Here is a 57,671-nt window from a genome sequence, read left to right on the forward strand (position 1 = left end):
ATTATGAACTTACTCGCGTTCGCGGCACGAGCTGAATGATTATCGCGGCCATTAACTGCATAATGATTTTCACGGCAATCTGACCGGCGATCGCGTATCCGACCAAATTCCAAGGCAAGAAACCGGCTCCTAGCGGAGACAAGCCGATGATGACGAAGACGACGCTATCTACGACGCCGCCAACGATTCCGCTGTATAACACTCTTAGGGACATCGGAAGCTTAAGACGCGTATAAATTTCGGTATCCGTCGTCTCCGAGAACAAGAACGTAAGCGCGGATGCGCCGACAATCCATAACGTATCGCCGAGGTAATAGGAGGTAGCTACGGATAATATCATAGCTGCGGCAATGATGCCGTAAGTGTATTTGCGGCCAATTGCATTCTGAACGAGATCTCGGAAAATAAAAGTAGCTCCGATCAGAAAGGATCCTGCCGGAATAATCAAATAACCGAGCTGAATCGGCGCCAGTGAAGCCGTTACGACGTTCGCGGAAGTAATGGCCAACAAATAAAGCACGATCGTCAGCATTTTCATCCCCATATGTTCCCTCATCGATTGTCCACCTTCTCAGGGTAGAGATCATGGTTCATCAGGCGATGCTCGGCCATTTGCTCGTACTTGGTTCCCGGCTGTCCCCAGTTGCAATAAGGGTCGATCGAAATTCCGCCGCGCGGGGTGAATTTCCCCCAAACTTCGATGTAACGTGGTTCCATCAAGCCAATCAGATCGTTCATGATGATGTTCATGCAATCCTCATGGAAATCCCCGTGGTTGCGGAAGCTGAACAGGTACAGCTTCAGAGACTTGCTTTCCACCATTCTCTGATCCGGAATGTACGAGATGTACAGAGTGGCGAAATCTGGCTGGCCGGTCATCGGACATAGACTGGTAAACTCCGGGCAATTGAACTTGACGAAATAATCCCTGCCCGGATGCTTGTTGTCGAACGCCTCCAACACTTGCGGATCGTACTCGAACACATACCGAGTTCCTTGATTGCCGAGCAGCGTGATATCTTGCATTTCTTCTTTCGTGCGCATGACAAAAATCCCCTTCCTGGATGAGAAGAAAGAGATCGGCGAGACCATTCCCAAAATCACTAAAGAACATGAAAAAAACGGCACCTCACTCACGATCTAGGCTGCAACGGCGGTTGCAGCCCGATCGGTAAGAAACGTGGTCGTTTTCCTTAGTTTTTTATAGAGGGAGTTCGCGAACCTCTCCTGAGATGCCGATCATACGATGGCACTTCAGATTTTCTTCTTTAGTTAGTGCTTCGTTACTATACCACAGAGAACTTCGGCAGCCAATCCCCGTGCGCTTCGATGAGATCGTCACACATGGCGACAATGTCATCCATCGACAGCTCGGCGGCCGTATGCGGATCGAGCATGGCCGCATGATAGATATGTTCTCTCTTGCCCGTAATCGCCGCTTCGATCGTCAGCAATTGCGTATTGATATTGGTCCGGTTCAATGCGGCAAGCTGCGGCGGAAGGTTGCCGATATACGTCGGGTTAACTCCGGAACGGTCAACGAGGCACGGAACTTCTACGCATGCCTCGCGAGGCAGGTTGGCGATTAGTCCGCCCGTGTTCATGACGTTTCCGCCGATCTTGAAAGGAACGTCCGTCTCGATCGCTTCGAAGATGTACGACGCGTATTCATGCGAGCGCACATGCTCCAGATTGGCATCGTTCACGATCTCTTCGCGCATCTTCGCCCAATTGCCGATCTGCTCGATGCAGCGACGCGGATACTCGTCCAGAGGAATATTGAACCGCTCGATAAGCTCAGGGTAATTCCTTTTAATGAAATACGGATGATATTCCGCGTTATGCTCGGAGGACTCCGTGATGTAATAGCCGAATTTCAGCATCATCTCGTACCGAACCATATCGTGATGCTTCTCTTTCTGTTTCTCCGCCGCTCGTTTCTTGATTTCCGGATAGAGATCGACCCCATCCTTAGACACTTCAAGCAGCCACGCCATATGATTGATGCCCGCAATTTTCGCCTGTACACCTTCTGTACTAAGTCCCAGATGCTTGAACATCTCCGGAACGCACGCTTGCACGCTGTGGCATAAGCCTACCGTTTGCACGCCGCCGTATGTATTCATGACATTGGTTAAGACGGCCATCGGGTTTGTGTAGTTCAGGAACAAGGCGTCCGGACATACTTCGCGGATGTCGGCTGCGAAATCGAGCATGACGGGAATCGTACGCAAGTTACGGAAAATGCCCCCAATACCAACGGTATCGGCAATCGTCTGCCTAAGGCCGTATTTCTTCGGCACTTCGAAATCCGTAATCGTACACGGATCATACCCGCCTACTTGAATCGCATTGACTACGTATTTCGACCCGCGAAGAGCTTCCTTGCGATCGGTGAAGGATTGGATTACGCAGGTGCTCCCAGATGTCTTTTTGATGTTATTGAGCATACTCTCCGATTCCTTCAATCGCACGGGATCAATGTCGAACAAAGCGATTTCGAAGCCCTGTAAGGCAGGAGTAAGCATGACGTCTCCAAGCACGTTTTTCGCGAAAACCGTACTTCCTGCGCCAAGAAAAGTAATTTTGGACAAGACTAATACCTCCGAATAGATAAAGTGATTTGCTATTCTCAATGTAAGGCAAACGCACTCGGATGAGTATGGATGGTTCGCGCATCTATATGGACATTTGTCGTTTATTTGTTAGAGTAGTAGAAAAGACGACAGGCAGGTGGCAACGGATGACATCCGAGCATTACTCTTTTACGGTTAGCATGAACCCCTCTCCTACCGCCGAGGAGCTTTCCGTGCTCTTCAGCGGAGAAGCCGCACCTGTCCCGCTTCACAAGATGGGTCCGGCCATTCACGATTACTATCTCATTCATACGGTGCTCTCCGGGTATGGCGACTTCTTGCTCGGAGACCGAAGCTATAGGTGCGGGGTTGGAGATACGTTTATCATCTTTCCAGGCGAAATGTTCACTTACCAGGCGGACGGAGATGAGCCTTGGAGTTATGCATGGGTTGGCTTCGAAGGCCATGGAGCTGCCGCAATCATGAGCGCGATGGGCATCTCGCCCGAGCAGCCTATCGTTCGGGGAAGTCTTAACCCGAATATCAAGAGTCATTATGAGCAGCTTCGCCTATGCTTCGATTCCGTGCCATATCCCGAATTAACTAATCTGGAAGCCGGAGGATGGCTTCGTCTGTTGCTTCAGCGATTCGGGATTGCACTGAAGAAGCTTGATCATAGAGGTTCCGAGCCGGCATCGGCAAGCGACCTGATCGTGAAACAGGCCATCCAGTATCTCAGCCTTCAATTCACCCAGCCTATCTCCATTGGACATTTGGCAGGGATGTTGGGGTACCATCGCACTCACTTCTGCAAGCTGTTCAAACATTCGACCGGTTTGTCACCCATGCAATATTTACTGAACATACGCATGCAACGAGCGGAAATACTGCTCGTCTCTACTCCGATGACGATCGAACAAGTCGCGTCCTCCGTAGGCTTCGGCGATGCTCTCTATTTTTCGAAGAAATTTCGTAAATGGCGGGACCAATCCCCTTCCGAATATCGAAGAGCGCTCCGGAACATTCCGAAGCGCTCTAGCGACCCTTATGAGGTTCATTGATTACGGGTTATAAATTTGATCGAAGATTCCCTTATCGGCGAAATGCTTCTTCTGAGCGGCAGCCCATCCGCCGAAATCGCGGATCGTGACTAGCTCAAGCTTAGGGAATTGCTTCTCGTATTCCTTCAGTACGGCCGGATCGTTCGGGCGGTAGTAGTATTTACCTACGAGTCTCTGCCCTTCTTTGGTATACAAATATCTCAAATATTCGTTCGCCACTTCCGTCGTTCCATTCTTATTCGCATTCTTGGTCACTACCGCTACCGAAGGCTCCGCTAGAATACTTAAAGACGGAGTTATAATCTCGTAGTCATAGCCGAATTCCTTCTGAATCAAGTGCGCTTCGTTCTCCCAAGTGAGCAGTACGTCGCCGATTCCTCGTTGCGCGAACGTAGTCGTCGATCCTCTTGCCCCGGTGTCGAGCACCGGCACGTTCTTGTACAGCTTAGTTACGAAATCCTTAGCCGCGGACTCGCTATTCTTGTTATGCTTCAGCGCATAAGCCCATGCCGCTAAATAAGTCCAACGAGGCGCTCCGCCCGTCTTCGGGTTCGGAGTAATGACCTGTACGCCGGATTTGACTACGTCGTCCCAATCCTTGATGTTCTTCGGATTGCCCTTACGTACGACAAATACGATCGTCGACGTATACGGTGAACTATGATAAGGGAGCTTATCTTCCCAATGTGCATCCAGCAAGCCTTTGCTCTGAATTTCCGTAATGTCCAGTGATAAGGCCAACGTAACGACGTCCGCCTTTAAGCCATCGATAACCGAGCGGGCTTGTTTGCCCGATCCGCCATGCGACTGCTTGATTTCCACCGTTTGGCCGGTTTTTTTCTTCCAGTAGGTAGCGAAAATTTTGTTGAATTCCTCGTATAGTTCCCGTGTGGGGTCATAAGAGACGTTCAGGAGTGTTATCTTTTTCTTCTTCGATGCCGCCTCCGCTTTGCTGTTAATTCCAGGATTAACGGATCCGAGAAGCAAAGCAACCGCCGATAACAAGATAACCGCAATCTTTACCCTCTTGAAGCTCTTCATTAGCCTTTCCTCCAAACCAGTCTATTTAGTAATATTCTCCATCATCATAATACACACTATTCCCAGTTGTAAACTAGTAATTAGTAGGAACGTGGTTCTATTTTACAGGATAAGCTTGACAGCCATCGATTACAATTGTAATCTCTGATTGTAGACTACAAGTGTAATCTTCAACGACGAGTCACCGGTGAACATGGCAACACAATCGTTTGAGGAGGTTTAACAATGCCCGAATCACCTAACATTTCGGACGCGGAATGGGATATCATGCGCATCGTATGGCAAACATCTCCGTTAACGGCAGCCGATATTATCAGCCGGTTAAGCGGAAGCAAAACGTGGAAGCCGAAAACCGTGAAGACGTTAATCGGCAGGCTCGTACAGAAGCAGGCGCTCGGATTCAATAAAGACGGCCGCGAGTATACGTACTTCCCGTTACTTAACGAGAACGAATGCGTCCAAGAGGCCAGCCGTTCGTTTCTCGACCGAATCTACGGAGGCTCGCTTAAGCCGATGATGGTTCATTTTCTGGCCAATGAAAAGTTGTCTTCCGAGGATATTAAGGAGCTGAAGGCGCTGCTCCAGGAAAAGGAGCAATAAGCGATGGAGATGTTGATCCGATTGTTCGAGCGCACGCTGGTCAATTCTCTGGAAGCTTCCGCGATGATCGTAGCTCTCCTACTGCTGGTCAAGATTTTTCGAACAAAATTATCTCCTGCCTGGCAGTACGCCCTATGGATGCTGCTTCTCGCGAAGCTACTGCTCCCCTGGTTGCCGGGTAATCTGGAAAACGAATTGCGCTGGTTTTCCGTTTCCGAAACGCTAGCCACGCCAATCCCTAGCCCCCCTATCGAAGGAACTTGGCAGTACGAGGTATTACCTTCAGCTTCAGAAGGTTTCACAGTGAATGCCGCAGAGCCCCCTACCGTTATCGAATCTTCGGGGTCGGGTCGGCAATTACAGTTCGTCCTTGTCGGATCGCTAGCCATTCTGTGGTTTGTAGGTACTGCAATCGCTTGGCTGGTCTTTGCGAGTGGGCATCTGAGAACGTGCTTAGCTCTTCGCCGAGAAGCCTCAACCGCCGTCCCTCAAGAGCTGGACATGCTGTTCAGCCGACTCGTTCGCGAAATCGGGACTCGCTCTCGCGTTCGGATGAGACTTACAAGCCTCCTATCGACTCCGGCTCTATTCGGAATAATTCATCCGGTCGTGCTCATTCCTCGCAATACAATCGGGCAGCTAAGCACGAACGAGTGGGAGTGTATCCTTCGGCATGAGCTCACCCATCTGAAACGAAGAGATATCCCGGTCAATATGCTTGCGTATTTATTGGCGTCCTTCCATTGGTTCAACCCGGCGGTATGGTACGGGCTACGCAGCATGAGGATCGACCAAGAAAGCGCCTGCGACGCTAGCGTTCTGAGATCCTCGGAGCTCAGGGAATCCTACGCGGCAAGCATTATCAAATTGCTGGAGATCGGCGTTAAGCAAAGGTCCTTCTCGGCCGGCGTCGGATTTTACGGCAACAAAAATCAAATCAAGAGGAGGATTGTCATGATCCGTCATTATCAACCGTCCAAGAAAGGCATATCCTTCATAGGTATAGCGATTCTGCTCGTTGCTGCTCTATTTACGTTGCCTTCCGCATTCGCCTCCGGGAAGAGTAACCCTTCCGAAGCCGCTGAACAACCTGCGACCACTGCCCCATCCGCGGTCGACCAGACAGAAACGAGCTCGGTTAAACTTACGTTCATTGCGCCGACCGCCGGCAAGATGACCTCGCCTTTTGGCTACCGCATTCACCCGGTCACCTCGAAGAAAACCCTGAATGACGGTATCGATATCGCGAACGAAAAAGGAACGGAAGTCTATGCCGCCGCTAACGGAAAAGTCATCAAAGCTGAATATGACAGTAAAAATGGCCTAACGATCATTATCGAGCACAGTAAAGCATGGAGCACGGAATATCGGCACTTGGACAAGCTTTCCGTGGAGGAAGGCGCAACGGTCGCATCCGGCGATCTGATCGGACTGATGGGAAGTACGGGGGAGTCTACCGGATCTCATCTTCATTTCTCCGTCCTTAGCGAAGGAAAGTATATAGATCCGATGACCGTGATCAAAAAATGGAAAGAATGATCTCGCTTGAGCTGAGCTGACGGTTATTTCGACCGTCCGGTGCATGTTCGTCCGCTTAGATGAAGCTATTCATAAAAAATAAGCCTGCTCGGCAGGCTTATTTTTTACTTTGGTGCCACTTCGGGAGATTTAAGCCTGCCCAGCAGGCTTATTTCCTACTTTGGTGCCGCTTCGGGAGATTTAAGCCTGCCCAGCAGGCTTATTTTCTACTTTGGTGCCGTTTTGGGGGATTTAAGCCTGCCTAGCAGGCTTATTTTCTACTTTGGTGCCGCATCGGGAGATTTAAGCCCGCCCAGCAGCCTTATTTTCTACTTTGGTGCCGTTTCGGGAGATTTAAGCCTGCCCAGCAGGCTTATTTCCCGCTTTAGCCAGTCCTGAGCGAATGGGATAGCCTAGCTTTCTCTAGATCGGGTTTACGGCTGCGGCTTGCTTTTTCTCCGTGCTAATCCACACTAGGCCTGCTGCCATGAATACGGCTCCGACAATTTGCCAGACGGTAATGCCTTCGTCGAAGAAAACAAGTCCGGCGACTACCGCGGCTGCCGGTACCACGTAACGGAAGAAGTTTGCGCGTGCCGCACCGATCTTGAACATGCTCGCGTTCCAGACGACGAAAGCAAACACGGTGCAAATAAGCACGTTGTAGACGATCGCCGTGTAATGCCCTGCCGCTAAGCTTCCCCAGTCGACTTTACCCCAGCTTCCGGCCGTGAACGGCAGCATGAACAAGCTTCCGAACAAAATAAACCATGTGCTGACCCTAAGGGAGGAATATCGATTCATCAACGGCATAACCGAGAGATTAAACAACGCTCCGACTACGCTGATTCCGAAAGCGAGCAGGTTGCCTATCATATGATCGGAAGAAAGATTCAAGCCTTCCTCCCCACCGAGAATAATACAGGTTACGCCGACGATCGCCGCCGCTCCCCCGACCCCGAGACGCTTAGTGAACTTCTCCTTTACGAACAACGGCGCGAATAACGCGGCGAATATGGGCCAAGGAGCGACATTTAGCAATGAGGCATTGGCTAGCGTCGTATATTTAATAGAATACATAACCGCGATTTCTAGACCGGTTACCCCGATTAAACCAATTAAAGCTAATTGCAGAATGACTCTCCAAGGTAGTCCGACGTTACCTTCCTTTATTTTCAAGATTAAGAAAAAGAATGGAACCGCAAGGCCGAAACGAAGGAAAGAAAACAAGATCGGATCGAAGGTATCCATAGCAGAACGGGACACTCCGAAATTAGCTCCCCATATGGCTGCTACCACAATTAATCCCAAATAATAAATCCATTTGTTGTCCATATTGCGTTTGCCATGCTCCATTCTGATGACGAAAAATCTAGAGTAAGATTTCTCTTGGTGTCTTTTTACTCGGATTATATCAAAAGGGTCAACGAATTCACACGAAAATCTAAAGAACCCCCAACTAAGGGGGTTCCGATGCACAACCGATTACAAATCAGGACTTGAACATACTCAATCAATCCAGGCTATATTCCGTCAAACCAAGCGGCAGAGGGGCGGGTTTCTCGCATGTGCTCTTCATGACGTAATGCGCGCCTTGTTCGGATGCGTCGTGGAATCCGTGCATCGCTTCGAGCACGTGATACGCCATCTCCCCGTTGGCGCGATACTTGCGCCCCGTTTGGATCGCTCTTGCCATGTCGGCCGCGCCAACGCCGCGCGCGTTCCCGGTTTTCCCATGAGTAAGCGGGATGTCCGACCATTCCTTCGCTCCCGCGCGACTAATGCTAATCGGTCCCCCGAACGTGTTCGGGTCGGGAACGATCAACGTTCCTTCGCTTCCGTACAGTTCGATCCGCGGCAGCTGAGATCCGCCCTTCACGTCGAAGCTAGTCAATATCGTACCGATCGGCCCGGATTCGAAATCGATAATTCCGGCAATATGGGTAGGCGTTTCCACCTTGATTTTCTGACCGTATTTCGGCTGGCTCGTAATCGTCCGCTCGGGATAAGAGACACGAGCAGAACCCGTTACTCGGTTTATTGGACCGAGCAAAGCGATCAGAGCCGTCAAGTAATAAGGACCCATGTCGAACATCGGGCCGCCGCCCTTATGGTAGTAAAACTCCGGAGCCGGATGCCAGCTTTCGTGCCCTCCGCTCATCATGAAAGCCGTCGCCCCGATCGGAGTGCCGATCCAACCGTCCTCCACGAGCTTAATCGACGTTTGAATCCCCCCTCCGAGGAACGTATCCGGCGCGCTTCCGACGAGCAGCCCTTTCCGCTTAGCCAGCTCCAGTACCCGCAAGCCTTCCTCGCGGGTAACGGCAAGAGGCTTCTCCACGTATACGTGTTTCCCGGCCTCGAGCGCCTGCAAACATACCGATGCATGTGCGGATGGAATCGTCAGATTGATGACCATCTGGACTTCGGGATCGGCTAGCAGCTCCTCTACCGAACAGCCGCGAATGCCGTGCTCTTCCGCCTTCGCCTTCGCACGCTCCACATCCAAATCCGCGCAGGCGACCACTTCCATCGAATCGAATTTTTGCCCGTTCTGAAAATAAATCCCGCTAATGTTCCCCGTACCGATAATGCCGACTTTAATTTTATCCATAATGGTCTCTCTTCTCCCGAATTAGAGTTGGTTATCAGCCATGCCCGTGTATGTTTCTCCGTCGAATTCGGAAGGAGCTAATGCCTTGCCCTCCGCGCTCCAATTAAAACCGCGACGCATCAATTCCTTCACGACCGGAATTTCCATAATATTGGCCTGATGGCCGAGCGAATTATAGTACACGCGCCCATGTCCCCAGCGTTTCGTCCAGATGACCGGCATATCGACTGCCTTATTGGACGAGTGAGGCCCGGCCACGATAGGAAAACGAGTCGTCGCCAGCACTTCGTTAGCCGGATCGACGTGCAAGTAATATTGCTCGGTCGACACGATAAAATCATCTATTCCTTCAACGAGCGGACTGGAGCTGCCCTTGATCTCTACCCTGTATTCCGTACCGTCATTGCCGGGGTGCGCGATCCATTGCCCACCGGTCATGAACTGCCAGTCCGTATTGTCGCGGAACGCGTCGCACATGCCGCCGTGACAGCCTGCCAATCCGACCCCGCTCTGCACGGCGGCGGATACGTTATTGACCCAAGCTTGCTCAATGCGCCCCATCGTCCATACGGGTACGATCAGATCGAGCCCCTTCAGCTTTTCGCCGTCCGAGAACGCCTCAAGCGTATCCGACACTTCAACTTCGAAGCCTTCTTCCACAAGCTGGCCGCGAAAAATTTCTGCGACCTCCTTCGGTTGATGGCCATCCCATCCGCCCCATACGATAAGTGCTTTTCTCATTTGCGCCCCCACTCCATTCCGCTCAATTCCCGCTGGATTTTCTTACTTTAAGCTCTGTCTTCAATCTTTCGTTAATGACGGATTCCGTATTTCCCTTATCCGTCAATCTGTCCAACAATCGCTCCGCAGCCAGTCGCCCCATCTCGTAGAAAGGGACTTTCACCGTCGTGAGCGGCGGTTCCGTCAGGCTAGCCGCATCGGAATCGTCATAAGCGACGACCTTAAGCTCCTCCGGCAACCGACAGCCTAACTCCCGCAAACCTTGCATGAGCCCGATAGCCATTCGATCATTGCTTACGAAGATGGCCTCCATTTTGTGAAGGTCGCGGTGTACATCCTTTGCCGCTTGAATGCCGCTCGTGCGACTATAATTTCCTTCGTACATGATCGATTCATCCGGCTGGATTCCCGCTTCTTGCAACGCTCTGCGATAACCGGACATACGGTCCCAGCTATTCGAATATTGCGGAGATCCGTTCAGAAACCCGATTGTGCGCAAGCCTTTGTCGAGCAAATGCTTCACCGCGTCATAACTCCCCTGCTCATGATCCGCGGCGACGATGCTGACGAGCGGATTATCGAACTTCTGATCCATGACGCAGAACGGCAATTCCTCTTCCGCTAACCGGTTAATTCCTTCCAACTCGGCCTCGATCGCGCTTGCCCCGAGAATGATGCATGCGTCAACCCGTTGCGTGCGATACAAAGATACATAGTCATAAGTAGCTGTAGGGTCCCGAAACAGCAACAGCAATCCGTACCCCTTCGAGCGAACGGCTTCCCCGATTCCGCTCAACAATTCTGAAAAATAGTACGTGGAGAACAAGTGGACTTTCGGCACGTACGGAAGCACGACGCCCAAATTACCGCTTCTCCCTCTAGCGAAGCTGGACGCAACGGCATTCAACTCATAGTTAAGCCGCTTGGCCGCTTCCAATACCCGCTCTCGCGTCGATTCCTTCATTGGACCGATGCCGTTGAGGACCCGGGAGACGGTTGCTTCGGATACGCCGGCCAGCTCGGCTACTTCCTTACGGTTCGTCAAATGGTTTGCCATCCTTCACTAACATAATTAATGTACGCGTGTACATTATGTCACGGAGGAAAGGAGCAGTCAAGCACAATTCATACCACAGCAGCTACGCCTCCAGCGGTAAAATCCGTATTGACCCCTATTTCCATAAATGTTACATTTTAATCATACTATTCTCATTTAAATACTATGAATTATAATGGAGGTTACAAGATGACTATTAAACGGCAAATGAAACTATCCGCCTATCTGGTCGGAACGGGGATGCACGTTGCCTCTTGGCGGCTTCCGCAAGCGCAAGCTCATGCGAGCCATGACATCGATTTCTACAAGCAATTAGTTCAAACCGCAGAGCGCGGCAAATTCGATATCGCTTTCCTGGCAGACAGCTTGGCCATTAACGAGCAATCGCATCCGAACATCCTCAACCGCTTCGAGCCGATTACCCTGATCTCGGCATTAGCCGGAGCTTCCTCCAAGATCGGGTTGGTCGCCACCGCTTCGACCTCGTACATCGAACCGTTTAACCTTGCGCGCTTATTCATGTCCGCCGATCATATTAGCAAAGGAAGAGTCGGTTGGAACATCGTCACGACAAGGGACCTATCCGGTAATACCGCCCGTAACTTCAATGCGCAGGAGCATCTCGATCACAGCTTCCGATACGAGCGTGCGGAGGAATTCCTCGATGTCGTTCGGGGGCTATGGGACTCTTGGGAGGACGAAGCGTTCGTTCAGAACAAGCAAAGCGGCGAATTTTTCGATCGTGGCAAACTTCACCGTTTAAACCATCAAGGCAAGTTCTTCTCCGTCGAAGGACCGCTGAATATCGGCCGTTCGCCGCAGGGCCATCCCGTTCTCGTCCAAGCCGGAACTTCGGATTCGGGCCAGAATTTCTCCGCCAAGGTGGGAGAAGTTATTTTTTCGATTAAGTATTCTCTCGAAGATGCGCAGGAATTCTATCGTACTTATAAGAGCAAAGTGGCTTCAGTAGGCCGAAATCCCGACGAAGTATATATTCTGCAAGGAATCTCCCCGATCATCGGACGTACGGATGAGGAAGCGCATGTGAAGCTCAAACAGCTAGAGTCGCTGATTACGGAAGAAACCGGCATTAGCTTCTTGGCCGATTACTTCAAGGGCGTAGATTTCTCCGGCTTCACCTTGGATTCGCGAGCGAAGGAGCTCGGCCTCGACAAGCTGGAGGAAACCAAGTCGGATTACAAAAAACACCAGCCCGTCATCGCCCGGGAAAATCCTAAGCTAAGAGAAGTCTACTCCTTGCTGACAGGCTCCTTCAGCGGCGACCATCTAGTCGGTACGCCCGCCAAAATCGCGGATACGCTGGAACGCTGGTTCACGGAGAGAGCGGCGGACGGATTCATGCTCATGTCTCCGATTTTGCCAGACGGACTTGAGGATTTCGTTAACGAAGTTGTCCCGTTACTTCAGGAGAGAGGGTTGTTCCGCCGCGAATACGAAGGAAATACCTTAAGGGATCATATCGGATTGCCGCTCCCTTCCAATCGATTCACCGTTCAACCGCAACAGATCTAGCGACCGATGCCCTAGAAATACAATAACGGCATAGCGTGCCGCTATACTCCAACATTCCACGAGTTTTCCTCACCTTAACGGCACCCCATGCCGCTATTGAAACCCAATTTGCCCCCCTCCCTTGTAGACCTTGAAGATAGCGGCACGTCGTGCCGCTATCTATCTGCAGGAGAGGCTATATCAAGCAAATAACGGCACACGCTGCCGTTATCGAAGAACACGCCCCCTCCCCACAGGAAAGAAACGGCGAGTCTGACGACTGCCGTTGGGATCGTACAAATTATCGCCGGCGTCATCGCCCTTAACCTCAAGGGCGCTGCGGCGTATTAAGGGTCACACTCGGGGAGCTTGCGATACAGTCGCCGCCTCCTCCACCTCGGAGAACGCTTCGAATAACAATTCGTAAGACCGCAGCCTTTGGGCTGCGTTGCGGATAGTCGAGATAATGATAAATTCCTCTACGCCGTATTTCCGCTGCGCCTCAAGCAACTGGGCGCGAACCTCGGACTTGGAACCATAAATCACATATGCCTGCCGATCCTCGATCGTAAATTCCTCTTCAGCTTGCCTGCCGTATTCCTCGGCATGCTCCACGCTGCCGACCGTGATCGTCCTGCCGCTCTTCAGATGAATCCTCACGATTCGATAATCGTCCGCGATACGCTTCGCCTCTTCGTCTGTATCCGCCACGATGACTGGCACTCCCAATATCGCCTCAGGCCGACTGCCGTCCGCGGACTTGAATAGGCTGCGATACGCTTCGAAAGCTTGAGTCGCCTCCGCATCGTCGTTATTAATGAACTGAGCGAATACGTAGGGCAGCCCTAAGCTCCCCGCGGTCTCGGCGCTAGAACGGCTTGCGCCGAGCAAATAAATATCCGCCGGACGGGTCGGAATCGGGCTTGCCTTTAATCCGGCCAACGCATGGCCCGATCCAACCGGCTCGCGCGTATATCGGATAAGCTCGGCGATTTTCTCCGGCAACGTCGCATTATCGGTCTTACCCGCTTGTAGCGCCTTGATGGAATGAGGCAACCCCCCGGGTGCGCGGCCAATGCCGAGATCAACCCGGGAAGGACTCAGCGAGGCGAGTACGTTGAAATTTTCCGCCACCTTATAAGGACTGTAATGCTGCAGCATCACACCGCCCGAGCCGACCCGAATTCGCTCTGTTTTGGCTAGCAGATGAGAAATCAAAACTTCCGGCGAAGAGCCGGCGACGAGATCCGAATCATGGTGCTCCGACACCCAAAACCGATGATACCCCCATTGCTCCGCCTTTTGCGCCAGCTCGATCGTATGCCGAAAAGCTTCCGTCGGACTCTCGTCCTTGTGGATCAAAGTTTGATCCAGAATACTTAGTCGAATTCCCATGTTCCCGCCCCCACTGTATGGTTAAGCCAATCCGGCAACGTTGCGATAGAAGCCATGATTGGTGAATGCTCGATCTCTTCGATTCCCTTATAGCCCAGCCGGTTGATCAGAACCGAGTCGAGTCCGACCGCCCTGCAACCGACTACATCATCGTAGTAGTTGTCGCCGACATACAGGCACTCCTTCGCCGTAACGCCCGCCATCCGAAAAGCATGCCGGAATATCGCTTCCGAAGGCTTCTCGAAACCGACCTCGGACGAGATGACGACTGTATTCAGCAATTGCGTCAAACCGTAACGGTCGAGCAATTCCCTAGCACTGCCGTCCCAATTGCTGATCAGGCCGAGTCCGAGCCCGTTTCTTTTCAAACGTTCCAGCGTATCGATGACGAACGGATACAGTTCCCATGTGTAGCCCTGGGCCTTCTCCAGTTCCTCTAATCGCACGTATTGCTCATGCAGCTTAAAATCGACTTTTAACTCGTAGTTCAGCATACCTAAGTACCATGAAAAAAACTTTTCCTGTTCGCGCCCGAGCACGCCTGGATAGTTCCGCATGAAGTGCTTGTCGATCCGATGATAAGCCAAATCGATTTCCTCGATTGATCTATGGATTCCGTTCTCGAGCAAATAAGTTCGATAGATCCGCTCTCTCGGTTTGTAGACAAGCGTGTATCCAAGATCGAACCAGATGAAGGATTTAATCGGCTTGCTCATCTCAAAGCGACAACTTTCCCCGCACGCTCTTGCGACACGTCAACCGCTCCTCTTATCTAAGTTGAAAAATGCAGCAAATACTCATCCAGTTCAATGCGAAGCGCGCTATTGAACACGTTCGTCGCGATCATCTGCCCGGCGAATGCCGTAAGCGCGACGATCTGTTCGGGAGAGTAATATTGGCTCAAGTGCGCGAATAACGCATCCGACACTTCGTTGGGACTTCGCGAAAGCTGTCTCCCATAATACTCAAGAGCCTGCTCCTCATCGTCGAGGAAGAGCTCTTCCGGATCTTCTCCCCGATCGGTCAGAGCTTTGCGAAAATAGATCGAGCTCAGCAGGCAATCGCCCTCTAGCGAGATCGCGTAAGAGAATACGACGAACGCGCGATGGCTGATGAACTCTAGCAAAGCCGTTCGAAGCTTATACCATTCCTCGTATACGTGATAAGAGGGAAGGTGATGAAGCAACGTCTTCTTCATATTCGTGACGATTCCGGACGTTCGGTACTGATTCTCGTATTCCCTCTTAACCTCGCGCGAGGCATTCTCATAGACGATCGGTTTGATGATAACTCCCATTATTCGATCCTCCTTTCAATGGAAACGACTGAAGCGTCAAAGTCGCTAGGACCCTGACACTTCAGCCTTGATTGCCCAATGCCGATCAGTTGCCGTTATAATCCGGGATCGCTTCGAAGAAGGCGCGGTCGAGAAGCTCCTTCTCATCCGTGGAAGCATCGAGAATGCCTTGCGCTTTCTGCTCTTTAATGAAGAACTCCGCGCTCTTCTTGGCGTTGATGACGCCCGGTTTCCAATGATAAGCCGCAAGCAGCTTCTCATTCGTTGCCGCATCGGCTGCCACGTATTTCTTGTCGGTTTCGATCTTCGCGGTTTCTGCCGCGTTGTTGCCTACCCATTCCGCCGATTTCAGCAGCGCGCGCGTGATCGCGGCCGCTTTCTCCGGATCGTTCTTCGTTACCGCGCCGCTAATAACGGAATAGCAGCAGTAACCGGATTTGAACGGTTCGTCATGGCCATTGCTCAGAAGACGGGTATACTCGCCGGAATCGAGTGCTTGCTGAGCCGCAGGATCCCATACGATGAAGGCATCGATCTCGCCTTTGTCCGCTGCCGTAGCCAATTGCTGCGAAGGATAAGCTCTCCAGTCTACGTCCGTCGATTCAATGCCATTCTCTTTCAAAGTAATCGCCAACGTAATTTGCGGCCCGCCACCGATCGTATCGACTCCGATTTTCTTGCCTTTTAACTCTTTAATCGAAGTGATTCCGCTGTCTTTCCTCGTAACGAGTTGAATACATCCGGCGTGAAGCCCGCCCGTAATCTTAACGTCCAAGCCTTGTTCGATCGGCTTGAACCAAGCGAAGTTTCCGACGGTTCCATCCACTTTGCCGGAGGATATGCCCGACTTCAGCGTCTCGAAATCCATCTGCACAAGCTCGACGTCCAAGCCTTCTTCCTTGAAGAAACCTTTCTCGACGGCGGAATAGATCGGTGCTTCGCAAGTTCCTCCAGCATACGCGAACGTTACCTTCTTAAGCTTCTTGCCGTCTCCCGATGCGTTGGTTGCCGAAGCATTCGCAGCCGGGGACTGGTTGTCACCGCTCGCGGTCGCGGGGCTGGCGCTATTGTTGTTTTTGCCGCATCCACTAAGGACGGCCACAGCCATCGTAAGAGCAATGGCGGATAAAACCCACTTCCGTTTGGCTAAATGGTTTTTCATAGCTTTCTTGTGTCCTCCCTAACCTTTGGTATAGAGCCTCTATCTAAATCAGCTAAGTACGGATTCTCTTCCCCGCTCCCCTCCTCTCATAAGAGCTCGATCAAACCGGATTCGCGCTCGCCGTTGTTACGGCTTTCAGAATGGCTTGCTCCAGATCGTCGATGAGATCTTGCGCGTCCTCGATCCCGATAGACAGTCGGATGAGATCCGGTCGAACCCCGGCTGCCAACTGCTCCTCCGGCGAAAGCTGGGCATGGGTCGTGCTGCCTGGATGAATGACGAGCGATTTCGCATCCGCCACATTCGCTAGATGGGAGAACAGCTCCAACTGATCGATGAAGCGATTGGCCGTTTCCAAGTCTCCCTTCAAGCCGAAAGAGAATATGGATCCCGGTCCCTTCGGAAAATACTTATCGGCGAGCGCTTTGTATGGATTGCCCTCTAGCGTTGGATAGTTGACCCACGCCACGTCCGGGTGCCGGCTTAAATACTCGACGACGCGAGCCGTATTGGACAGATGCTTCTCCACTCTAAGCGATAACGTCTCCAAGCCTTGCAGCAGCAAGAAGCTGTTGAAGGGACTAATCGCGGCCCCTATATCCCTTAAATACTGAACCCTGACTTTCGTGATGAAGGCAAGCTCTCCGAACTTCTCCACGTATTTCAAGCCGTTGTAGCTTTTGTCCGGCTCGGTGAAGCCGGGGAAGTTACCGTTCGTCCAGTCGAACTTGCCTCCGTCGACGATGAGCCCGCCGATCGAGTTGCCATGGCCGCCGATGTACTTGGTCGCCGAATGAACGACGATATCCGCGCCATAATCGAACGGACGGATCAAGTATGGAGTGCCGAATGTATTGTCTACAATAAGAGGGATGCCGTTCTCGTGGGCAATGGCTGCGATAGCTTCGATATCTAGAATGTTCAGCCCCGGATTTCCGATAGATTCGATGAATATGGCTTTCGTCTTGCCGTTGATCGCTTTGCGGAAATTGTCCGGATCGTCCGGATTAACGAACCGCGTCGTAATTCCGAGCTTCGGCAGCGTGACGTCGAACAGATTGTATGTGCCGCCGTACAAGGTACTCGCCGATACGATCTCGTCGCCTGCCCCCGCCACGTTGAAAATCGAAAACGTGACCGCCGCCGAACCGGAAGCAACCGCCAGCGCTCCAACGCCGCCTTCCAACGCCGTAATGCGTTGCTCCAGCACGTCATTGGTCGGATTGACGACCCGGGTGTACGTATTGCCGGGTTCTTCGAAGTTAATGACCGACCGGGCATGCTCCGAGTTCTTGAAGACGAACGAAGTCGTCTGATAGATCGGTACCGCGCGCGCTCCCGTTACCGGATCCGGCTGTTGCCCAGCATGTACTTGCAGCGTATCGAACCTCCATTTCCTTACGGCTTCGTTTGGTTGGTTCGTCCCTTGATCACCCATGCGTTCATCTCCTTATCGAATAAATAAAAAGAGACCGAGTTCCCTTTCGGGAAATCAGTCTCCAGTTGTCTGGTCAACGATTGACGAAATTTATTAATTCATACTAATCTGGGCGGATTTATAAGATTATATTAGTCTCAATGTATCGCCGTTGTCAATTACAATTTTTCTCATAAAATTGATTGGATTGCATTATTCGGTTGACAATTAAAATCACCTCGCGTTAATTTATATTAAACAAGTAGGAATTATAGGGATAACACGTACAGAAAGTAGGGATCGCATGAACAAATGGCGAAATTGGATTATTGTAGCCGCCGTCGCTTTACTGACCGGCTTCGTTCTACTCCAGCAATTGGACGACAATAGTAAAGGCGCCCAAGCTGGTTCATCAGCATTAGCGGCAGATCCGACTAGCGATATTCCGGAAAAACCTCAAATCGGTTACACCGCCCCATCCTTCTCGTTAACTGGCCTGGACGGCAAAATCTACGATCTTAAGAATCTACGAGGTAAACCCGTCGTACTCAACTTCTGGGCATCTTGGTGCGGGCCATGCAAAGAAGAAGCCCCATCCTTCGTCAAGCTGAACAAGCAATATGGTAACCGCCTGCAGATCGTGGCCATCAATCTGACCGCCACCGACAGCGTGCAGTCCGCTAGAGAATTTGCGCAAAATTACGGCTTCACGTTCCCCGTCCTTTTCGATCCGGACGGAAAGACGGGTGCCAGCTACGAGATCCGTCCGATTCCTACTACCCTGTTCATCGACAGCCAAGGCATCATTACAGATGGAGTGCTCGGCGCGCTCACCTGGGACGATCTGCAAACGCGCGCTTTAGCTCTTATTGAACCGGCGAAACCAGAAAAATAGGTATCCGAACAAGATCGCCGCAACCCCCACCGTGACCGAGACGATTGCGGCGGTCCTTATCCCTGACAACTCCCCTACCGAATCGCCCGAAGCTTTCTCAGCCGGCTTAAATACGGATGCGGCGGCAGACGCCTTGACGATCTTGATCGGTTTGCCGTCGTCCTCGTCTATGTAATGGCACGACGGCAAATCCGCCCCCGACGACGAAGACGCGACGAACGCTTTTGGTTCGGCGGACGCCGCAGACAAGCCCGCCGTTAAGCCGATTACCAGCAACAGCATCGCGCTCCATTTCCTAAGACCCTTCATCGGAATCCCTCCCCTACGATCTCGTATTACCACTCTCTATGACTATTGGATGCTAAACTCGAACGTCTTCATCTCGTGCACGCCTTCCGCGGTCGTCACGTGAGCGAGCAAATAGTAATCCCCGACCTGCGAGAATTCCCCTTTGATGAAATACAGGCCGTCCTCCACGCTCTTCGCGTTTAATTGCGCGTGCTGCTCTTCGCCTTTGGGCCAAATTTCGAAGATAACCGATGCCCCGACGACCGGTTTGGCCTTCGCCTTAATCTCAAGGTTCAGCGAGGAAGTTCCTGCGGCACTCAGTTTCTCCGGTGCCGTCGTGAAGCGGATATCCAACGTCCCGTCCGAATTGCCGGCCGCGGAGGCGCTGTTTCCTCCACTGGAACAACCGGATAGCGACAACGTAACGAGTAGCATAACCGCGACGGCAGCCAGTGAGATACGCCTATTAACTCTATTCATGATTCCATCCCTCTTTCCTCACACGATGTATTCCGGCTGTTCGATTTCCGGTACGAGCTGCAAGCTTTCCAATATTCGCGAACGGTACTCGAAGAACGCCGTACTGTTGCGAACTCTCGGTCTCGGCAGATCGATCTTAATGACTTCTTTGATCTGCGCGGGACGTGGCGTCATAACCACTACTCGATCGCTTAAATACACCGCTTCATCAATGTCATGGGTAACGAACACCATCGTCGTCCCTCTCTCCCGCCATATCCGCAAAATCTCCTCCTGCAGGTTCATCCTCGTAAAAGCATCCAAAGCCCCGAGAGGTTCATCGAGCAGCAGCACTTTCGGGTGATTAACTAACGCCCGCGCCAGCGCGGCCCTTTGGGCCATTCCGCCCGACAATTGATGAGGATAAGCTTTCTCGAACCCTTGCAGGCCGACCAACTCAATAAATTTGTCGATTTCGCCTTTTTGTTCCTTTAGCACTCCTCGCGACTCCGGTCCGGTAGCTACGTTGCTCCAAATGTTTTTCCACGGAAACAACGTCGGATCTTGAAACACCAATCCCCTGCTGGGATGGGCATCTTTAATCAGCTCTCCATCCAGCTTGATCTCTCCCGAGGTCGGATTATCAATGCCGGCGATCAACCTGAGAAGCGTCGACTTTCCGCATCCGCTCGGACCGATCAAGGAAATGAATTGTCCCGGTTCGATATCCAGATCGACCTTGCTAAGAGCAACGACGGGTTGCCCGCCTTTGCCTTGGTCCTCGAACACGCGGGACACTCCGTCAACGGTGATCCGTCCCCCTTCTTTAATCGCAGCAGCTACCATTTGATCAACCCTTTCTGCCAAATCAAGACACGATCGCGAATTTTGAACAGCACCGTGATTATCGTCGAGAATAGCACCGCCATAATGAACAGGGCCGCATACACCTTGTAATACTCGGCCCAGCCTTGCGCCCATGTAATATAAAACCCGAGCCCCGCTTTGACACCCAGCATCTCGGCGACGATAAGCGTGACGAAGGAGGTGCCTAATCCCATGAACAATCCGATGAAAATAAGCGGGAAAGCGGCCGGGAAAGCCACTCTCAGTACGAGGTACCTTTCATTGGCGCCGAGCGTACGCGCGACCTCGAAGAACGATTTATTCACCCCAGCTATGCCCGACCAGGTCATGACCGTAACGGGGAACCAGGTACCTAGCGCGATGAGGAAAATGCTGGCGGTGAAGCTGCTCGGAAACACGATCAATACGACGGGAATCCAAGCCGTCGCCGGAATCGGCCCAATAAATCTGAGGAACGGATTGATCCAGTACTGAAAGTGCTTGTACCAGCCCATCAGTATTCCGGTCACAAGTCCGAAAAATGCACCGATCAAGTAGCCGATGAGCAATAATCGAAGGGAATACAGAACACAGATGAACAGCTTATGCCTGTCGTTGATAAGCGCATCCAATATTTTGACCTGCGAAGGAAAGTAAGGCAGTGGCAACGTACCCGACTTCAGCGTCAGAAGCTCCCAAACGGCCAGCAGCACGAAAATAAAGGTAAGGATGCCGGAGAAATAAAGCAGCGATCGATAAGAAGATTTGCGGTAAAGCGCCGTTAACGCCCAAGCCGAGAACACGACAAGAAGCGCAACGAGAACGATCGTATACGCCCGCTCGGATACGACTGGCTGGACGCTCGGAATGAGCGTATGCGACAATAGCGCCACGACGAGCGCCACGACGGGGAGCGTGAGTCTGACCACGCCGCTTAAAGCGATTTTCGGTTTAACCTTAGCTTGAATGCCGATCTGTTCCGCGATTTCCAAGTCGATTTAGCCTCCTCGTCTACCCGAAAATAAAGAAACCCCTCTCCTTAAATAGGAGTAGGGGTCGCCGGACTTCCGGTGGACATATTAATTATTCCGATATAATTAGTCGGTATTATGGAATAAACTGTATCATGTAACGATTACTCTGTCAATAATCGGATGAACGGGAGGCTAGGCCGCCCGCTCGGGCATCAATCGGAATTTCCGTGCCAAAACCACAACCTTATATCACACTGCTAGGGTTAGCACTGATTGCTGATAGTGATGACGTAACGCTGTTAGCTTAGCAAAGCCTGATCCGGGGATGAAATCACTTGATCGATAATCCCGTATTCAAGCGCTTCCTGGGCCGACATGAAATAATCGCGATCCATGTCCGTCTCAATTTTCTCTATCGGTTGGCCGGTTCTCTCCGCCGTAATCCGATTTAATTTGTCCCGCGTCTGCAGGATTCGCTTGGCGCTGATCGCAATGTCGCTTGCCTGCCCTTGCGCGCCGCCGTGCGGTTGGTGAATCATAATCTCGCTGTTCGGCAAAGCGAAACGTTTGCCCTTAGCCCCCGCGAGCAGAAGGATCGCTCCGAACGAGGCGGCCATTCCCATGCAGATCGTATGCACTTGGGGCTTAATGAATTGCATCGTATCATAAATGGCGAACCCCGCCGAAGTCGATCCCCCGGGCGAATTAATGTAGAGGCTAATCTCTTTGTCCGGGTCCTCCGCGGCCAAGAACAACAGTTGGGCGATGATGCTGTTCGCGATCTGATCGTCGACCGCCGCCCCCAAGAACACAATACGATCCTTCAACAGCCGGGAATAAATGTCGTAGGACCGCTCGCCGCGATTCGTCTGCTCGACAACGTATGGAACGTAACTCGTCATTCTTCGTACCTCCGCTTCCTTGATTAGTGTTCGCTTGCCTCTGGTAAACGAACGAATTCCTGCGAAGGATACGGAGGTTACGCTATAATGGAGAAAATAAAAAAAACGCTAACGAATGATCGTTACCGCGTATCTTTTGAACTCCTTCGTTCGTTTACTATAGCAAGGATCTGCGGCTTAGCCGTCAACTTGAACGCCGACGGCAAGACCGGTAAAGGAGAAATGCGGGATGAACTTGGTGGAAAACGAAATACTTGCCGCAAATGAGCCATCCAGCGGACAATTGGAGCAGCTGCGAACGGCATTGAACCGATATTGTCTTTCCCTTACCGAATCCCCATGGGATGCCGAGGACTTAGCACAGGATACTTGGGTCAAAGCTTTGAGCCTGTTTACGAGACATGGACATCGGAATCCGGAAGCGTTATTGCTGAGGATTGCCAAAAATACGTGGATCGATCAAGCAAGGAGGAAAAACGTTCTTGCCCGCATCTTGAAGGAGGAGCGCGCATGGGCAGCGTTACCCGAGAACAGCCTGACCGAGATCGAAATCGAGATGGCGCTTCATGCTTTGTTAAAGCATCTGCCGCCGCTGCAAAGAACCGTCTTCTTGTTACGGAACGTGTTCGAATATTCCATTGCCGAGACGGCCAGACTTCTCAAAACAACGGAAGGGGCGGTAAAAGCAGCTCTCCATCGCGCCCGAAAGTCGTTAGACTCTGCTCGTGCCGAATTGGAAAGCGGAACTCTTCCGCCCCCTTCCGAACCGTATTTGAAGGATTACCTCAGATCGATCGCATCCGCTTACCGGGCGGGCGACATCCCCGCAATCGTCGAGCTTGCCATGCGCGATATCGCAGATCCCGCCGCGGCTATCGGCATCCTTCAGACTCGGCTGTTGGGCCGACAATTGGCGTCGCCATCCCGTGCCCGGTTCCGCGGTTCACGTTCGGATATGCTCCGAATGGCGGCATAGTCTATCCGAATCTAACCTACCGAAGAGAGATCGGTACCTTCATCCGCAATCTCTTCGGTAGAGCCCGTCGCGTATACAGTCCCCAGCCTTAGATCGCTTTGGCGGCCCACAAGCCGGCATTCAGGATCAGCTTCCGATAGGCTTCTACCTTAAACGCGGACAATTGGTGACCCGGCATTAAATAGACGATTCTGCCCAGCCCGAATTCGTGCGTCCATGCCGCGGGCCACATCTCCCCGTCATGCTCGTATTCGGCAAGGATCGTTTTCTGAATAAAAGGGTCGAACTCGAATCGGTAAGGTTCATCTTCGACCACGAACGGTTCAACCCGATCCATAATCCGATGATGAGGTTCGCGAATGCGGATCGGCAAAGAAGTAAATTCCGGATGGCTCACGAACTTTCCGCCGATCATGGCCGCAAGCTCTTGATTTCTCTGCAAGGAAATCCCGGTATGGATCGCTAGCAATCCGCCGCCGCGGGCTACGAACGAGAGCAGAGCGGCCGTACGGGCCGGAGGCAGCTTCTCCTCGAGAAATTCCGTGTAGGAGATGAAAAGTCGGTATGGCTTTAAATACTCCTCATTCAACATCCCATAATCTCCCGTGCTTCGAACGTCTATTTTGCCCTGAAAAATCTGTTCGATTTCCTTGTCGACGCCTTCGAAAGGATGATAGATCGCATCCGAGTAGTTTCCTAACGCCAGAGCTTGAATCGTCGTCATTGAGCAACTCTCCCTTGGATGTTATTTCCCTATCGGTAAACCATAGGGGTATAATGAGTTCATGCGCCTTACTAAGCCATCGATTATCCATCGTCGATTACTACTGGTGTCATCTACTGCCGAAGGGAGCATGAATAAACTTGAAATTTTCCTTATGTATCGGAGCTTATCCGGGCAAAGACGAAGTCTATCACCTAGAAAAGGTCAAAGAACACGGTTTCCATGGTCTCGAGTACTATGCTTGGTGGGAACTCCGCGATCTGAAGAGAACGGCCCAAGAGCAAGAACGGATAGGCGTCGGCATTAACGCCACTTGCACGAAGTTCATCAGTCTCGTCGACGAATCCCAGAGAGACGCATACTTGGAAGGCATTCGCCAAACGATTGAAGCTTGCAAAATTCTGAATATACGTTCCGTAATCTCGCAGACAGGCAACGTGCTAGAAGGCGTTCCGCGGGATACGCAGCGCCGCACAATGGTAGAGACCTTGAAACGCTGCGCTCCGCTGTTCGAAGAATCCGGCATCGTGCTGGAGATCGAACCGCTGAACGGGCTCGTTGACCATCAAGGACACTTCCTGCAACGATCGGACGAATCCGTCAACGTCATCGATCAAGTCGATAGCCCGAACGTCAAGCTCGTCTTCGACGTCTATCATCAACAGATTACCGAAGGCAACGTGATCCGTAACGCGATCGGATATCAAGACCGGATCAACCACTATCACATAGCGGACAACCCCGGACGCAATCAGCCTGGCACGGGCGAGCTCAATTACGTCAATATCCTGCGAGCTATCAAAAACACCGGCTTCTCGGGCTTCGTCGGGCTGGAATGCGGCTACACCGTAGACACGGACGTCGCGATTAGTCAATTCAAGAATGAAATCGCTTCACAAGTATTATTCTAACATAAGAACGCCGATCGTCACCTAGTACGTAGGGAGCGATCGGCGTTCCGCGATTTTGGCCAAATGAACTAAAGCTACACCCTGAACAGTCCGTAGCCGTTCAGAGGCACGATTGGATTCCGGTCGACGGCAAGCCCGGCACTCAGGTTGCCGCGAAGCGCAACGTCCACGAGCCACTTCGTGAAGGGCGCAACGTTCATGGACTCCATCTCATCTAAGCTATAGAAACCAGCCGCATCTACCTCGATACCATCCGGCGTCGGTTCTCCGCCCACGTAGTCCATCGAGAAGGCGACGTACAAGTTATGGATGCTCCTCGGCTGATCCCGCAAGGCAACGATGCCGCTAACTTTCGCTGTAACTTTGCATTCCTCCATAACCTCTCGGACGATCGTCTCCTCGATCGGTTCCATCTGCTCGATATAACCTCCTGGGTTCGTCCAGTACCCTTTGCCCGGTTCTTGCGCTCTGCGTACGAGCAGCATCTTGTCCTCATGGACGACAAGAGCCCCTACGCCGATACTATAGTTTCCCCAGTGAACGAAGCTGCATTTCGTGCAAGCCCGTCTTAACGTACCGTCCACATCGCGAGTTTCCATTTCCGATCCGCACGAAGAACAAAACTTCATTTCCATATCTGTCACCTGCTCCGAATGTTGTTAAATCGTTCGTCGACTCTCTCTATTTATCAACCTACATTATACTCGATGTTCGTATGCAGCACAGCGGCTAGGAGGGTGGGAATTAGTTGGGTTTTTAGGTTTTACCGGACTACAGAGCCATATTGGCCACCTCGGGAGTGTGCAGTCAGGTTTTGCCGGACTACAGCACCATTTGAGCAACTTCTAGTACATGCAGTCAGGTTTTACCGGACTGCAGAGCCACATTGGCCACCTCAGGAGCGTGCAGTCAGGTTTCGCCGTACTACTCAAATACGCGACTAAACAAAAAAAGCACACCACAGCGGCAACAATCGTTGCCACTGCTGGTGTGCTTCTCGATTAATTCCTACAATTCTTACAGCGTGATCTCGCGCCCGCGCTCGGCGGATTCGTAGATCGCGGATAGGATCTTGATCATGTCTACGCCGTGGTCCGGCGTGATGATCGGAGTCTCGCGCCCGAGCACGCATCCGATGAAATGTTGAATGTTCGCGGTATGCTGCGGAATCGCCGCTTCCGGGAAGATCGGCTGCTGATCGATCAGCACGCCCTCGTTCTCCGTAAACAGACGAAGCTTGTCATTGATAAGACTGAACCCGCCTTCAGTGCCTCTCCACTCGAGAAACTTCTTCTCTTCCTCGATGTTGGATGCCCAGCTGAATTCGATTTGCAGTGATGCGCCGTTATCGAAGCGGATAAAACCGGCCGCCAGATCCTCGACGTCGAACGTTCCCGTAGGAATTTTGCCATCTGCTTCCGGACGGTCAGCGAACTTGCGATAAGTCGAGCCCGATACCGTTACCGGCTTCGGATTGCCGCTCAACCACATCGCCATATCGATCATGTGCACGCCAAGGTCGATCAACGGCCCGCCGCCGGACAATTCCTTCGTCGTAAACCAACCGCCTCGTCCCGGAATGCCCCGACGACGAATCCAACCGCAACGTCCCATGTACAGATCGCCCAATTGGCCTTGTCCGATGATTTTCTTCGCGAATTTGGCTTCCTCGCTGAATCTATTGTTTCTCATCGTCATGAGCAATTTACCCGAATCGCGCGCCACATCCGCCATCTTCTGCGCTTCGACCGGATTAACGGCGTCCGGCTTCTCGCAGAATACATGCTTGCCTTTCTGCAAGGCAGCGATGGCAATCTCCGAGTGATACAGATTCGGAGTGCTAATTCCAACAATATCGATCGAAGGATCCGCGATCAGTTCCCGATAATCTTCATACACTTTCGCATCCGGGAAATCTTTAGCCGCAGCCTCGGCGGAAGCGCGGAAGGCGTCGCAGAACGCGACGATTTCCACTTCCTTGGACGATAACCACCCTGGTAGATGCGCCCATTTGAAAATCCCGCCTGTCCCGATAACTCCTACTTTAAGCGTCATTAGTTTTTCTCCTTAATCGTTTCTAGAGGTTGAGCATTGCCGTAACGCGGATACTCGCGGTCAACCGGCGCAGCCCATTTCACGGCGTTAGAGATAACTTTGCGCACTTGCGGATTGTAGTAAGTCGGGTATGTCTCATGTCCAGGACGGAAATAGAAAATCTTGCCCATGCCGCGCGTATAGCAGCAGCCGCTGCGGAATACTTCTCCGCCTTCGAACCAGCTCACCATAACCAGCTCGTCCGGTTGCGGAATGTCGAAGTGTTCTCCGTACATTTCTTCCTGAGGAAGCTCAATATATTCGCCGATACCATCCGCAATCGGATGTCCCGGATTAACGACCCAAATGCGTTCCTTCTCATCTGCTTCCCGCCATTTCAGATCGCAGGACGTGCCCATGAGTTTCTTGAATATTTTCGAAAAATGACCCGAATGCAGCACGATTAGTCCCATGCCTTGCAGTACGCGTTGATGTACTCTTGCGACGATCTCATCCTGAACTTCATCATGTGCCATATGTCCCCACCAGATGAGGACGTCCGTTTCGTTCAATACGGCTTCGGACAAGCCATGCTCCGGATCGTCTAAAGTGGCCACTTGAATATTTCCTGTTACTTCCAGTCCTTCGGCAATTGCCGTATGCATCCCTTGGGGATATACGGAGGCCACTTTCTCATTCGTTTTCTCATGACGATGTTCGTTCCAGACCGTAACATTGATGGATGGTTTCATAGATGGATTCTCCCTTGATTTAGGTTGATTCGAAGAACTAGTTCTATCTCCATTTTATGCGAGCAGGAAGATTCAATCGATTACGTTTTCGATTAATTTATTACGGTATTCTGTCATACCCTTCATGGAATAGAACGATTGTGTTAAAATAACGTTACGCGATCCTGTCGCAAACTATGTACCCCAAGGAGCCCTGCCATGTATCCGGAGATGCGTTATGAGCAAGTCGTCTATCAGAATCCATTTCTCGCGATGCGAATCTGGCAGATCGACTCCAAAGACCTTACGCCAGAGGCCATTCGCGTATGGAAAGAGCAGGATTGGAAGCAAAAGAGGTACACCGATAGTCAGTGGCATTACCATGAAGAGGTGGAGCTTCTCCTCATCCACGAAGGGGAGCTTACGACTTTCTGCAGGGAAGAGCAACTCGTGCTGCGCAGCGGCGATATCGCTTTGTTCGGATCATCCGAGCCGCACATGACCATGCATACCAACGATGACGAATTGAGCTATATCGTATTCCAGATCGATCTGCGCAAATATTGGGATCTGAGCACGATCAATAGTATGCAACACTTCTCGGAAGTCATTCGACCGCTCAGTTCGCTCAATTATGTATATCGCGACAATCCGGACGTCAGAGCCCAGACAGCAGACCTGATCCGCGAAATCTACAAGGAAATGAACGATGCGCAAATCGGCTATGAACTCGCCGTATCCGCACGAATTAAAAATATTTTGCTGCTGCTTCTCCGATATGATACCCAAATGAAACTCAACTATAACGATAACCGCCTGCTTGGCAGGCTTCAGCCAGCTGTCGATTACGTGGAACAGAACTTAAGCGAGAAGCTATCCGTGTCCGAGATAAGCGGATTGGTGAACATGAGCTATACCCACTTCATTAAGACATTTAAGAAGGCGGTAGGCATGTCGTTCACCGACTTCGTCGTCTACAAGCGAATCAAGAAAGCCGAACAGCAGTTACTTACCAACGACGACCTGAGCATAGCAGAAGTGGCCGAGTCGGTAGGTATCTCCAACATCGGCCACTTCTACGATATGTTTCGTCGCTATAATGACTGCTCGCCCAAGCAATTCAAGGATCGGCTTCGGGTACCTGTCGTGAACGTTGAAGCCGAAGGCTAATCCCGCGATCGGCTTAGGCTTCAACGGCATCCGCGATCAAGCGGTCGATCTCATCCGCATATTCTTGTCGTTGATCTTCGGACCAGCCTCCCCGTTCCGCCATGGCCGCAATGACAGGGTCTCCCCACTTACGGACAGAGGCCATATTAAAGAACATCCAGCCGCTTCGCCGGACTAAGAAGTCCTGCGGCTTAACCGCCATTTCCTCGTCCATCGCATACCGCAACTCCGCCGCGATCGCTAAAGGCAAACCATGCCGCTCCGCCCATTGCTGCTCCTTCTCGCCATCCATTAGCGCGAATAAAGAATCTACGTTGGAGCCGTAAAATTTCGCCATCGCTTCGGCATCCTCGGCCGGGAAACCCTTCAAAATCCCTACTTGTTTTTTACCCATTACGAATCGGCTATAATTGTCCGAGCCGCCGACATCGCCGCCGGAGATCGGCATTTCCTTGGTGCGGCAAGCGCCCACGCCGGATTTCGCCCCTTCATCCGCTAACCGTTTCACTACGTCATCCACGATTGACTCGGCCATTTTCCGATATCCTGTTAGTTTGCCGCCAGCAATCGAGATCAAGCCGGAAGGCGCATGAAAAATTTCGTCCCGACGCGAAATTTCCGACGGGTCCTTCCCCTCTTGATGAATGAGCGGCCGGAGCCCTGCCCAACTGGATTCAATGTCCGAATCCTCTAGCTTAAGATCAGGAAACATGAAGTTCGCCGCTTTAAGCAAATAGGCCCGATCTTCCTTCGTTACTCTTGGGCGATCGATCTCGCCTTGATAATTCGTGTCCGTCGTCCCGAAATACGCTTTGCCCGCACGCGGAATCGCGAACACCATCCGTCCATCCGGCGTATCGAAATATACGGCTTGCTGCAGCGGAAACCGGGATTGGTCGAATACGAGATGAACGCCTTTGGTTAAACGGAGCGTCTTACCGGACTTGGAGCCATCCAACTCCCGAAGCTCATCCACCCAAGGGCCCGTTGCGTTCACCACTTTGGTTGCGAGCACTTCGTACTCCTTGCCGTCGATCACATCGCGAACCTTTGCCCCGGTCAATTGCCCTGCGGTGTCATACGTCAAGGAATCTACGCGCGCATAGTTAACGGCGAGAGCCCCGTATTCCCTAGCTTTTTTCATAACCTCGATAGTCAATCGCGCATCGTCGGTACGGTATTCCACGTAATATCCGCCGCCCTTTAACCCTTCTTTTTTCAGCAAAGGCTCTCTCTTGTGCGTCTCTTTAGCGCTTAACATGGAACGGCGTTCGCCTCTCTTAACGCCCGCTAGAAAATCATACACGCGAAGGCCGATCGACGTTGAAAATTTACCGAAGGTACCACCTGTGTACAGCGGAAGCAGCATCCATTCCGGCGTCGTGACATGCGGCCCGTTCTCGTATACGATCGCCCGTTCCTTGCCTACTTCCGCGACGACGCCGATCTCGAACTGCTTCAAATAGCGCAACCCGCCATGTACGAGCTTCGTCGAACGGCTAGACGTTCCCGCCGCGAAATCCTGCATTTCGACTAGCGCTACGCGAAGCCCCCGGCTTGCCGCGTCAAGAGCGATGCCGGCGCCCGTAATCCCCCCTCCGATCACGAGCAAATCCACTTGACGATCGCGCATATCTTCTAATATTTCATGTCGTTTCGAAGACGACAGGCTTTTCGCATTGTTTACGGTCATGACAATCTCTCCCCTTCTGTAGACCAAAATAGAAAAAACCACGCTAACCATCTCCGAGAGCATCTGACATGCATCTCGGAAACCATTATCGTGGTTTCTCCATGAACTCCAACCGATATTAACTTACGCCAATCATAGCACCGTTACTCCGCGAACGCAATGGCCGCTTTTACCGCGCGTCCCCAACCGGCATATAGCCGCTGTCTTTCCGATGGCTCCATATGCGGCTCGAATTCGCGCTCCACTTGCTTAAGGCAACGGATCTGCTCGCGGTCGTCCCAGTATCCGACGGCCAGCCCAGCTAAGTAAGCAGCGCCTAAAGCCGTAGATTCGTTCACGACAGGACGGACGACGGGAACGCCCAGCATATCGCTTTGGAATTGCATGAGGAAATCGTTCCTGACCGCGCCGCCGTCTACGGCCAACTTCGACAAGGTGATGCCCGAATCCCGCTCCATCGCCTTCAATACGTCTTTGGCTTGATAAGCTAACGCCTCCAATGTCGCCCTTACGAAATGCTCCTTGGAAGTTCCCCTCGTCAATCCGAAAACCGCCCCGCGCACTTCGCTATTCCAGTAAGGAGTACCTAGCCCGACGAATGCGGGAACGACGTATACCCCTTCCGAAGAAACGGCCGCTTCCGCGAGACGCTGGCTGTCCGCCGCGTTCTCAATGAAGCCCATGCCGTCTCTCAGCCACTGGATCGCAGCGCCCGCAACGAATACGCTTCCTTCAAGTGCATATTCGACCACGCCGTCTACTTCCCAAGCAATCGTCGTAAGCAAGCCGGAAGATGAACGGATGGCTTCAGTCCCCGTATTCATGAGCATGAAACACCCTGTTCCGTACGTGTTCTTCACGTTGCCCGGGTCATAACAGCCTTGCCCGAACAATGCCGCCTGCTGATCGCCGGCTGCACCTGCGATCGGTACCGCGCATCCGAACAATCCAGCATCGGTATTTCCGTATATTTCCGAAGAGGAACGTACTTCCGGCAGCATCGATCTCGGGATGTTAAGGATCTTCAGAAGTTCTTCGTCCCAAACTCTCTCATAGATATTGAACAGGAGCGTACGCGAGGCGTTGGATACGTCCGTCACATGAACGCGTCCGCCCGTCAGCTTCCAGATGAGCCAGCTATCGATCGTTCCGAATAGCAATTCTCCGCGTTCAGCCTTCTCACGCGCTCCATCAACCGTATCCAGAATCCAAGCGATTTTCGTGCCGGAGAAATAGGCGTCGACCTTTAAACCCGTCTTCTGCTGGATAAGCTGCTCGTAGCCTTCTTGTTTCAGCCTCTCGCAAATCCCCGTCGTCTGGCGGGATTGCCAGATGATCGCGGGATATACGGGTATCCCCGTCGCCCGATCCCAGACGACCGCCGTCTCCCGCTGATTCGTAATGCCGATCCCGGCGATGCTCTCCACTCCGATATTGGCTTGCGCCAGGACGCTCCGAATCACATGTACCGCCGATGCCCAGATTTCTTCCGCATCCCCTTCCACCCACCCGGGGTGCGGATATTGCAGGCCGATTTCCTGTTGCTCCATGGCATCGATACAGCCTTCTTCGTTAACCAATAAAGCCCGCGTGCTAGTCGTCCCTTGATCCAATGCAAGCATGTAACGTTTCATAGCCACATCTCCCCCTAGTCCCGTTCGGCCTCCTCAGCCATCTTATCGATCGTTATGCTTACCACAAATCCCGCCTTGACGTCGTGATTGCCGTCGCTCCCGCTTCCAAGGCGATACGGACATCCTCTTCCGAACGGATGAGGCCTCCCGCGATAACCGGTATTCCCGTCCTATCCCTAACTTCCTGAATCATGCTGGGGATAACGCCGGGCAACACTTCAATGTAGTCCGGCTTCGTCTTCTCGAATAGCGCATAGCTTTTCTCAAGCGCTCCCGTATCGATAAGGAATAGCCGCTGAATCGCGATGAGTTTATTTTGTTTCGTTTTCTGTATGACGCTTGCCCGGGTAGAAATCAATCCCGCAGGTCGTACATGCTGACAAAGATACTCCGCTGCGTATTCGTCATTTTTCAAACCGTCTATGAGATCCGCGTGCAACAACACTTTCTTGCCATGCCGCTCCGCCAGCTCTACCAAGATCCTTAACTGACCAAGATGTCCACCCAACAGAACGACGTATTGATGAGGGCTGGCCAATGCAGCCTCTAGCTCTTTGGCCGTTTTGACGGCCGGCCATACGGTTTGATTGTTCATGGCATGCGAACCTCCACTTTGCTGAACGAGTTACGAAAAAAAACCACATCACAAATGCTCCTCCTATTCGGACAAGCAATTGATGTGGATCTCCGTTTCTCCCTCACGCTATTAACTTGGCTTAATTATAGTCTTGAATTGAAAGCGTCGTCAACTTCCGTCTCGATCAGCTGGCCCTTGGGATAGCCCCCTAATGGGGTACGGGCTTTCACCTTATTATAGGTCGCGCAATCTCATGTCTGCTTAGGGAAGCAGCACTTGAGCCGATATCGGATAATGGTCGGAAGGGTACTTCCCTTCGTATTCATCCCGATAAACGGTCGTTTCCAAGAGGGCAACGTCCCTGGTAAAGAACAGATAGTCGATCGGCTCGCCTTCGACTCCCCCTTCGAAATCATGAAAGGTTCGGCCGATGGGCTCCGGATGCGCCAGATAAGCATCTATAAGGTTTTGCCGTAGCGTCACGATCGCCGGATTTTCCGGGAAGGAGTTGAAGTCTCCCGTCAATAGAACAGGGAGTCCCTCTTCCTCTTGGCAGCGTGCGATTCGATCAAGAAGCAGCTTGGCACTCTCCTCGCGGGCAAGCTGGCCTTCATGATCGAAGTGAGTATTGTAGACGTAAAAGCGCCGTCCAGGTTCATCGATCCGCTCCAAGCACGCCCAAGTGCAGAAACGCGGATAGCTGCTGTCCCAGCTTACGCTGCCGGGGATTTCCGGCGTTTCGGATAACGAGAACTGGCCTTGCTTAATCACTTTAATTCGATCGTGCTTATAGAATATAGCGCAACACTCGTCCATTCGCGGATCGCCGCTCTCATAGCCGCTCCGTCCTTCGCCCAACCGGCTATAGTCGGACAATTCCTGATCCAGATCGCGCAGCATGTCGTACCGGCCTTCCTGCGTCCCGATAATGAGCGGCTCGGCTTTCCGCACGAGATCGGTAGCATGACGGATACGATAAGGCCAAGCGTTATCGCCGTCGATCGGCGTATTCACCCTCAGGTTAAATGTCATGATTGTAAGTTTCATCTTAATAGGTTCACCCTATCCGTTTTGATTTGACCTTAAGACATGGATAACATTCTAATATAAACTTGAGGAGAAAGGAACGTTAATGACAGTCGACAAAAAAACCTTGATAGACCAAACGATCTGGCCATCAAGATTTTCATGATTCACCGTCAACTTGTCGCAGCTGTCTGGTGATAATCGGGTCTAACCTAACTGAATCGTACTTTCCAAACGATTCGATTTCAGTGCTGCAGTAAACAAGGCATGACTTCCCGCCGCCTCTTCCGGAGTCGCGCATTGAAACGGTTGCAGCATTCCCTCTCTACCATTCGCGAGTTCATCGCAGAACGCCGCCCACATCTGTAGAATGGAATCCGAGAAACCGAACTCGAAGATTCCTCCCGTTATCGTGTCATATGCAGATTTATAAGGAACATCCGTAACGTGCCAAGCTTGAGCACCTCCAGGCACATAGGGTAGCGATGCGACCTGTTTCGGATTTTTGGTCGTAAACTCAGCGGAAAATTCGGTGCCTTGAATTCGAATGAACCACGTGTTGGCATGTCCGGGGGCAATTCGTTTCGTAGACAGTATCATTGGGAAATGCTGCGTCTCCGTTTGCACATCGCAAGCAAGAATCGCGTTATCCCATGTTTCGCAAGGTGCCATTCCGCCTCGTCCATCGGGACGCTCTTCTACGATTTTATTGAGTAACGCCCTAACAGTGCGCGGTTGCCAACCGAATCTTAGCGGTAAATGCAAGACATGAAGACCAAGATCCCCCATACAGCCATACTTGCCGTTAGTCTCAATCCGTCGCTTCCAGTTAATCGGCTTACTCGGATCAAGGTCGCTGGAATGCCAGAAGCCGGCTTCCACCTCTATAATGCGACCGAATCGTCCTTCCTTAACCCATTTCGTTATTTGCATCGCGCCTGGGAAGAATGGAAACTCGGATGAGCTACGAACAACGACCTGCGGATGATCCTTAATCGTTTGCAGAATGCTCGCATTCGCTTCCTCATCGATTCCGAACGGCTTTTCTCCTAGCAAATGCTTGCCGGCACGAATAATATCTTCGTAGATTTGTCGGTGCAAATTATGCGGGACTGCACAATAAATCGCATCAACATCAGCATTCTCGAGCATATCCTTATAGTCTACATATACGTATTTAACACTTGGTACCGCTTGAACGAACCATGCCGAAGCAACTGGATTGGCGTCGCAAACCGCTATGATCTCAGGTTTGAAGTTCACGTCGGCAAGGTGGCACCAACGCGCTGCGGCGCTAGCGAATTCCTTGCCCATCAACCCGCATCCGATGACTCCGAAGCGGATAATCTTTTTTTCCAACTTATCGACAGCCATATTACACTCCTCCTCTATTCAAAATGGATAATGCCATCTCTGCTGATACACCTTTATGAACGACTTGCATAAGAGCTTTAGTCATGCGTGCCGGAGCCGGATGCTGGATCACGTTCCTTCCATAGACAATGCCTGATGCCCCTTGTCCCATCAGTCGAACAGTGCGGTTAACAATTTCTTCGTCCGAGGCACGCCCGCCCCCGCGTACGAGAACCGGCACTCCCGAAGCCACTTCAATCACGCGATGATATTCTTCGATATTGTCGCATGGGTCGGCTTTAATGATATCTGCGCCAAGTTCGACTGCTTGACGAACAAGCGGCATTATTTTGTTAATATCCCCATCTACCATATATCCGCCCTTGACTTCATTCGGCAGCATGACTAGCGGTTCAACCATTAGGACCATTCCGTACCGCTCGGCATCGCTTTTTAACTTCATTACATTTTTTACGCATTGATGGTGCAACTCTGGCTGGTCGGGTAATAACAACAGGTTTACGCATACGGCAACGGCGTCTAGGCGTACGGCATGTTCGATTGCATTGTCGATAATTTCGCTGAACAGAAACCGCGGTAACCGTGCACCGTAAATATTCGCGGCATCCGTACGGAGGACGAGTCCCGGCTTATGTTTCCCAGGGATATCTTGCAGGTGCTTTGCCTGTCCTAAACTTAGTTGGATACAATCCGGATTCGCTTGAACGACCGTCTCGACGGCTTGCTTCATATCCTCGATAGAAGCCAAGAACGAGTGTTCGTTAAAAAAACCATGATCAATCGCTACATCGAAGCATTTCCCTTCCTCGCTGAACATTCGTTTCAATCGTGCTTTTGTAGTCATACTTTACACCTCTCCAATAGTTGTATAAATCGTTCGTACGCTTCTTCCCAAGGCAAATCTATTTGAGGCTCATACACGATTACCGGAAAAGAATCCTTCACGAGCCTGCGAGCATCAGCGAGATTCAGACAATGACCCGATGTAATAAGCTGGGTGAGCGCATTTCCAATCGCGCTTGCCTCGACGGGTCCAACCCATACTGGACGTCCAATGGCGCTTGCAGTCGATTGGCATAGCAATTCATTCTGACTACCGCCTCCGACCATATGCAAGCCGCCGAATCTATTACCTGTTACTTGTTCCAATTCCTCAAGCGTATATCGGTATCGCAGCGCCAAGCTTTCTATCACGCAACGTATCACTTCGCCTTCGCTCACCGGAACATATTGTCCGGTTTCCCGGCAGAACGCTTGAATTCTTTCCACCATGCCGTGCGGAGAGTAGAACCGTAGATCATCCGGATTGATCAAGCATGAAAATGCAGGAGCCTCTCGGGCTTGAAGCGCGAGCTCGGAATAACTGATAGCGTTTCCGGCTTCTTCCCATTCGCGCTTGCATTCCTGAATAATCCATAATCCCATGATTGATTTCAGCAGCTTAAAGGTCCCATAAGCACCTCCTTCATTGGAAAATGCCAGCCTCGCGGTCTCCGCATTGATTAATGGCTCCATAAGCTCTGTTCCCAGCATGTTCCAAGTACCGCATACCAGATAAGCGAAGGGCTCGTCTCCTGCCGGTATGGCGACTACAGCCGAGGTCGTGTCATGAGCTGCGGCAATCACATCGACTGGAGCGACGCCTAATTCCGTGCAGACATTCGCCGTGAGCGGACCAATGATCTCGCCGGGCTGGATCGGATCGGAAAATATCCGGGAGGGGATCGATAGCGAGTCCATAAGACTCGTATTCCAATCGCGTTGAGTTGCGTGTATTAATTGCGTAGTCGTCGCAATGGTGTATTCGTTCGTTATACGACCTGTCAGTAGATAAGCGAGCAGGTCGGAGATCATCAGAAAATACTTTGCAACACTTAAAGGCACTGACTTGGCTTGATTCATCGCATAGAGTTGATAGATCGTATTAAACGGCATATTCTGCAGCCCGGTTTGTTGATACAGCTCGTCAGCACCGATACGCTCATTAATTTCTTCGATCATACCGTCAGTTTGTCGATCTCTGTAGTGATATGGATTTCCGAGCAGCTCGCCGTTCATGTCCAATAACCCGAAGTCAACGCCCCACGTATCGATCCCAATCGTCTCCGGCCGGTAACCCGCTTGATAAGCTTTACGAATTCCGGTCTTCACCTCATGCAGTAGACGCAAAATGTCCCAATGCAAATGATCTCCCACATGAATAGCCGGATTGGGGAATCGATGTATCTCTTGCATCTCGAGCTTTGGAGTTTTGCCTTCATCGCTAATCATTTCACCAATGAAGGCTCTCCCGCTACCCGCGCCAAGGTCAAAAGCGAGTACAGTCGATAGCCTACTCATCAAACTACCCTCATCTCTCTCCTAACAGATCTATTGCTTCGCTTAACTTCAAGCCATCTCGTGGGATATACTTCCTCCAGTACGTGATCGATTCTTCCATTTTCCGCAATACATCACTGTTGGATTCACTCGTTCCAGAGAAGATTTCAAGCGTTAAATAGATATCCTCACATCTAGGCGGCATCCCTACATCTTCAGGCTTTTGATAGGCTCTCTTCAGTGCCCTTAATAGCGGTTCGCCGAAAATAAGTCCATCCTTGTTGCAGGCTTCCGTGAAAGGTTGATGCGCGGATGAAGTCCCCGTAGTCTGCTGCAAGTGCACAATAGGCGAGTATGCCCCTAACTCTTCTAACCACCGGTATGTATCGCTGTCATAGGCTTCAGCGAATAGATACGGATAGCCATCCATCAGTTCATTGATGCGATTCATATAAGCAGTTTGTTCATGAATCGGTGACTTGCACATCTCCACGAACAAATCATAAGCTGCATACGGGCCCACCCAAAACGGTCGCGATGTGCCGTCCTGTCTATTGCGTTCTGCCTCTAGTTGAATTTCTTCCATTTCCGGTCTGCGAAATTTATGCTGACCGCTCTGATGGCCTGTATCAAGCGTCAAATAGAACGGAGACGCGGACTTGCCGAATACTTCTTTTAATAATTTCTTAGAGCCTTCGATTGTCCACGGAATTTGATGAGGGGTGTACATTTGCTCAACGCTCGGCGCACGAATTCCTAGCTCTCGGCAAAGTACGGATATTTCAGCTAATCTAGAATACAAATCCTCTTCTCTTTCTTTGTAAACACTTGGAACCTGCAGCGTGGCATCCGCAAATGCATGACAATAAAATCCTAGTCCCGCACCCACGCTTGCAGCGATGTTCGCCATTGGTTTGATCCACTCGTGTTGAATCCGGTCACGAATCGAAATATCGTGATGCGCCAACCCCAGCGTCGTATATGTTCCATGCCCCGAGTACATATTCGCGACTCTTACCCCGGTCTTTTCAGTATGGGAATTAACTTCTCTGACCCAGTTGTCCAAGTATTCCTTGCTCATGTACAGAGGATCGCATTCATTGTCTGCGCTTGCTTCTACATGAGAAATGCCCATGGATTGCAATAAGGTCATCCATTCCGCAGGTTTTGTCCATCGCTTCGAGGCAAAACAATTATCAACGGCCAAATACAATTTGGGATCTCGCTGCGCATTTCCGCTTTCTCGTGTCTCCTCACCCATTCGGTAAACCACCTCAATTAACTTGGTAATATCACCCCTTTATTATTGGTCTTTTATTGGTTTTTGTCTAGTATTTATTTTGTTTTTTCTTTGTTTAATCAATAAAAACAAAGAATAATTGCCGTTTTATTGAGAAAAACATCTCTATCATGACGAAATACGTCCCTACTTCTTGATTTTCTTGAGTAAATCGACTATGTTACAGTTGTATACTTTGGACATTATTAAAATAAACCAAATAAATTCGGCTATTTTCACCGTTTTATTAAAGAAACATTCTAAACCGAGGTGAGCAACATGTCCGTTCATGACCGAAAAAACAAAATATTATCCCTACTAAAACAACAAGGCAGCGTACGTGTGGCAGAGTTAAGCCCCCTACTCGGCGTAACGGATGAGACCATCCGTAAAGACCTCGATCTATTGAGCCAGGCAGGCAAATTGCAACGGACGCATGGAGGTGCTATTTCGTTATCGGAACCCCTATCGCTTACCCCGCATTTGGAAAGGGAACACACGAACGTAGAGCACAAGATGGCTATCGCAGAAATCGCGTTGAAGCATATTCAACCTCATGACACGATCGCGATAGATGGAAGTACTTCCGTATCCTATTTGGCCAAGATCATTCCCGATATGCCATTAACCGTACTTACCAATTCCATGAAGGTAGCGTTTGAACTAAGCAACCGCGAGCATATTAATCTCATCGCCGTTGGCGGTAACTTGCTTCGTAAATCCTATTCCTTCCACGGTGCCCTTACGGAACGGATTTTGAAAGAATACCACGTCAACAAAGCATTTTTGTCTTGCACTGGACTTCACATCGACAGAGGATTTAGCGATTCAAACGAAGCGCATGCCTCCGTCAAGCAGCGAATGATCGAAATCGCGGACTCCGTCTATTTTCTCGTCGACAGCAGCAAATTGGGCGTTAAGGATTTAGTTCAAATCGCCCCGATTGGCGACGTCGACTACTTGATTACCGATAGTCAAGCCGATCCCGAGTACATCAATAAACTTAGAGAAGCCCAACTTAAGATTATCGATCATTAAGCCCTTCCAACTCTGTCCATTCATGCAAGCTTAAAAGCGGTTACCACACCCAAGTCGAGTGTGATAACCGCTTTTTTTAAGGCTTTTCGCGACAAATTATTCGTAAAGAACGGCTTTCATTTCTTCACTGTCGATATTGTTTTTGTCATACCAGAAGAAACCCGTATCAATATTTTTCTCTACCGTCTCGCCTTTGATTGCCGCTACAGCTGCTTTCACAGTTTCGTAACCGATACCGACCGGGTTTTGGGTGATCGAACCGGAGAGAAGGCCTTCACGAATGGCGTCCAGTTGCGCTTTACCGGAGTCGAATCCGATAGCCGTTATTTTGCCGACCATATTGGCTTCCTTAACACCGTTAACTACGCCGATCGCCGCCCCTTCGTTTGATCCGAAGATCCCTTTGAGGTTCGGATGCGCCTGGAGGATAGCTTTTGTAATATCCGTTGCCTTCAGCGGGTCGCCGCTATACTGAAGATCGACGATCTTAATGTCGGGATATTTCGATTCGATTTGCTCTTTAAACCCGTCTCTACGGTCTACGCCCGTGCGGCTCGTTTGGTCATGGACAACCATAGCGATTTCACCTTTGCCGCCGATCAATTCAGCCATTTTGTCCGCTGCGAGAGCTGCAGCTTTTTTGTTGTCTGTTGACGCTGTTGTCACTGGAATGTCGCTGTCCACGCCAGAGTCGAAGGCGATAATCGGGATGTTGCTGTCTTTCGCTTGCTTCAGGAGCGGAATAGAAGCTTTGCTATCTAGCGCGGCGAAGCCGATTGCCGATGGTTTCTTGCCTAGCGCGACTTGCAGCATTTCTAACTGCTTGTCGACTTGCTCTTCCGTTTCCGGTCCTTCGAACGAAATTTCCGCACCGAATTCCGCAGCTGCTTTCTCTGCCCCAATCTTAACCGCTTGCCAGAATTGATGTTGGAAGCCTTTACAAATAATCGGGATGTACAATGTCTCTGAAACTGCAGCTTTCGATGCAAGTGGCGTCTTACTTGCTTCTTGCGACGGGCTGCTTGTGTTCTCGTTTGAATTTTTTCCGCATGCAGTAACAGCAACGATGCCAGCTAGCAAAAGCGTAGCTACAGACATACTTTTAAAACTCTTTTTCATGGTAACGCTCCCCTTCAGTGGATTGGTTTAATCTATATAATCTTCGTGAACGAAGACCATACCCTAGTTACGACGCTTTCTTGCGTCTGAGAATGTCCGCGTATACGGCAAGGAAGATGACGAAGCCGACGACCACCGTTTGCCATTCTTGCGGAACAGACATAATACGGAGACCGTTGGTCAACACGCTCATGATGAGCGCCCCAATGACCGTTCCGAGTATTGACCCTTTGCCTCCGCTTAGCGATGTGCCGCCAATGACAACGGCTGCTATCGCTTCTAGCTCGTATCCCATTCCAAGGGCCGGTTGAGCAGAGTTCAGTCGTGAAGCTATCAAAATACCTGCGATTGCAGTAAATATGCCGGTAATGGTATAGATCACGATTTTCCAAAAATTCACGTTGACTCCCGATAGCCTTGTTGCTTCTTCATTGCTTCCAATCGCGAAATTATAACGTCCGATAATTGTCCGGCTTAATATAATACTGCCTATAATAGCCACACCGAAAAAGATGACGACAGCATTCGGAATTTTGAAACCAGGAATTATCTTATCGAATAAGGAATCTAGCGATATATCCGAGAATCCAAAACCTTTATCGGGAGTCGGGAAGTATACCGGTCGCGTTCCCGATATGACGAGCGCCAACCCTTTGGCAATCATCATGACTGCAAGCGTTGCAATAAAAGGCGGAATTTTCATCCTTGCCACCGCTACGCCGGAGACGAAGCCGCATAAGGCTCCGGTCGATAAGCCAACGAGAAGCCCTGCCCATATTGGCCATCCCCAATAGGTAATGCTGACACCGGTCATGACTGCAGTTAACGTCATTACCGTACCAACCGATAGGTCGATCCCCCCGGTAATGATGACGAAAGTCGCTCCAAGCGCCAGTACCCCTACAACTGCCGTCGATAGCAGTACGCCTACGATATTGGAGAACTGAAAGAAGTTATCCGATGCCAGCGAGAAAACTAACACCAGAACGATTAGGCTTCCAAAGGCGAGAAGTTGCTGTAATAAATCTGATTTTATGGCAACAGGGTAACGATTCGATTTCTGCGTTACCAATGTCTTATTCATCGATATCCCCTCCGATTAAACTGCTTCGTATCTTTGCGTCGCGAACTGCATGATTGTCTCTTGCGAGACGTTCCCGTCATTTACGATCTCCCCGCTAATTCGCCCTTCGCACATAACGAGTATGCGATGGCTAAGTCTCAGTACTTCCGGGAGCTCCGAGCTGATGACGATAATGGACTTCCCCTCATGAACCAAACTGTCTAAAAGCTTGTAAATTTCGCTCTTCGCTCCAATATCTATGCCGCGCGTCGGCTCGTCGAAGATTAAGATGTCGCAATTTTTGGTCAACCATTTACCGATAATTACCTTCTGCTGATTTCCGCCGGATAGATTTCGCAATTGTTGATTAATGCTTGGCGTTTTTACTTTTAGGCTGTCTACGATTTTTTCGGCTATATGAGCAATGCGAGAGTCCGACATCCAACCGAATCGCGAAAAGCTTTCATACGATGCAACAGCTACATTGGACTTCACATCCATATCGAGCACGCAACCGTATCTTTTGCGATCTTCTGATAAATAGCCGAGCCCATGGCCTACTGCGTCATGCGGGCCGGATATTTTGACTTTGTTGCCATGAATGAATATTTCGCCGGTGTCGAGTTCATCCGCGCCGAACAAGGCCCTTGCCACTTCCGTACGCCCTGAGCCCACCAAGCCGGCGACGCCTAGTATTTCGCCTTTTCGAAGCTGGAAACTTACGTCCTTGACCGCTCTTCCGCGATTCAATCCTCTTGCTTCCAATACAATATCCGTACTTTTGCAGTGATTCTCAGGGCTAGTGGAATGGTAAATTTCCCTGCCGACCATCATAGCTATAATTCGCTCGATCGTTGTTTCTTCCGTCATGACAGTGTCGATATAACTACCATCTCGCATAACGGTTATTCGATCGCTAATCCGCTTTAATTCAGCCATCCGGTGAGAGATATAAACGATCCCTACGCCTCTTGCACGAAGCTTTGCGATTGCAGCAAATAATTCTTCGATTTCCGAATCGCTTAGCGCGGCCGTCGGCTCGTCCATGATGAGTACCTGCGAATCGTAAGATATAGCTTTTACGATTTCCACCATTTGTTGTTTGGCTACGGTTAATTCCGACACAAGCGTCGTCGGTTCGATGTCCAGATTCATCTGCCGCAGAAGAATAGCTGCTTGCTTATTCATCGCTTTATCGTCCAGGAATAACTTGATCGCTTTCCGAGGTTCGCGGCCAATGAAAATATTTTGCGCGACCGTTAGATCGGGAGCCAAGTTCAATTCCTGATGGATCATGCTAATCCCGAGCTTCTGGGCTGCTTTAGTATCAGGCAGTTGGACAGAATTACCACTGAGAATAATCTCGCCTTCGTCCTTCTGATACACTCCCGTCAAAATTTTCATCATCGTCGACTTACCTGCACCGTTCTCTCCGACAAGCGCGTGAACTTCCCCGGGCAGTAGATCGAATTTGCAATGCTTAAGAGCGTGCACACCGGAAAAATGCTTCTCAATTCCTCTCATGACGACGATAGGCTCGCGCATCGCCCCACCTCATTCCATCTTCTATTTCTTGTCGTTGATGATTACTTTACACGCTTCTCAATTATCCTTACATGTGATTTACTACTGGGTTAGTCGAAAAAACGCCAATAAAAACAAAAAAACCGGAAAAATTCCCGGCTTAAACACAGATGTTAGTTTGGATAACCTTACTTATCGTAAAAAGGGAACAAAAGCTTCTGGTATTCTTCCTCGAACATATTATTTTTGGTGATGATCTCCGAGCCAGTGTCGATTACCTTTGGTACGTTTTTTCCTTGAACAGCATCAACGGCCGCTTTAATGCTCAAGTACCCCATCTGGAACGGCTTTTGAACGATGGTAGACCTTATGACGCCTTCTTCCAGCAGATTAATTACAGGAATCGGGCTGTCAAACCCGATCATGACAACCTTATCCTTAAGATTCAATTCCTGAAATGCCCGTCCCCCGCCAACGCTCACCATTTCGTTAAGACAGATGATACCGTCGACGCCCGGATGCTCATTCATTATGATTTTCATCAATTCGTAGGCGTTCTCTTCAAGACCTTTCGCGTAGTAGGTATCCAGTAGATCGATATTTGGGTCATTACCTAGTACGGCTCTCACGCCTTCTTCTCGATCGCTCACAGAAGCTGCGGCAAGCACGTATTTAATAATCGCAACTTGAGTGGGTCGGTTTCCAAGTTGCCTTTTCATCTCCTCGCCTGCTTTTATACCTGCCTTATAGTTATCCGTCGCGATGATACTCTCTGCTATATCTGCTTTAATACCCGAATCGACAATGAATAGCCGGATTCCGCTTTTTATCACTTTCTCGGAAACGGGTACCAGCCGGTCGTAATCATTCGCTGCTAGTATGATCGCGTCAGGTTGCTCGGCAATCGCTTCCTCTACTAGCGCAATTTGTTCGTCAATGTCCGACTCCGTTTTGGAGCCCTTAACAATTACGTGAGCGCCGAACTCTTCTGCCGCAATATCGATGCCGTCTTTCATGACTTGCCAGAACTCAATTGAATCGTCAGTAGATTTAATGACGACCCGTATTTCTATCGTCTTATCCTCCGGGATTCGCGTAAGCCAAAAGCCGACGATGGCAACGAGCATAAAACCCGCTACTAGGAGCCAGATGAAGCGCCGGAAACTCCACCGCATCGTTATTCACCTCAATATATTAGGCTACAAAACCTTAGGAAAGCGAATCGTAACGACTGTTCCGACTCCTAGCTCGCTAGTATAGCTTAGTCCGTACTGAGTACCGAAATAAAGTTGAAGCCGCTCGTGTACATTCCGCACGCCGACCCCGCCGCGACTACCTGAACGAATCGTCGAAGGATGCAATAAGGATTTGCATTTTTCATTATCCATGCCATAGCCGTTGTCTTCTACGATCAGCAAAATATCGGATTCCGTTTCCTCCGATCTGATCATGATCCATCCGGAGCCGCGTTTCTTCTTGATGCCGTGATAGATAGCATTCTCTACTATCGGTTGGAGAATAAGTTTAATCGATAGATAATCTCGAAGAGATTCGCTAATTTCAACCAAGTAATCCATCTTGTTGCTGTAACGCATCTTCTGAATTTTTAAATAGCTCGTAATATGCTCGACTTCCGTGCTGATTTGAACTAGCTCTTCGCCTTTACTGATCGATGAGCGAAGCAACTTAGCCAATGCTGATGTCATTATAGTAATTTCCTTCGCTTTGTAACTCTCGGCCATCCAGATGATCGAATCAAGCGTGTTGTAAAGAAAATGAGGATTAATTTGCGATTGCAATGCTTTGATTTCGCTTTTTCGTTTCTGCTCTTGGTCCGAAATAGCCTGCGTCATGAGTTCCTTGATTTTACCAACCATTATATTAAACGTTCGTGCTAATCTGCCGATTTCAATCGTCCTCGGCACTGGCACGTGAATATCGAAATTACCCTTTTCAACTTCTTTCATATGATGCTCAAGCATCTTGATCGGTTGACTGATTCGCTGTGTCAACAATACCGAGATCATTATCGCGATTACAATGCAAATAATCCCTAGAAGAATGAAGGACGAACGCATGTTTTGCTGATTTGCGACCAATTCATTCACGTAAGATACGCCTATGATTTTCCATCCAAAATCCGAGTCTTGAATCGAATAGATTCGACTGCGGCTGCCTTCGTCGCTCGTGAACGTACCGCTTGTGTTGGCGAGCACATTATCGATCAACTCCGATTTTAGATTGCTGTATATGAGCTGTTGCTGCGGATGATAGACGATTTTTCCGCTGCTGTCGATAATGAATACATATCCTCTATCGCCTAATTTGATATCTTTCAGCATATCGCTCAATACATTGAAGTTTAAGTCGACTAAAAACACGCCAAGCTTCTGTGTCCCGTCATGGCTTAGCAGCTCGCGGCTGAGCGATACAACCCATGGATACCGCCCTTTAATGATGGGCTGCACATGAGAAGAGGATACGACGTCCGCTCCATTCGCGGCAATCGCATCCTTGTACCACTTCATGCTTTTAATTTCAAAATTCGGATTAAGCTCAAAATCCTTTCTACCGGAAATGAATTTATCGTCGCTGCCGAATATATTGATGGATGCTATGTCCGAACGCGAGATGAACATGGCCTCAAGAAAGTCGGATACGGTATCCTTCTGTTTCTTCTCCTCTCGGAGACTTTCAAAACTTTCCGTAGACAAGTACTGTTGGACACTGCGATTATTCGCAACGAGACTCGACATATACTTCATTCCGTTGACATAGGATTTTATGTTTTGATTAACCTGCTTTACCAACTCCAACGTGTACGCTTGCGTGTTGGTTTTAACGGAATCTCTGGACAAATAGTATGAAGTCACGCTCATTATCAATATCGTCATCAGAATAACCAATACGAACGCAAGCACGATATTCGTCTGAAAGCTTCTAAATCTAGTAAATAGATTCATCCCTATCACGCTTTCTTCGTTGTCATTTTAAGACGATAATCCGTCGGCGTGTCCCCTGCATGCTTTTTAAAGGCTCCGCTAAAATAATGAGGATCGCTATATCCGACTTGGTAAGCGATTTCATAGCTTTTCATCGAGGTAAGATTCAGTAGTTCTTTGGCCTTTTCCATCCGCTCATGCGTCACATATTCAATAAAAGTTTTCCCCGTATATTGCTTGAATAGCGTGCTGAAGTAGCTTGTACTCATGGTTATATGGTTGCATACCGATTTTATAGATAATTCCGGATTATTAAACTGTGCTTTGAAATACTCGATTGACTTTGCAATCTGTAACAAATTAAAATTTTCCCTTGAGCTCTTGATCTTCGATACGGCTTCCGTACAAAGGGATTTCATCCACTCCTCCGTATCATATAGCGTCGTAAACTTCGTGACTTTTTGCGTTAAACTTTCTGCATTTTGCGGCAATTGCGCAAGATCGCTATTCATTTCATAAAGGGTGTGCATCAAAGTAAGAACGATCCTTTGAAGATAGATCTGGCAAATATCCCCGGGGTACAATTGATCGCGAAATACCGCGAATAACTTAGCCACCCAAATCTCCATCTCTTCCATCGTTCCGGTCTTCAACTTAGTTATCAATTCACTCTCCCATGACATGATTGGGAAAGCTTCGCGATTGCTCCGCTGAGCCATATCCGATAATCGAATAATGGAATTCGATCCGATTGCGAAACGATATTCGAGTGCCGATAAAGCGGTTTCATGAGCGAACGAGACGTTGCTGCCAAGCTCGGATGCATCTCCGATTCCGATTGAAACTTTAACGGGAAGGATCGAAGTCACCGCATGGTGAATTTCTTCCGCATTACGCATCGCTTCCTCTTGCAGTTCGACGGGATCAACACCCGACACCAGCGTGAGTACACGATTGTCCCGATCTCGAAAAACAACCGCTCCGCTGCACTTGCTCATGATTTCCTGCGTTACATTAAAGACGGCAAACCAAATAAGTTGTTGGTCGGAGGTGGTTACTGTTTGACTCCAGAGAAAATCGTCCACTGCCATGACCAGCTCTATTACGTGAGAGCCTTTCCAATTCGTCTGGAAATACTGCCATCCTTCACGTTTCTCCTTATCTGACATTTGAGACGTTAACATCCGCTCTAGAAACCGTTCTCTTAAGAGTGGCATGTTTTCCGTTAGCTGACGCTTCAAATGCTCATAATCTTGCCTCTCTCTTCTAGTCACGTCGAGCTCGCTTCTCAGCTTGCCTAGGACTCCGCCCAAATCTTCGGGTGTAACTGGCTTTAGAATATAATCAACTGCTTGCATTTTAATGGCTTGTTGTGCATATTCGAAATCGTCGTATCCGGTTAAAATAATAACTTTGATTAATGGATACCTCTCCGATAACTCTTTCGTCAACTCTAATCCATCCATAAATGGCATGTCAATATCGGTTAGCACGACGTCGGGCCTGTTACGCTCGATAAATTCGAGAGCCTCAATCCCGTCCTCGCTAACGCCTATGCACTCGAAACCGTATTCCGCCCAATTCATTTGGTTACTGATTGCTTTTCTTACGAGGATTTCGTCATCAACGAACAACAGCTTATACATGCTCATCCCGCCTTGTCGACCTTATTCGTCTTGAATTTCAGAACAGCATGGGTTAGTCCTTCCGCAGTATCCCCCATTGATCGGGCCATATCAGCTAATTTCTCGGTTTCGCTTAATTGTTCCTGCATTTCAGAGAAGGCTTCTTCCGTAACCGCCGCGGTTTCCTGCGCGACCGACACGATGACCTCAATTGCTTCGAACGCTTTTTCTCTGGAATAGAGCACTTTTTCAGATGATCTGCGAATATTAGAGACGAATTCAAGCACATGCTTTATTTCCTGATTAATTTGAGCAAAGGTTCGACCGGTTTCCGCTATCGCCTCGTTTTGTTCTTTTTGCAGTACAATAGCATGATCGGCTTCCTTAACGGTCGCTTGGGACTTCTCCATAACGCCTGAGATGATACGGTAAATCTCTGTAGAAGCATCTCGAGATTGCTCCGCTAGCCGCTTTACCTCATCGGCTACGACTGCGAACCCCTTACCTGCCGCTCCTGCCCGTGCGGCTTCAATAGCGGCATTGATAGCTAGAATGTTTGTTTTCTTCGCAATAGCAGTTATCGTTTCTACGATTCTAGTGATGGTGCTCAATTGTTCGCTGAGCGATCCGATGTGCTCATTCACATTTCGCGATACGGCATTGGATTTGTCCGTCTTCTCATTCAATGACAAGACGATCATTTGAGCTCTCCCGCAAACCGCCCCAATCCCGGTCATTGCGCTAGATATCGTACTGACATCCGATTCTATCGTATTGATGTTATCGGATAATTCATTCATGCTGGAGAGGCTTTCCATTGCTTCGCCGGCCTGGTGATTAGCGCCGGATGCTACTTGTTCAATAGTAGCAACGAAATGATGCTGATTATTACGAAAATTATTCGCAAAGGAAGTCGTCTGCTCCGCTTGTCCAAGCATGTTCTCTGCAGACAAACGAACGCGCTCGATTAATTTGCTGATAGTGCCCATCGTTTCATTGAAAGAGTTCGAAATGGTTCCCATCTCGTCTTTGTTCGGATCGTCTATGCTTATGGCCAAGTTGCCATCGTTAACCTGATTCATCCGTTGTAACAACTGCTTCGTTGGAATAGATATGCCCAGAGAAAGAATATAGGCTATCATGACCGAAAGCAGCAGACACATTGCCCCGATCAAGATCATTTTCTTCTCCAATGTATTGATTTCCGCATAAATAAACGATTTGGGAATCATCGATACAATTGTCCAGCCGCTACTCTCAATGGTCGTATGGGAAATAAGCGAAGCGACGCCGAACGCTTGTCCGAAGTAGGAAGTACTTAATCCTTCTTCGCTATCGGTGTTTTTGATGTTATTAAAAACCTCCGTGTCCGTCAGCATGCGATTCACGGGATACTTGAGTTTGTCGCGACTCGACACGACTTTTCCTTGCTTATCCACAATTACGATATCCGACGACGTTCCTAGATCGATACTATTGTAAAGATCCAAGAAATGTTTCTCCGTAAGCGTCAACACAATAGTTCCCAGAACATCCCCATTAATGGACGACTTAATTTGTCGACTAATCGAAATGTAGGCTTTGCCGTTTGTCGTATCGTCGATTAAAGCGAAGTGATAATCATGATTAGCCGGCGTTTCCGCGACAATGGACTTGAGTTGATCTTTGTTCAATCCATTGAATGTGCCCATCGTTGTTGCATCATCTACATACAGGACAATACTAGACACAAAGTTGAATAATGAAAGCTTACGGGATATTTCCTTATTTATCGAATCATTCAGCACGTATGCACGATTACCCGCAGTCTTCATGCTACCTAAACCTTTCTGAATCCCTTCACTAGAAGAAATATCCTCTATCGCGTACTTCACGTGTTCAATATCCAGATCTATTTTCGCGCTTATTTGATTGATGATCTGCTTGGAGTACAGCTCGATCTTGTCGTTCATTGCTTTGCTGGATTGACGATAGCTCACCGAACTTGTCACTACAATCGATGCTGCAAGCAGGAGCATGAAAAATACAGAAAGTCGTGTTTGTATCGAGGAGAAGCGTACGACTTTACGGTTCGCTATTCTGCTGAAAATCCCGTATATGAATTTCATTTTCCCCAGCCCCCGATATTTTGATATGCCATTACACCATAACTGAATATACAGAGCTTTACGATGAGGTTTTATCGAATTTTGATGGAAAAAGCTATTTATTGAGCGAGAAAAGAGATCGAAAGTTATTGTCCATTAGGACCACAACAAAAAGCGGTTATCGGGTCCATACGAGACTCAATAACCGCTTTTTACGTTTCACAATCGCTGTCGTCTTACTGACCTGTATCTGTGTTGATCCTCATTTGTGGCTGACTTCTTTCACTAGGAGTTCACTATCGATATGGTATTCGGATCCCGCTGTATAGGCAAACGGAATTACTTTCCCGTTGTACCTTAAGGTTGTGGAACCTGATAATGCGGATTTTATCACTGCTTTATCCAGTTTCCCGTTCAACCACTTTACATCCACTTCTATTGCGCCTCTTGCCTTTAGTCCGGAAAAGTATCCCTCGCTCCATTTAGAAGGCAATGCAGGCAAGAAATGAATTTCTCCTGCATGGCTTTGCAGTAGCATATCTGCAATGGCTGCAGTCCCGCCATAATTCCCATCGGCTACATAAATCATGGATTCGGCACCGGCAATTCCAGGCTTTGAGTAAGTGAACAAATTCGGATAACAGAGTTCACCGATAAGATGATTAATTTGCTCATACGCCCGATCCCCGTCATGCAATCTCGAGTAGCATCCTGCGAAAGCAGCCACTGTAAATTCAATATCTTCATGACCTTCGCTCGACTTACGCATTTCGAGCGTTTTTTGCGCGGCTACGCTTAAATCCGGTGTATGTTGCGGCGTAATTTGATAGGCTGGATACAAACTGTGAAGATGGGACAAATGACGATGTTCCGGTTGAGCCTCTTCAAAATCCTCTAGCCATTCTTGCACTTGCCCCTTCGCTCCAATTTGAAGTGGAGGCAATAGTGCTATAGTTGTTTTAAGTCGCGTTTGAAACTCCTCATCGAGATTTAGTTTTTCCGCAGCCTCTAAACAAAAATCTAACAGATCTTTCACGAGTACCTGATCTAGCGTGGAACCCATGGATAAGGTGCGAGGATTCCGTTTTCCATCTGCGGGATAGAAGCTGTTTTCTGGTGAAATTGAAGGCCCGACGACGAGCCAACCGTATTGTGGGTGAACATCCATGTAATCCATAAAGAAAAGTGCAGCGTCCTTTAAGACGGGATAAGCCGTTTCTTCGAGGAATTTCTCATCCAAGGTAAACTCGTAATGATCTCTGAGCTGCATGGCAATCCACAGTCCACCCGTTACGTTCAGTCCCCAAGAAGTCTCCCATGCAGGTGCAGTGAATCCCCATACGTTAGAAACCGTATGGGCCACCCAACCGTCACACCCATAGAAATCCTTGGCAGTGGATTTGCCGGCAGCAGCCAACCGCTCGATATACCGGATGAGCGGAATATGGCTATCCGATAAGTTGGTGGTCTCGATCGGGTAATAATTCATCTCTGTATTAATATCAAGATGATAATCACAGGTCCATCCCATCCGGCAGGCCTGATCGTCATTCCAAATGCCTTGTAAATTCAGCGGCAGAGGCGAGTTCTCCCTCGCGCCACAGATGGTCAAATACCTGCCGTACTGGAAAAACAAAGCATATAGCTGTGGATCGTCATCTATTCCTGCCGCAAAAAGTTTAACTCTTTCGTTAGTCGGTCGGTTGCTATTATCCGTTTCACCCAGGTTTAGGTCGACCCGTTGGTACACACTCTGATAATCAGCGATATGATCCTGTTTAATCAAAGAGAAATCTTTCTTTAGAGCTGCATTGACTTGATTGTCGCTACGCTCAATCCAACTTTCATCATGATGGTCGTAGTCGGTGTTAACGACTAAGTAAACAACAACTTCACTTGCACCCTTAACGTTGATTCGATTGGAATCGCCAATCACTTGACCGCCATCATTCCGTACTACAAGTTTTCCTTGGCAACGTACGCCGCACTTTCCATCACTGTGGACTGTCTCCAAGGCTTGCCCCCGAAATGCTAAAGTATGGTCCGAATCATTCCAACTTTCGAATTCGTTTGTATGGCCTTCAAGTCGGAGACTAAAGTTAACCCCACCGGACTGTTCACTCCAGAGACGGCACGCAATGAGATCATCCTTATGGGTTGCGAACACTTCCCGATGAATGATTCCGTTCTTTCCATTCAACGACGTCGTCGCGATTGCATCTTCTAAATCGAGTTCACGATATATGCTCATCCCTGTTTCTTCATAGTTAAATATAACGTTGCACATAGGAAGATTAGTCCCAAAGTTCATCTTAACAGGCTGGAGTATTTCACCGGCCAACCGCTCTCCGGATTCGTAATCCCCTTCATAGAAGTATTTCCGAAGTTCGGCAATATCTTTTTTTCCGGAGGAATGACTTTTAATCGCTTCTTGTTTGCCAGACCAGTAGGTCAATTCAGTTATATTCCATATTTCTTGTTCAGCTCCCCCATAAACGATGGCAGCCATTCTGCCGTTACCTATCGGAAGGCCTTCAGCCCATGCATTCGCCTCATTCTCGTACCGGAGTTTCATTGCTTTCATGTTGTACATTCATCCTCCAATCGACTATTCAATCTCTCTGCGTATCAATGATCAACCTTTTACTGCAGAACCAACGGTCATTGCTCGTTCTACTTGTTCACTAAAGAATAGAAATACAATGACGGTCGGGAGACTGGCTATTGTCATTACCGCTCCCATCCCGCCCCAGTCCGTGCTGTATTGCCCTTGGAAGAAGAGTAACCCTAGAGGTAACGTCTTCATGCTTTCGTCCGAGATTAAGATATAGGCGAGCAAAAATTCGTTCCAAACGTTCAAAAATTGTAAAATCGCAATGGTAGCCACGGCTGGTTTAACAATCGGAACAATAATACTAAAAAAAGTTCGGAAGATTCCTGCCCCGTCCATGCAGGCGGATTCCTCTAACTCGAATGGAATCCCCCTCAGGAAGCCATAGAAGATTAGGCTAGACAGAGGAAGCCCAAAGGCAATGTACGGAACAACGAGCGCTCCATAGGTATTAATAAGATGAAAATCCTTTACTAGAACGGCAAGCGGAATCATGATCACTTGCAATGGAATAAACATACCGATCATCATATAAGCTCTAGCTGTCCCTCTTAATTTCCATACCATTCTTGCCGTTGCATATGAAAACATAATAGCCAGCAACAATATTCCGGCCGTACTGATTATCGACACGATAGTACTATTCAGAAAATAACGCGGAATATTGAAATTATTCCAAGCGTTGATATAATTCTCTATCCTAAAATGCGTTGGCAGCCCGAATGGGTTTGTGATGAATATTTCATCGTTATTTTTTAAGGAATACGAAATCATCCAGTAAAGCGGATATACCGAAATGATGAAATATAGCCATAGCGAACCTTGCAATAGCAGTTGTCCGGGCTTTAAACCTTTTTTTCTGACGTGTAGCATTAAGCGTGCGCCCCTTTCTGCCGCTAGTGCGAAAATTTCTCGCGATCGAAAACCTTATTAATAATCAACGTTGCCAGTAAACTTAATACGACAAGAAAAATAGAAACCGCGCATGCATACCCGTATTCGGAATCCATAAATGCATATCGATAGATCATAAAAGTTAAGGTGTAGTTTGTCGTTCCCGGTCCACCGCTCGTCATGATCAGCATCTGAATGAATGCGCCGATGCCAGAAGTAATGGCTAAAATGAAACAGAATTTATACGTCTCCGCCATCATTGGAAGGGTTATCTTGAGATGAGCCTTCCACTTCGAACATCCATCAATCGTAGCCGCTTCCATGTATTGTTCAGGAATTGATTTGACCCCGGCATAAAGTAGACTAAACTGGAATCCCATAAACTGCCAGGCGTTTACAAAAGCAATCGCAATAATCGATACTGCAGGCGAAGTTAACCAATATTGCTGATAGGGAATTCCTAGCAATTGAAACAGTTTGTTAATCATTCCGTTCGTTGGATCATAAATCGCAATCCAAAGCTGACAAACAACCGTTACTGACAGAACAACCGGAATAAAATATCCTGTCTTGAGGATTTTTCTTCCTCTGACTTTTGGGTCGGCGCATACTAAAGCCAACAGAGTGCCTAAACCAATTTGAAACACAACAAGAACTAACGCAAACAGAGCCCCATTACGCAGCGAACGAATCAGTAAAGGATCTTCAAACAATTGAATATAATTTTGAATTCCTATAAACGTGCCGCCACCCAATCCGTTCCACTCATAAAAACTACGGAAAAGCGCCTGCAATACCGGATATGCCACTATGAGTGTATAAATTAGTAATGCTGGAAGTGTAAATAATGCTATAGTTTTCTTATTGGATAAATGGGTTTTCATGTTGTTCATTCCCTGCATTTGAAAGTTCTCGCGCCGAAACTTTCGTTTCGGCGCGAGACGTTTTTATTTATTGATTTTCTTTAGTATTCTCTCCATATTCTCATCGAATTGTTTATTGCCAAATCCTTTTACAACTAAGTTCTGAGTATTGTCATCAAGAGCGTTATTTAATTCAGTGCTTTCGTTAAACTTTGCATACCCTTTAATATTAGGCAGAACTTCATCGATAATACGTTGCATCATTGGAGGAGGCGTTATCGATATAGGCTGATCGATTTTAAGCGATACGATTGGATTCGCCTTCTGCAAATACTGATACTCCGCGTATTTTCTTGCCAAGAATGCCGCAACCTCGATAGCTAACTCTTTGTGCTTGCTCGTTGGAGCAACGGCGAATCCTCCTGGGGCAGGAGCGCCATTAAGAGAAAATTTCATGTTTTCGTAGGTTTCTTCATCTTTAGCCGGCCAGTACATCCAATCTACATCGTCGCCTAAGTTTTCGGTCGCGGCATATATTTCCCATTGGCCGTTCACGAACATCGCCGCTTTACCGGTATAGAATAAAGATGAAGCCTGATCGTAGTTGGTGTTGGTCGCGTTAGGATCGAATAGTCCGGCCTGCTTCAACTCTTCAAACTGTTTAGAAGCAAGTTTGTAAGGGTCCGGTAACTGGAATAGCCCTTTTTGCTCCAGAGGGAAGTAGCCTTCCGGTTGCTCGCGGGTAACTAATCCTTTGTAAAACGAATTTGTTATCCATTTCTCCTTGGCGAAAATCGCCATCGGAGCAATGCCTTTATCTTTGAATTTCTTGATCGCCGCAATCCACTCATCGTAAGTTTTAATTGGCGCATTCACGCCGGCTTCCGCAAACAATTTCTTATTGTAATACAGAATCTGAAAGCCAGTACCCGTTGCGGAATAGGCGTAGGTATGACCATCGGCAGCAGTCAATGATTTTTCGTATCCAGGGTTAAAATCTGCTAGTAGATCTTTAGTTGCTTGTGCGTTGTCAAGAATTTCAATATTTTTCGATTCCGCGAAAGCTTTAATGAGACCGTAATCAGCATCGTAGATATCAGGCATATTCCCTGTTGCGGCATAAGTTTTTAATTTTTGAAAGTTATCTTGTTGCCATGGATCAAGATCCAGTTCGACGTTAGGCATAGCCTTTTTCAGTTCGGCCACTGCATAATCATAAGGCTTCTTAGTGTCATCATCGAAGTATTTCAGATAAACTTTCAGCTTGGTTATCTCGTTCGATTCACCTGCCGTTGACGACCCCGCAGTGCCGCTTGCCGTTTCATTCGGAACAATATTTGCATTATTGTCCTTAGCGCATGCAGATAAAGAAAGAGCAAAAACCGTCATAGCCACAATGATATTTACCTTTTTTTTCTTCAAAGTGTTCCCCCCTGCCCTGATGTTAAAGCATTGTATTTGACTTCTTTATTATAAATAGGCTCGGATATGGACGGAATGTAACGATCGTGACCTATCTGCAAAAATCGCGCCATATCATAAGTTTCTTCCTTATAAAAAGCCGCCTATTGGCGGCTTTTTTATCGATTGCTTGCTAACCGATTTTCGTATTCCGAAGGCGTTAACCCGAATTGTTTTTTGAAACACTTACTAAAATAATTAGGATCGTTGTAACCAACAAGCTCAGCAATACCGAGAAGTTTCACGGCACCTCCGCCAATGAGTTCTTTTGCTTTCTGCATACGTACATAAGTAATGTAGTCCGAAACCGAGATTTCGCCTTCTCGCCTGAAAATTTTCCGCAAATAACTGGAGTCAATAAAAAAATGAGCCGCTATGCCCTCAACCGATAACTCGGAATTAACGTAATGCTCCTGAATATAAGAGCGAGTAGCATTGTATAGTTTAAGGGATTTTGACAATCTAGGACCTGACGAGGCTTTAGCTACCTTTTCGAATAGACTGACAATCCAACTTTCGGCTTGTTGAATCGAACTTAACTTTTGCATGTGCTGACCAGGCGAGAAACCAGCTCCAAACATATCCTCAATCGAATATCCGGATTCAATGGTGAACGATAAGCACACCGATATTAGGCCAAACATAATGGTATGTGCGCTTTCCAGGGTTACTCCGTCTTTAGACAGATAGGAGAATGCCGACTCAAGCGCTTCCTTAACACCGGCCCAATCTTTTGCTCGTAATTGAAATATTAATGATTCATGAAGATCAATAGGGAAAAAGTTGAACTTTTCGGGTCTATTATTTAGTTGATCGTACCAGATCAAATTGCCTTGACCTGCCGTCAATTTGTTTTGAACACATAATAAAGCTTCGCGATACGAACGGTGTAAATGCTTGTATCCGTAACCTTTGCTTCCGAACCCTACCGTGACGGTGAATTTAAAATGTCTTTCGACAAGTCGTCCAAGTTTTTCAAAAGCATAGCCATTATAAGCAGCAAGATCTTGCTCATGTTGGAATCCTAATATCGAAACAATGTGGCCTTCCGAATCATTGAAAACATATTTGACGCCCTCAATTTTGATTAAATCTTGAAGCATATTTGCGACTGTATGCTTCCAAAGAATGATCTCGCTAGGATGACTCCACTTTTCATACAAATGGTCAATTTCCGTTACAACAACCCGGAATGCCAACGGAGGAATCGGCATGTGAAATCGTCTTAAGGAAAGCTCTATTTCTTCTTGACTCGTTATGATATCCCGTCCGATTAAATTATTTAAGAAACTTTCGCGCAGAAGCGGCACATAATTATGAGGGAGTTCATTTTCTTCTCGCGAACTTTCAATGAAGCTTTTGGCTTTCTGAAGCGCAACCATGAATTCTTCGTTGTCAAAAGGCTTTAATAAATAATCCGATACGCCGATACGCATCGCTTTCCTAGCATATTCAAATTCATTGTGACCTGTAACTAAAATAATAAACATTTTAGGATACTGTTGTTTTAACCTCTCCGCAAGCTCTAAACCATCCATACGAGGCATACTTATATCAACTAAAGCGAGGTCGGGTTTATGTTGTTTCGCCTGCTCTATCGCAACAATTCCATTATTCGCCTCGCAAGTTACGTTTAATCCG

General features: G+C 49.1%; 53 protein-coding genes and 1 riboswitch (1 of these 54 running past the window's edge). Of the genes, 10 read left to right on the forward strand and 43 right to left on the reverse strand.

Annotated features, from left to right (window positions below):
* Position 1: 1 nt before the first annotated feature.
* The 3 genes from L3D05_RS10605 to L3D05_RS10615 form a co-directional block, all read right to left on the reverse strand.
* The gene (locus L3D05_RS10605; protein ID WP_239616468.1) at positions 2-529 is read right to left on the reverse strand and encodes a VUT family protein; all 528 of its coding nucleotides are present in this window, start codon (positions 527-529) and stop codon (positions 2-4) included.
* Positions 530-552: 23 nt separating this feature from the next.
* Positions 553-1,044: a preQ(1) synthase gene (gene queF, locus L3D05_RS10610; protein ID WP_239616029.1), complete on the reverse strand. Its 492-nt coding sequence runs from the start codon at positions 1,042-1,044 to the stop codon at positions 553-555.
* 143 nt (positions 1,045-1,187) lie between these two features.
* A riboswitch (PreQ1 riboswitch) is annotated at positions 1,188-1,231 on the reverse strand.
* A 55-nt stretch (positions 1,232-1,286) separates the two neighbouring features.
* The gene (locus L3D05_RS10615; RefSeq protein WP_239616030.1) at positions 1,287-2,594 is read right to left on the reverse strand and encodes an alpha-glucosidase/alpha-galactosidase; all 1,308 of its coding nucleotides are present in this window, start codon (positions 2,592-2,594) and stop codon (positions 1,287-1,289) included.
* Between the two features lie 149 nt (positions 2,595-2,743).
* Between L3D05_RS10615 and L3D05_RS10620 the strand changes: the two genes are divergently transcribed.
* Entirely contained in the window at positions 2,744-3,637 is an 894-nt protein-coding gene (locus L3D05_RS10620; RefSeq protein WP_239616031.1) for a helix-turn-helix transcriptional regulator, read from the forward strand.
* Here L3D05_RS10620 and L3D05_RS10625 read toward each other — a convergent pair whose 3' ends face one another.
* Positions 3,638-4,678, reverse strand: a complete 1,041-nt coding sequence (locus tag L3D05_RS10625; protein ID WP_239616032.1) for a sulfate ABC transporter substrate-binding protein — start codon at positions 4,676-4,678, stop codon at positions 3,638-3,640.
* Between the two features lie 225 nt (positions 4,679-4,903).
* Between L3D05_RS10625 and L3D05_RS10630 the strand changes: the two genes are divergently transcribed.
* Together L3D05_RS10630 and L3D05_RS10635 are read left to right on the forward strand one after the other, a co-directional pair.
* A complete protein-coding gene (locus tag L3D05_RS10630; protein ID WP_239616033.1) occupies positions 4,904-5,278 on the forward strand; it encodes a BlaI/MecI/CopY family transcriptional regulator in 375 nt (124 codons plus the stop codon).
* A gap of 3 nt (positions 5,279-5,281) precedes the next feature.
* On the forward strand, positions 5,282-6,817 hold the full coding sequence (locus L3D05_RS10635; protein ID WP_239616034.1) for a M56 family metallopeptidase: 1,536 nt from the start codon (positions 5,282-5,284) through the stop codon (positions 6,815-6,817).
* 402 nt (positions 6,818-7,219) lie between these two features.
* Here L3D05_RS10635 and L3D05_RS10640 read toward each other — a convergent pair whose 3' ends face one another.
* From L3D05_RS10640 to L3D05_RS10655, 4 genes are all read right to left on the reverse strand, one after another.
* On the reverse strand, positions 7,220-8,131 hold the full coding sequence (locus L3D05_RS10640) for a DMT family transporter (protein ID WP_239616035.1): 912 nt from the start codon (positions 8,129-8,131) through the stop codon (positions 7,220-7,222).
* A 178-nt stretch (positions 8,132-8,309) separates the two neighbouring features.
* The gene (locus L3D05_RS10645) at positions 8,310-9,410 is read right to left on the reverse strand and encodes a Gfo/Idh/MocA family protein (protein WP_239616036.1); all 1,101 of its coding nucleotides are present in this window, start codon (positions 9,408-9,410) and stop codon (positions 8,310-8,312) included.
* A 21-nt stretch (positions 9,411-9,431) separates the two neighbouring features.
* Complete coding sequence (locus L3D05_RS10650; protein ID WP_239616037.1) at positions 9,432-10,151, reverse strand: ThuA domain-containing protein; 720 nt, start codon at positions 10,149-10,151, stop codon at positions 9,432-9,434.
* A gap of 22 nt (positions 10,152-10,173) precedes the next feature.
* Entirely contained in the window at positions 10,174-11,196 is a 1,023-nt protein-coding gene (locus L3D05_RS10655; RefSeq protein WP_239616038.1) for a LacI family DNA-binding transcriptional regulator, read from the reverse strand.
* A 201-nt stretch (positions 11,197-11,397) separates the two neighbouring features.
* On the opposite strand from L3D05_RS10655, the gene L3D05_RS10660 reads away from it, so the two are divergent.
* Positions 11,398-12,741, forward strand: a complete 1,344-nt coding sequence (locus L3D05_RS10660) for an LLM class flavin-dependent oxidoreductase (protein WP_239616039.1) — start codon at positions 11,398-11,400, stop codon at positions 12,739-12,741.
* 155 nt (positions 12,742-12,896) lie between these two features.
* Here the strand turns inward: L3D05_RS10660 and L3D05_RS10665 are convergent, their stop codons facing one another.
* The 6 genes from L3D05_RS10665 to L3D05_RS10690 all read right to left on the reverse strand — a co-directional run bounded on the left by L3D05_RS10665 (position 12,897) and on the right by L3D05_RS10690 (position 18,012).
* Positions 12,897-13,037, reverse strand: coding sequence for a hypothetical protein (locus tag L3D05_RS10665; RefSeq protein ID WP_239616040.1), 141 nt, complete (start codon positions 13,035-13,037; stop codon positions 12,897-12,899).
* Between the two features lie 37 nt (positions 13,038-13,074).
* Entirely contained in the window at positions 13,075-14,115 is a 1,041-nt protein-coding gene (locus L3D05_RS10670; protein ID WP_239616041.1) for an LLM class flavin-dependent oxidoreductase, read from the reverse strand.
* Positions 14,100-14,831, reverse strand: a complete 732-nt coding sequence (locus L3D05_RS10675) for an HAD family hydrolase (RefSeq protein WP_239616042.1) — start codon at positions 14,829-14,831, stop codon at positions 14,100-14,102. Before L3D05_RS10675 ends, L3D05_RS10670 begins: the two co-directional genes overlap by 16 nt.
* Before the next feature lie 56 nt (positions 14,832-14,887).
* Positions 14,888-15,412 (reverse strand): carboxymuconolactone decarboxylase family protein, encoded by a 525-nt coding sequence (locus L3D05_RS10680; RefSeq protein ID WP_239616043.1) that lies wholly within the window; start codon positions 15,410-15,412, stop codon positions 14,888-14,890.
* Positions 15,413-15,497: 85 nt separating this feature from the next.
* Entirely contained in the window at positions 15,498-16,574 is a 1,077-nt protein-coding gene (locus L3D05_RS10685) for an ABC transporter substrate-binding protein (protein ID WP_239616044.1), read from the reverse strand.
* Positions 16,575-16,674: 100 nt separating this feature from the next.
* Positions 16,675-18,012: an O-acetylhomoserine aminocarboxypropyltransferase/cysteine synthase family protein gene (locus L3D05_RS10690; RefSeq protein WP_239616045.1), complete on the reverse strand. Its 1,338-nt coding sequence runs from the start codon at positions 18,010-18,012 to the stop codon at positions 16,675-16,677.
* Between the two features lie 283 nt (positions 18,013-18,295).
* On the opposite strand from L3D05_RS10690, the gene L3D05_RS10695 reads away from it, so the two are divergent.
* On the forward strand, positions 18,296-18,886 hold the full coding sequence (locus L3D05_RS10695) for a TlpA family protein disulfide reductase (protein ID WP_239616046.1): 591 nt from the start codon (positions 18,296-18,298) through the stop codon (positions 18,884-18,886).
* On the opposite strand, the gene L3D05_RS10700 is transcribed toward L3D05_RS10695, so the two are convergent.
* The 5 genes from L3D05_RS10700 to clpP form a co-directional block, all read right to left on the reverse strand.
* Entirely contained in the window at positions 18,851-19,195 is a 345-nt protein-coding gene (locus L3D05_RS10700; RefSeq protein WP_239616047.1) for a hypothetical protein, read from the reverse strand. The genes L3D05_RS10695 and L3D05_RS10700 overlap by 36 nt on opposite strands.
* 42 nt (positions 19,196-19,237) lie before the next feature.
* Positions 19,238-19,654, reverse strand: coding sequence for a FixH family protein (locus L3D05_RS10705; RefSeq protein WP_239616048.1), 417 nt, complete (start codon positions 19,652-19,654; stop codon positions 19,238-19,240).
* Positions 19,655-19,672: 18 nt separating this feature from the next.
* Entirely contained in the window at positions 19,673-20,479 is an 807-nt protein-coding gene (locus tag L3D05_RS10710; protein ID WP_239616049.1) for an ABC transporter ATP-binding protein, read from the reverse strand.
* Positions 20,473-21,471: an ABC transporter permease gene (locus L3D05_RS10715; RefSeq protein WP_239616050.1), complete on the reverse strand. Its 999-nt coding sequence runs from the start codon at positions 21,469-21,471 to the stop codon at positions 20,473-20,475. The genes L3D05_RS10710 and L3D05_RS10715 overlap by 7 nt, the downstream gene beginning before the upstream one ends.
* A gap of 281 nt (positions 21,472-21,752) precedes the next feature.
* Positions 21,753-22,355, reverse strand: a complete 603-nt coding sequence (gene clpP / locus L3D05_RS10720) for an ATP-dependent Clp endopeptidase proteolytic subunit ClpP (protein WP_239616051.1) — start codon at positions 22,353-22,355, stop codon at positions 21,753-21,755.
* A gap of 87 nt (positions 22,356-22,442) precedes the next feature.
* Here clpP and L3D05_RS10725 point away from each other — a divergent pair, with 87 nt between their 5' ends.
* Together L3D05_RS10725 and L3D05_RS10730 are read left to right on the forward strand one after the other, a co-directional pair.
* Positions 22,443-22,622: a hypothetical protein gene (locus L3D05_RS10725; protein ID WP_239616052.1), complete on the forward strand. Its 180-nt coding sequence runs from the start codon at positions 22,443-22,445 to the stop codon at positions 22,620-22,622.
* Positions 22,585-23,331 (forward strand): RNA polymerase sigma factor, encoded by a 747-nt coding sequence (locus tag L3D05_RS10730; protein WP_239616053.1) that lies wholly within the window; start codon positions 22,585-22,587, stop codon positions 23,329-23,331. The genes L3D05_RS10725 and L3D05_RS10730 overlap by 38 nt, the downstream gene beginning before the upstream one ends.
* Before the next feature lie 88 nt (positions 23,332-23,419).
* Here the strand turns inward: L3D05_RS10730 and L3D05_RS10735 are convergent, their stop codons facing one another.
* Positions 23,420-24,055 (reverse strand): ThuA domain-containing protein, encoded by a 636-nt coding sequence (locus tag L3D05_RS10735; protein ID WP_239616054.1) that lies wholly within the window; start codon positions 24,053-24,055, stop codon positions 23,420-23,422.
* Between the two features lie 140 nt (positions 24,056-24,195).
* On the opposite strand from L3D05_RS10735, the gene L3D05_RS10740 reads away from it, so the two are divergent.
* Positions 24,196-24,966, forward strand: a complete 771-nt coding sequence (locus tag L3D05_RS10740) for a TIM barrel protein (RefSeq protein ID WP_239616055.1) — start codon at positions 24,196-24,198, stop codon at positions 24,964-24,966.
* Between the two features lie 74 nt (positions 24,967-25,040).
* On the opposite strand, the gene L3D05_RS10745 is transcribed toward L3D05_RS10740, so the two are convergent.
* From L3D05_RS10745 to L3D05_RS10755, 3 genes are all read right to left on the reverse strand, one after another.
* Positions 25,041-25,601: an NUDIX hydrolase gene (locus L3D05_RS10745; protein ID WP_239616056.1), complete on the reverse strand. Its 561-nt coding sequence runs from the start codon at positions 25,599-25,601 to the stop codon at positions 25,041-25,043.
* A gap of 382 nt (positions 25,602-25,983) precedes the next feature.
* Positions 25,984-27,021, reverse strand: a complete 1,038-nt coding sequence (locus L3D05_RS10750) for a Gfo/Idh/MocA family protein (RefSeq protein WP_239616057.1) — start codon at positions 27,019-27,021, stop codon at positions 25,984-25,986.
* Positions 27,021-27,752, reverse strand: a complete 732-nt coding sequence (locus L3D05_RS10755; protein ID WP_239616058.1) for a ThuA domain-containing protein — start codon at positions 27,750-27,752, stop codon at positions 27,021-27,023. The genes L3D05_RS10750 and L3D05_RS10755 overlap by 1 nt, the downstream gene beginning before the upstream one ends.
* Before the next feature lie 198 nt (positions 27,753-27,950).
* Here L3D05_RS10755 and L3D05_RS10760 point away from each other — a divergent pair, with 198 nt between their 5' ends.
* A complete protein-coding gene (locus L3D05_RS10760; protein ID WP_239616059.1) occupies positions 27,951-28,901 on the forward strand; it encodes a helix-turn-helix domain-containing protein in 951 nt (316 codons plus the stop codon).
* 13 nt (positions 28,902-28,914) lie between these two features.
* Here the strand turns inward: L3D05_RS10760 and L3D05_RS10765 are convergent, their stop codons facing one another.
* From L3D05_RS10765 to L3D05_RS10800, 8 genes are all read right to left on the reverse strand, one after another.
* On the reverse strand, positions 28,915-30,594 hold the full coding sequence (locus tag L3D05_RS10765; RefSeq protein ID WP_239616060.1) for a glycerol-3-phosphate dehydrogenase/oxidase: 1,680 nt from the start codon (positions 30,592-30,594) through the stop codon (positions 28,915-28,917).
* 143 nt (positions 30,595-30,737) lie between these two features.
* Complete coding sequence (gene glpK, locus L3D05_RS10770; protein WP_239616061.1) at positions 30,738-32,228, reverse strand: glycerol kinase GlpK; 1,491 nt, start codon at positions 32,226-32,228, stop codon at positions 30,738-30,740.
* Between the two features lie 58 nt (positions 32,229-32,286).
* A complete protein-coding gene (locus L3D05_RS10775) occupies positions 32,287-32,823 on the reverse strand; it encodes a glycerol-3-phosphate responsive antiterminator (protein WP_239616062.1) in 537 nt (178 codons plus the stop codon).
* Positions 32,824-33,066: 243 nt separating this feature from the next.
* A complete protein-coding gene (locus L3D05_RS10780) occupies positions 33,067-33,852 on the reverse strand; it encodes an endonuclease/exonuclease/phosphatase family protein (protein WP_239616063.1) in 786 nt (261 codons plus the stop codon).
* Between the two features lie 186 nt (positions 33,853-34,038).
* Entirely contained in the window at positions 34,039-35,205 is a 1,167-nt protein-coding gene (locus tag L3D05_RS10785) for a Gfo/Idh/MocA family protein (RefSeq protein ID WP_239616064.1), read from the reverse strand.
* 1 nt (position 35,206) lies between these two features.
* The gene (locus tag L3D05_RS10790; RefSeq protein WP_239616065.1) at positions 35,207-36,049 is read right to left on the reverse strand and encodes a class I fructose-bisphosphate aldolase; all 843 of its coding nucleotides are present in this window, start codon (positions 36,047-36,049) and stop codon (positions 35,207-35,209) included.
* Positions 36,046-37,545, reverse strand: a complete 1,500-nt coding sequence (locus L3D05_RS10795; RefSeq protein ID WP_239616066.1) for a rhamnulokinase — start codon at positions 37,543-37,545, stop codon at positions 36,046-36,048. Before L3D05_RS10795 ends, L3D05_RS10790 begins: the two co-directional genes overlap by 4 nt.
* Positions 37,546-37,555: 10 nt before the next feature.
* On the reverse strand, positions 37,556-38,785 hold the full coding sequence (locus L3D05_RS10800) for an apurinic/apyrimidinic endonuclease family protein (protein WP_239616067.1): 1,230 nt from the start codon (positions 38,783-38,785) through the stop codon (positions 37,556-37,558).
* 297 nt (positions 38,786-39,082) lie between these two features.
* Here L3D05_RS10800 and L3D05_RS10805 point away from each other — a divergent pair, with 297 nt between their 5' ends.
* A complete protein-coding gene (locus L3D05_RS10805) occupies positions 39,083-39,841 on the forward strand; it encodes a DeoR/GlpR family DNA-binding transcription regulator (protein WP_239616068.1) in 759 nt (252 codons plus the stop codon).
* A 96-nt stretch (positions 39,842-39,937) separates the two neighbouring features.
* Here the strand turns inward: L3D05_RS10805 and L3D05_RS10810 are convergent, their stop codons facing one another.
* From L3D05_RS10810 to L3D05_RS10865, 12 genes are all read right to left on the reverse strand, one after another.
* On the reverse strand, positions 39,938-40,960 hold the full coding sequence (locus tag L3D05_RS10810) for an ABC transporter substrate-binding protein (RefSeq protein ID WP_239616069.1): 1,023 nt from the start codon (positions 40,958-40,960) through the stop codon (positions 39,938-39,940).
* A gap of 67 nt (positions 40,961-41,027) precedes the next feature.
* Entirely contained in the window at positions 41,028-42,050 is a 1,023-nt protein-coding gene (locus tag L3D05_RS10815) for an ABC transporter permease (RefSeq protein ID WP_439647946.1), read from the reverse strand.
* Positions 42,051-42,059: 9 nt separating this feature from the next.
* A complete protein-coding gene (locus tag L3D05_RS10820; RefSeq protein ID WP_239616071.1) occupies positions 42,060-43,568 on the reverse strand; it encodes a sugar ABC transporter ATP-binding protein in 1,509 nt (502 codons plus the stop codon).
* Between the two features lie 167 nt (positions 43,569-43,735).
* A complete protein-coding gene (locus L3D05_RS10825; protein WP_239616072.1) occupies positions 43,736-44,722 on the reverse strand; it encodes a substrate-binding domain-containing protein in 987 nt (328 codons plus the stop codon).
* 24 nt (positions 44,723-44,746) lie between these two features.
* Positions 44,747-46,510 carry a cache domain-containing sensor histidine kinase gene (locus L3D05_RS10830; protein WP_239616073.1) on the reverse strand — a complete coding sequence of 588 codons (1,764 nt, stop codon included), beginning with the start codon at positions 46,508-46,510 and terminating at the stop codon, positions 44,747-44,749.
* 5 nt (positions 46,511-46,515) lie between these two features.
* The gene (locus tag L3D05_RS10835) at positions 46,516-48,135 is read right to left on the reverse strand and encodes a response regulator transcription factor (protein ID WP_239616074.1); all 1,620 of its coding nucleotides are present in this window, start codon (positions 48,133-48,135) and stop codon (positions 46,516-46,518) included.
* 2 nt (positions 48,136-48,137) lie between these two features.
* Positions 48,138-50,222 carry a methyl-accepting chemotaxis protein gene (locus L3D05_RS10840; protein ID WP_239616075.1) on the reverse strand — a complete coding sequence of 695 codons (2,085 nt, stop codon included), beginning with the start codon at positions 50,220-50,222 and terminating at the stop codon, positions 48,138-48,140.
* Between the two features lie 241 nt (positions 50,223-50,463).
* Complete coding sequence (locus tag L3D05_RS10845; protein WP_239616076.1) at positions 50,464-52,785, reverse strand: glycoside hydrolase family 95 protein; 2,322 nt, start codon at positions 52,783-52,785, stop codon at positions 50,464-50,466.
* A 51-nt stretch (positions 52,786-52,836) separates the two neighbouring features.
* Entirely contained in the window at positions 52,837-53,685 is an 849-nt protein-coding gene (locus L3D05_RS10850) for a carbohydrate ABC transporter permease (protein WP_239616077.1), read from the reverse strand.
* A 23-nt stretch (positions 53,686-53,708) separates the two neighbouring features.
* Complete coding sequence (locus tag L3D05_RS10855) at positions 53,709-54,590, reverse strand: carbohydrate ABC transporter permease (protein WP_239616078.1); 882 nt, start codon at positions 54,588-54,590, stop codon at positions 53,709-53,711.
* Between the two features lie 63 nt (positions 54,591-54,653).
* The gene (locus L3D05_RS10860; RefSeq protein ID WP_239616079.1) at positions 54,654-55,991 is read right to left on the reverse strand and encodes an ABC transporter substrate-binding protein; all 1,338 of its coding nucleotides are present in this window, start codon (positions 55,989-55,991) and stop codon (positions 54,654-54,656) included.
* 158 nt (positions 55,992-56,149) lie between these two features.
* Positions 56,150-57,671, reverse strand: partial view of a response regulator gene (locus L3D05_RS10865; RefSeq protein ID WP_239616080.1) — the 3' portion only. Its footprint extends 77 nt past the window's final position; the window shows 1,522 of its 1,599 coding nt (coding positions 78-1,599); its start codon lies off the right edge, out of view; its stop codon occupies positions 56,150-56,152.

This window comes from Cohnella mopanensis (assembly GCF_022352055.1).
Lineage (GTDB): Bacteria > Bacillota > Bacilli > Paenibacillales > Paenibacillaceae > Cohnella > Cohnella mopanensis.

Bases quoted from the DNA above. Each gene is read 5' to 3' on its own strand.
- queF (WP_239616029.1), bottom strand. From the start codon at position 1,044: ATGCGCACGAAAGAAGAAATGCAAGATATCACGCTGCTCGGCAATCAA.
- L3D05_RS10620 (WP_239616031.1), top strand. From the start codon at position 2,744: ATGACATCCGAGCATTACTCTTTTACGGTTAGCATGAACCCCTCTCCT.
- L3D05_RS10625 (WP_239616032.1), bottom strand. From the start codon at position 4,678: ATGAAGAGCTTCAAGAGGGTAAAGATTGCGGTTATCTTGTTATCGGCG.
- L3D05_RS10630 (WP_239616033.1), top strand. From the start codon at position 4,904: ATGCCCGAATCACCTAACATTTCGGACGCGGAATGGGATATCATGCGC.
- L3D05_RS10635 (WP_239616034.1), top strand. From the start codon at position 5,282: ATGGAGATGTTGATCCGATTGTTCGAGCGCACGCTGGTCAATTCTCTG.
- L3D05_RS10640 (WP_239616035.1), bottom strand. From the start codon at position 8,131: ATGGACAACAAATGGATTTATTATTTGGGATTAATTGTGGTAGCAGCC.
- L3D05_RS10645 (WP_239616036.1), bottom strand. From the start codon at position 9,410: ATGGATAAAATTAAAGTCGGCATTATCGGTACGGGGAACATTAGCGGG.
- L3D05_RS10650 (WP_239616037.1), bottom strand. From the start codon at position 10,151: ATGAGAAAAGCACTTATCGTATGGGGCGGATGGGATGGCCATCAACCG.
- L3D05_RS10660 (WP_239616039.1), top strand. From the start codon at position 11,398: ATGACTATTAAACGGCAAATGAAACTATCCGCCTATCTGGTCGGAACG.
- L3D05_RS10665 (WP_239616040.1), bottom strand. From the start codon at position 13,037: ATGACGCCGGCGATAATTTGTACGATCCCAACGGCAGTCGTCAGACTC.
- L3D05_RS10670 (WP_239616041.1), bottom strand. From the start codon at position 14,115: ATGGGAATTCGACTAAGTATTCTGGATCAAACTTTGATCCACAAGGAC.
- L3D05_RS10675 (WP_239616042.1), bottom strand. From the start codon at position 14,831: ATGAGCAAGCCGATTAAATCCTTCATCTGGTTCGATCTTGGATACACG.
- L3D05_RS10680 (WP_239616043.1), bottom strand. From the start codon at position 15,412: ATGGGAGTTATCATCAAACCGATCGTCTATGAGAATGCCTCGCGCGAG.
- L3D05_RS10685 (WP_239616044.1), bottom strand. From the start codon at position 16,574: ATGAAAAACCATTTAGCCAAACGGAAGTGGGTTTTATCCGCCATTGCT.
- L3D05_RS10690 (WP_239616045.1), bottom strand. From the start codon at position 18,012: ATGGGTGATCAAGGGACGAACCAACCAAACGAAGCCGTAAGGAAATGG.
- L3D05_RS10695 (WP_239616046.1), top strand. From the start codon at position 18,296: ATGAACAAATGGCGAAATTGGATTATTGTAGCCGCCGTCGCTTTACTG.
- L3D05_RS10700 (WP_239616047.1), bottom strand. From the start codon at position 19,195: ATGAAGGGTCTTAGGAAATGGAGCGCGATGCTGTTGCTGGTAATCGGC.
- L3D05_RS10705 (WP_239616048.1), bottom strand. From the start codon at position 19,654: ATGAATAGAGTTAATAGGCGTATCTCACTGGCTGCCGTCGCGGTTATG.
- L3D05_RS10710 (WP_239616049.1), bottom strand. From the start codon at position 20,479: ATGGTAGCTGCTGCGATTAAAGAAGGGGGACGGATCACCGTTGACGGA.
- clpP (WP_239616051.1), bottom strand. From the start codon at position 22,355: ATGACGAGTTACGTTCCATACGTTGTCGAGCAGACGAATCGCGGCGAG.
- L3D05_RS10725 (WP_239616052.1), top strand. From the start codon at position 22,443: ATGGAGAAAATAAAAAAAACGCTAACGAATGATCGTTACCGCGTATCT.
- L3D05_RS10730 (WP_239616053.1), top strand. From the start codon at position 22,585: ATGAACTTGGTGGAAAACGAAATACTTGCCGCAAATGAGCCATCCAGC.
- L3D05_RS10735 (WP_239616054.1), bottom strand. From the start codon at position 24,055: ATGACGACGATTCAAGCTCTGGCGTTAGGAAACTACTCGGATGCGATC.
- L3D05_RS10745 (WP_239616056.1), bottom strand. From the start codon at position 25,601: ATGGAAATGAAGTTTTGTTCTTCGTGCGGATCGGAAATGGAAACTCGC.
- L3D05_RS10750 (WP_239616057.1), bottom strand. From the start codon at position 27,021: ATGACGCTTAAAGTAGGAGTTATCGGGACAGGCGGGATTTTCAAATGG.
- L3D05_RS10755 (WP_239616058.1), bottom strand. From the start codon at position 27,752: ATGAAACCATCCATCAATGTTACGGTCTGGAACGAACATCGTCATGAG.
- L3D05_RS10760 (WP_239616059.1), top strand. From the start codon at position 27,951: ATGTATCCGGAGATGCGTTATGAGCAAGTCGTCTATCAGAATCCATTT.
- L3D05_RS10765 (WP_239616060.1), bottom strand. From the start codon at position 30,594: ATGACCGTAAACAATGCGAAAAGCCTGTCGTCTTCGAAACGACATGAA.
- glpK (WP_239616061.1), bottom strand. From the start codon at position 32,228: ATGAAACGTTACATGCTTGCATTGGATCAAGGGACGACTAGCACGCGG.
- L3D05_RS10775 (WP_239616062.1), bottom strand. From the start codon at position 32,823: ATGAACAATCAAACCGTATGGCCGGCCGTCAAAACGGCCAAAGAGCTA.
- L3D05_RS10780 (WP_239616063.1), bottom strand. From the start codon at position 33,852: ATGAAACTTACAATCATGACATTTAACCTGAGGGTGAATACGCCGATC.
- L3D05_RS10785 (WP_239616064.1), bottom strand. From the start codon at position 35,205: ATGGCTGTCGATAAGTTGGAAAAAAAGATTATCCGCTTCGGAGTCATC.
- L3D05_RS10790 (WP_239616065.1), bottom strand. From the start codon at position 36,049: ATGACTACAAAAGCACGATTGAAACGAATGTTCAGCGAGGAAGGGAAA.
- L3D05_RS10795 (WP_239616066.1), bottom strand. From the start codon at position 37,545: ATGAGTAGGCTATCGACTGTACTCGCTTTTGACCTTGGCGCGGGTAGC.
- L3D05_RS10800 (WP_239616067.1), bottom strand. From the start codon at position 38,785: ATGGGTGAGGAGACACGAGAAAGCGGAAATGCGCAGCGAGATCCCAAA.
- L3D05_RS10805 (WP_239616068.1), top strand. From the start codon at position 39,083: ATGTCCGTTCATGACCGAAAAAACAAAATATTATCCCTACTAAAACAA.
- L3D05_RS10810 (WP_239616069.1), bottom strand. From the start codon at position 40,960: ATGAAAAAGAGTTTTAAAAGTATGTCTGTAGCTACGCTTTTGCTAGCT.
- L3D05_RS10820 (WP_239616071.1), bottom strand. From the start codon at position 43,568: ATGCGCGAGCCTATCGTCGTCATGAGAGGAATTGAGAAGCATTTTTCC.
- L3D05_RS10825 (WP_239616072.1), bottom strand. From the start codon at position 44,722: ATGCGGTGGAGTTTCCGGCGCTTCATCTGGCTCCTAGTAGCGGGTTTT.
- L3D05_RS10830 (WP_239616073.1), bottom strand. From the start codon at position 46,510: ATGAATCTATTTACTAGATTTAGAAGCTTTCAGACGAATATCGTGCTT.
- L3D05_RS10835 (WP_239616074.1), bottom strand. From the start codon at position 48,135: ATGTATAAGCTGTTGTTCGTTGATGACGAAATCCTCGTAAGAAAAGCA.
- L3D05_RS10840 (WP_239616075.1), bottom strand. From the start codon at position 50,222: ATGAAATTCATATACGGGATTTTCAGCAGAATAGCGAACCGTAAAGTC.
- L3D05_RS10845 (WP_239616076.1), bottom strand. From the start codon at position 52,785: ATGAAAGCAATGAAACTCCGGTACGAGAATGAGGCGAATGCATGGGCT.
- L3D05_RS10850 (WP_239616077.1), bottom strand. From the start codon at position 53,685: ATGCTACACGTCAGAAAAAAAGGTTTAAAGCCCGGACAACTGCTATTG.
- L3D05_RS10855 (WP_239616078.1), bottom strand. From the start codon at position 54,590: ATGAAAACCCATTTATCCAATAAGAAAACTATAGCATTATTTACACTT.